General features: G+C 66.9%; 47 protein-coding genes and 1 pseudogene (1 of these 48 running past the window's edge). 25 read left to right on the forward strand and 23 right to left on the reverse strand.

Translation table 11 applies throughout. The features are described from left to right. Positions 1-262: DUF2252 family protein (locus tag AC1DN0_RS15945; RefSeq protein WP_477111814.1), on the reverse strand; the 262-nt coding region annotated here is incomplete at its 3' end. A 381-nt stretch (positions 263-643) separates the two neighbouring features. Here AC1DN0_RS15945 and AC1DN0_RS15950 point away from each other — a divergent pair. From AC1DN0_RS15950 to AC1DN0_RS16000, 11 genes are all read left to right on the forward strand, one after another. Next, positions 644-3,124, forward strand: coding sequence for a heavy metal translocating P-type ATPase (locus tag AC1DN0_RS15950; RefSeq protein WP_477145837.1), 2,481 nt, complete (start codon positions 644-646; stop codon positions 3,122-3,124). Between the two features lie 652 nt (positions 3,125-3,776). Continuing rightward, complete coding sequence (locus tag AC1DN0_RS15955; RefSeq protein WP_441628545.1) at positions 3,777-4,073, forward strand: DUF3649 domain-containing protein; 297 nt, start codon at positions 3,777-3,779, stop codon at positions 4,071-4,073. After that, entirely contained in the window at positions 4,070-5,698 is a 1,629-nt protein-coding gene (locus AC1DN0_RS15960) for a PepSY-associated TM helix domain-containing protein (RefSeq protein ID WP_441628547.1), read from the forward strand. Before AC1DN0_RS15955 ends, AC1DN0_RS15960 begins: the two co-directional genes overlap by 4 nt. Further along, a complete protein-coding gene (locus AC1DN0_RS15965; protein ID WP_441628549.1) occupies positions 5,695-6,057 on the forward strand; it encodes a DUF3325 domain-containing protein in 363 nt (120 codons plus the stop codon). The genes AC1DN0_RS15960 and AC1DN0_RS15965 overlap by 4 nt, the downstream gene beginning before the upstream one ends. Before the next feature lie 94 nt (positions 6,058-6,151). Continuing rightward, positions 6,152-7,333: an efflux RND transporter periplasmic adaptor subunit gene (locus AC1DN0_RS15970; RefSeq protein WP_477145838.1), complete on the forward strand. Its 1,182-nt coding sequence runs from the start codon at positions 6,152-6,154 to the stop codon at positions 7,331-7,333. After that, the gene (locus tag AC1DN0_RS15975; protein WP_477145839.1) at positions 7,330-9,339 is read left to right on the forward strand and encodes a MacB family efflux pump subunit; all 2,010 of its coding nucleotides are present in this window, start codon (positions 7,330-7,332) and stop codon (positions 9,337-9,339) included. Before AC1DN0_RS15970 ends, AC1DN0_RS15975 begins: the two co-directional genes overlap by 4 nt. Next, positions 9,336-10,745 (forward strand): efflux transporter outer membrane subunit, encoded by a 1,410-nt coding sequence (locus tag AC1DN0_RS15980; RefSeq protein ID WP_441628555.1) that lies wholly within the window; start codon positions 9,336-9,338, stop codon positions 10,743-10,745. Before AC1DN0_RS15975 ends, AC1DN0_RS15980 begins: the two co-directional genes overlap by 4 nt. Before the next feature lie 119 nt (positions 10,746-10,864). Next, on the forward strand, positions 10,865-11,374 hold the full coding sequence (locus AC1DN0_RS15985) for a sigma-70 family RNA polymerase sigma factor (protein WP_477145840.1): 510 nt from the start codon (positions 10,865-10,867) through the stop codon (positions 11,372-11,374). Positions 11,375-11,417: 43 nt separating this feature from the next. Further along, positions 11,418-12,482, forward strand: a complete 1,065-nt coding sequence (locus tag AC1DN0_RS15990) for a FecR domain-containing protein (RefSeq protein ID WP_477102553.1) — start codon at positions 11,418-11,420, stop codon at positions 12,480-12,482. A gap of 196 nt (positions 12,483-12,678) precedes the next feature. Continuing rightward, the gene (locus AC1DN0_RS15995) at positions 12,679-15,207 is read left to right on the forward strand and encodes a TonB-dependent siderophore receptor (protein WP_477111816.1); all 2,529 of its coding nucleotides are present in this window, start codon (positions 12,679-12,681) and stop codon (positions 15,205-15,207) included. Positions 15,208-15,348: 141 nt separating this feature from the next. Continuing rightward, positions 15,349-16,104 carry an IclR family transcriptional regulator gene (locus AC1DN0_RS16000; protein ID WP_035862925.1) on the forward strand — a complete coding sequence of 252 codons (756 nt, stop codon included), beginning with the start codon at positions 15,349-15,351 and terminating at the stop codon, positions 16,102-16,104. A gap of 66 nt (positions 16,105-16,170) precedes the next feature. On the opposite strand, the gene AC1DN0_RS16005 is transcribed toward AC1DN0_RS16000, so the two are convergent. The 7 genes from AC1DN0_RS16005 to AC1DN0_RS16035 form a co-directional block, all read right to left on the reverse strand. Beyond that, the gene (locus AC1DN0_RS16005; RefSeq protein ID WP_045236811.1) at positions 16,171-17,259 is read right to left on the reverse strand and encodes an aromatic ring-hydroxylating oxygenase subunit alpha; all 1,089 of its coding nucleotides are present in this window, start codon (positions 17,257-17,259) and stop codon (positions 16,171-16,173) included. Positions 17,260-17,440: 181 nt separating this feature from the next. Further along, on the reverse strand, positions 17,441-18,232 hold the full coding sequence (locus AC1DN0_RS16010) for a glycosyltransferase family 2 protein (RefSeq protein ID WP_441630576.1): 792 nt from the start codon (positions 18,230-18,232) through the stop codon (positions 17,441-17,443). Positions 18,233-18,337: 105 nt separating this feature from the next. Next, positions 18,338-19,141 carry a lysophospholipid acyltransferase family protein gene (locus AC1DN0_RS16015; RefSeq protein ID WP_441630578.1) on the reverse strand — a complete coding sequence of 268 codons (804 nt, stop codon included), beginning with the start codon at positions 19,139-19,141 and terminating at the stop codon, positions 18,338-18,340. Between the two features lie 114 nt (positions 19,142-19,255). Further along, complete coding sequence (locus AC1DN0_RS16020) at positions 19,256-20,371, reverse strand: chorismate transformation FkbO/Hyg5 family protein (protein ID WP_441630580.1); 1,116 nt, start codon at positions 20,369-20,371, stop codon at positions 19,256-19,258. After that, on the reverse strand, positions 20,368-21,744 hold the full coding sequence (locus tag AC1DN0_RS16025) for an NAD(P)/FAD-dependent oxidoreductase (protein WP_477145841.1): 1,377 nt from the start codon (positions 21,742-21,744) through the stop codon (positions 20,368-20,370). Before AC1DN0_RS16025 ends, AC1DN0_RS16020 begins: the two co-directional genes overlap by 4 nt. A gap of 24 nt (positions 21,745-21,768) precedes the next feature. Continuing rightward, positions 21,769-22,506, reverse strand: a complete 738-nt coding sequence (gene fabG, locus AC1DN0_RS16030; protein WP_441630584.1) for a 3-oxoacyl-ACP reductase FabG — start codon at positions 22,504-22,506, stop codon at positions 21,769-21,771. A gap of 158 nt (positions 22,507-22,664) precedes the next feature. Further along, positions 22,665-22,925, reverse strand: a complete 261-nt coding sequence (locus AC1DN0_RS16035) for a phosphopantetheine-binding protein (RefSeq protein WP_441630586.1) — start codon at positions 22,923-22,925, stop codon at positions 22,665-22,667. 443 nt (positions 22,926-23,368) lie between these two features. Between AC1DN0_RS16035 and AC1DN0_RS16040 the strand changes: the two genes are divergently transcribed. From AC1DN0_RS16040 to AC1DN0_RS16080, 9 genes and pseudogenes are all read left to right on the forward strand, one after another. Next, positions 23,369-24,049 (forward strand): COG4648 family protein, encoded by a 681-nt coding sequence (locus tag AC1DN0_RS16040; protein WP_441630588.1) that lies wholly within the window; start codon positions 23,369-23,371, stop codon positions 24,047-24,049. Beyond that, positions 24,049-25,862, forward strand: a pseudogene (locus tag AC1DN0_RS16045) (ApeI family dehydratase). Before AC1DN0_RS16040 ends, AC1DN0_RS16045 begins: the two are co-directional and overlap by 1 nt. Then, positions 25,859-26,824, forward strand: a complete 966-nt coding sequence (locus AC1DN0_RS16050; protein WP_441630590.1) for an LpxL/LpxP family acyltransferase — start codon at positions 25,859-25,861, stop codon at positions 26,822-26,824. Before AC1DN0_RS16045 ends, AC1DN0_RS16050 begins: the two are co-directional and overlap by 4 nt. Positions 26,825-26,827: 3 nt before the next feature. Beyond that, positions 26,828-27,481, forward strand: coding sequence for a LolA-related protein (locus tag AC1DN0_RS16055; RefSeq protein ID WP_441630592.1), 654 nt, complete (start codon positions 26,828-26,830; stop codon positions 27,479-27,481). Beyond that, positions 27,478-29,949, forward strand: coding sequence for an MMPL family transporter (locus tag AC1DN0_RS16060; RefSeq protein ID WP_441630594.1), 2,472 nt, complete (start codon positions 27,478-27,480; stop codon positions 29,947-29,949). Before AC1DN0_RS16055 ends, AC1DN0_RS16060 begins: the two co-directional genes overlap by 4 nt. After that, positions 29,946-30,776 carry a polysaccharide deacetylase family protein gene (locus AC1DN0_RS16065; RefSeq protein WP_441630596.1) on the forward strand — a complete coding sequence of 277 codons (831 nt, stop codon included), beginning with the start codon at positions 29,946-29,948 and terminating at the stop codon, positions 30,774-30,776. Before AC1DN0_RS16060 ends, AC1DN0_RS16065 begins: the two co-directional genes overlap by 4 nt. Positions 30,777-30,852: 76 nt before the next feature. Beyond that, complete coding sequence (locus AC1DN0_RS16070; protein WP_441630598.1) at positions 30,853-32,061, forward strand: beta-ketoacyl-[acyl-carrier-protein] synthase family protein; 1,209 nt, start codon at positions 30,853-30,855, stop codon at positions 32,059-32,061. Positions 32,062-32,069: 8 nt separating this feature from the next. After that, positions 32,070-32,873 (forward strand): beta-ketoacyl synthase chain length factor, encoded by an 804-nt coding sequence (locus AC1DN0_RS16075; RefSeq protein ID WP_441630600.1) that lies wholly within the window; start codon positions 32,070-32,072, stop codon positions 32,871-32,873. A gap of 4 nt (positions 32,874-32,877) precedes the next feature. Continuing rightward, positions 32,878-33,339 (forward strand): ApeP family dehydratase, encoded by a 462-nt coding sequence (locus AC1DN0_RS16080; RefSeq protein WP_441630601.1) that lies wholly within the window; start codon positions 32,878-32,880, stop codon positions 33,337-33,339. On the opposite strand, the gene fahA is transcribed toward AC1DN0_RS16080, so the two are convergent. From fahA to AC1DN0_RS16110, 6 genes are all read right to left on the reverse strand, one after another. Next, positions 33,336-34,598: a fumarylacetoacetase gene (gene fahA, locus AC1DN0_RS16085; protein WP_441630603.1), complete on the reverse strand. Its 1,263-nt coding sequence runs from the start codon at positions 34,596-34,598 to the stop codon at positions 33,336-33,338. The genes AC1DN0_RS16080 and fahA overlap by 4 nt on opposite strands. 82 nt (positions 34,599-34,680) lie before the next feature. Beyond that, the gene (gene hmgA / locus AC1DN0_RS16090; RefSeq protein ID WP_035862755.1) at positions 34,681-36,021 is read right to left on the reverse strand and encodes a homogentisate 1,2-dioxygenase; all 1,341 of its coding nucleotides are present in this window, start codon (positions 36,019-36,021) and stop codon (positions 34,681-34,683) included. A gap of 72 nt (positions 36,022-36,093) precedes the next feature. Then, a complete protein-coding gene (locus AC1DN0_RS16095; RefSeq protein ID WP_441630605.1) occupies positions 36,094-36,333 on the reverse strand; it encodes a DUF2783 domain-containing protein in 240 nt (79 codons plus the stop codon). 20 nt (positions 36,334-36,353) lie between these two features. Beyond that, positions 36,354-38,117, reverse strand: coding sequence for an FAD-dependent oxidoreductase (locus AC1DN0_RS16100; protein WP_441630607.1), 1,764 nt, complete (start codon positions 38,115-38,117; stop codon positions 36,354-36,356). 94 nt (positions 38,118-38,211) lie between these two features. Continuing rightward, the gene (locus AC1DN0_RS16105) at positions 38,212-39,171 is read right to left on the reverse strand and encodes an MBL fold metallo-hydrolase (RefSeq protein ID WP_428178644.1); all 960 of its coding nucleotides are present in this window, start codon (positions 39,169-39,171) and stop codon (positions 38,212-38,214) included. A 535-nt stretch (positions 39,172-39,706) separates the two neighbouring features. Further along, positions 39,707-40,102, reverse strand: a complete 396-nt coding sequence (locus AC1DN0_RS16110) for a helix-turn-helix domain-containing protein (protein WP_081862071.1) — start codon at positions 40,100-40,102, stop codon at positions 39,707-39,709. A gap of 265 nt (positions 40,103-40,367) precedes the next feature. Here AC1DN0_RS16110 and AC1DN0_RS16115 point away from each other — a divergent pair, with 265 nt between their 5' ends. Beyond that, positions 40,368-40,976, forward strand: coding sequence for a TetR/AcrR family transcriptional regulator (locus tag AC1DN0_RS16115; protein WP_477145842.1), 609 nt, complete (start codon positions 40,368-40,370; stop codon positions 40,974-40,976). Positions 40,977-41,234: 258 nt separating this feature from the next. Continuing rightward, entirely contained in the window at positions 41,235-42,143 is a 909-nt protein-coding gene (locus tag AC1DN0_RS16120) for an alpha/beta fold hydrolase (RefSeq protein WP_441630649.1), read from the forward strand. A gap of 205 nt (positions 42,144-42,348) precedes the next feature. On the opposite strand, the gene AC1DN0_RS16125 is transcribed toward AC1DN0_RS16120, so the two are convergent. From AC1DN0_RS16125 to oxlT (AC1DN0_RS16155), 7 genes are all read right to left on the reverse strand, one after another. Next, positions 42,349-43,365, reverse strand: coding sequence for a zinc-binding alcohol dehydrogenase family protein (locus AC1DN0_RS16125; protein WP_477145843.1), 1,017 nt, complete (start codon positions 43,363-43,365; stop codon positions 42,349-42,351). A 143-nt stretch (positions 43,366-43,508) separates the two neighbouring features. Beyond that, positions 43,509-46,346 (reverse strand): formate dehydrogenase subunit alpha, encoded by a 2,838-nt coding sequence (fdhF, locus tag AC1DN0_RS16130; protein ID WP_441630615.1) that lies wholly within the window; start codon positions 46,344-46,346, stop codon positions 43,509-43,511. A gap of 14 nt (positions 46,347-46,360) precedes the next feature. Beyond that, the gene (locus AC1DN0_RS16135) at positions 46,361-48,070 is read right to left on the reverse strand and encodes an NADH-ubiquinone oxidoreductase-F iron-sulfur binding region domain-containing protein (RefSeq protein WP_441630616.1); all 1,710 of its coding nucleotides are present in this window, start codon (positions 48,068-48,070) and stop codon (positions 46,361-46,363) included. A 212-nt stretch (positions 48,071-48,282) separates the two neighbouring features. Next, entirely contained in the window at positions 48,283-49,599 is a 1,317-nt protein-coding gene (gene oxlT / locus AC1DN0_RS16140; protein WP_441630618.1) for an oxalate/formate MFS antiporter, read from the reverse strand. A gap of 707 nt (positions 49,600-50,306) precedes the next feature. Continuing rightward, positions 50,307-50,528, reverse strand: coding sequence for a hypothetical protein (locus tag AC1DN0_RS16145; protein WP_441630620.1), 222 nt, complete (start codon positions 50,526-50,528; stop codon positions 50,307-50,309). A 151-nt stretch (positions 50,529-50,679) separates the two neighbouring features. After that, entirely contained in the window at positions 50,680-51,591 is a 912-nt protein-coding gene (locus tag AC1DN0_RS16150) for a LysR family transcriptional regulator (protein ID WP_477145844.1), read from the reverse strand. Positions 51,592-51,681: 90 nt separating this feature from the next. Then, positions 51,682-53,016, reverse strand: coding sequence for an oxalate/formate MFS antiporter (gene oxlT, locus AC1DN0_RS16155; protein WP_477102566.1), 1,335 nt, complete (start codon positions 53,014-53,016; stop codon positions 51,682-51,684). A 212-nt stretch (positions 53,017-53,228) separates the two neighbouring features. On the opposite strand from oxlT (AC1DN0_RS16155), the gene AC1DN0_RS16160 reads away from it, so the two are divergent. The 3 genes from AC1DN0_RS16160 to AC1DN0_RS16170 all read left to right on the forward strand — a co-directional run bounded on the left by AC1DN0_RS16160 (position 53,229) and on the right by AC1DN0_RS16170 (position 55,308). After that, the gene (locus AC1DN0_RS16160) at positions 53,229-54,170 is read left to right on the forward strand and encodes a LysR substrate-binding domain-containing protein (RefSeq protein ID WP_477143525.1); all 942 of its coding nucleotides are present in this window, start codon (positions 53,229-53,231) and stop codon (positions 54,168-54,170) included. A 98-nt stretch (positions 54,171-54,268) separates the two neighbouring features. Further along, positions 54,269-54,574, forward strand: coding sequence for an HAD family hydrolase (locus AC1DN0_RS16165; RefSeq protein WP_441630628.1), 306 nt, complete (start codon positions 54,269-54,271; stop codon positions 54,572-54,574). A 167-nt stretch (positions 54,575-54,741) separates the two neighbouring features. Further along, a complete protein-coding gene (locus tag AC1DN0_RS16170) occupies positions 54,742-55,308 on the forward strand; it encodes a cupin domain-containing protein (protein WP_441630630.1) in 567 nt (188 codons plus the stop codon). A 41-nt stretch (positions 55,309-55,349) separates the two neighbouring features. Here the strand turns inward: AC1DN0_RS16170 and AC1DN0_RS16175 are convergent, their stop codons facing one another. Beyond that, positions 55,350-56,123, reverse strand: coding sequence for a fumarylacetoacetate hydrolase family protein (locus AC1DN0_RS16175; protein WP_441630632.1), 774 nt, complete (start codon positions 56,121-56,123; stop codon positions 55,350-55,352). Between the two features lie 110 nt (positions 56,124-56,233). Continuing rightward, a protein-coding gene (locus AC1DN0_RS16180; RefSeq protein ID WP_477111818.1) for an acetate--CoA ligase family protein crosses the window boundary here: on the reverse strand, positions 56,234-57,671 show its 3' portion. 692 nt of this gene lie beyond the right edge of the window; 1,438 of the gene's 2,130 nt are visible here — the last part of the coding sequence; the start codon falls outside the window, past its right edge; it ends in the stop codon at positions 56,234-56,236.

Here is a 57,671-nt window from a genome sequence, read left to right on the forward strand (position 1 = left end):
TGGGGATGTCTGAATTCGGCGTACCGGCGAGGTCATGCGCCTGGATGATGGCGCTGCCACGGTAGAAGGTGAAAGGCGATTCGATCATGCGGCCATAGCGCAGCGGCACCAGCCGTTCGACACGGCCGGCGCTGTTGATCTCCAGCAACTCGACGGGATCTCGTTCGACGTTGCCGACCGCGACATGCGCGCTGCGGGGAACGTGTTTGCGCGTGCCCTTGCCGCGTTCGCGGCGGGATTCGATGTCTACAGGGGTGTCCACAAGCGCTCCTTGAATTTCGGCTCTGTCTCTGTGCTTTTCTGTGTTATTGCCGGTAGGGATTGCAACGCTCGCCTATCTCCGTAGCATAGGCCACCCCCGCCCCATAAGGGATCTGGTTGCGGGTGCCGCGCTGCGTCACGACGGGACTGTCGCCGCCATCGCCCGTGAGTGGAAAGAACGGGCACGCCAGAAAGCGAAGCGGTAGATCCAAGAAGAGATCGAGAATCAACCAGGGCAGACCAATTTATGCCGCATCGCGCGGAGACGCTTTTTCGGCAGATTCGGCTAAATACTCCGTCCGGATGCTTGACCTTGACATAATCGGAAGCTCTAAAGTGGCCACCGTTATGAAGGAGCTTCCCAATTTTTCAAGGAGCAGTGATGAGTTCCAGCCCGACAGGCAGTGTTGCGATCAGCATCCCGGTCGAAGGCATGACTTGCGCTTCGTGCGTGGGCCGCGTCGAAAAGGCMCTGAGGGCCGTGCCAGGCGTGAACAAGGCCAGCGTCAACCTCGCGACCGAGCGCGCCGACATCACTTTTGACGGGGTACCGAATGTCGAGGCCGCTGTGCAGGCGGTGCAGAAGTCCGGCTATAACGTGGCTTCGAGCACCATTGAGTTATCGGTAACGGGCATGACCTGCGCCTCGTGCGTGGGCCGCGTCGAAAAGGCCCTGAAAGCCGTACCGGGCGTCAACAATGCAACCGTCAACCTCGCGACTGAGCGCGCGCGGATCAGCGCCGCTGGCGGCACCTCGCCCGAAGCCCTGATCCAGGCCGTTGCCAGGGCAGGCTACGAGGCGCAGGTCATCTCGGGCGACACCAGCAACACCGATGCCGTGGCCGAGCGCCAGGCTGTCGAACTGAAGTCGCTAAGGCGCGCCCTGACGATTGCCACGCTTTTCGCCCTCCCCGTTTTCATCATGGAGATGGGCGCGCACCTGGTTCCGGCGTTTCACCACGTGATTGCAAAAAGCATCGGCACGCAGAACAGCTGGTATATCCAGTTCGTGCTCTCGAGCATCGTGCTGTTCGGGCCGGGGCTGCGTTTCTTCAAGAAGGGCATCCCGGCGCTGCTGCGGGGTGCGCCGGATATGAATTCGCTGGTGGCGGTAGGTACCTCCGCCGCCTATGCCTACTCGGCCGTGGCTACGTTTGCGTCGGGCCTGCTTCCCGCCGGCACGGTCAATGTCTACTACGAAGCCGCCGCTGTCATCGTGGCGCTGATCCTGCTTGGCCGCTATATGGAAGCCCGCGCCAAGGGCAACACCTCGGAAGCGATCAAGCGGCTGCTCGGTTTGCAGGCCAAGACCGCGCGTGTGGTGCGTGATGCCGCGACGCTTGAGGTTCCTATCGAAGAAGTGGTCGCGGGCGAGCTGATCGAAGTTCGTCCCGGCGAGCGCATTCCTGTGGACGGCGAAGTCGTGGCCGGCAATAGCTTCATCGACGAATCCATGATCAGTGGCGAACCGGTACCCGTGGAAAAGRAGCCCGGCTCGGAAGTGGTGGGGGGCACTGTCAACCAGAACGGCGCGCTGACATTCCGCGCCACCAAAGTCGGCAACGACACCGTGCTGGCGCAGATCATCCGCATGGTCGAGCAGGCGCAAGGCTCCAAGCTGCCGATCCAGGCGATGGTCGATCGCATCACCATGTGGTTCGTGCCGGCAGTCATGGCCGCCGCCGCGCTGACGTTCGTTATCTGGCTGAGTTTCGGACCGGACCCCGCCCTGACATTCGCGCTTGTCAACGCGGTTGCCGTGCTGATTATTGCCTGCCCGTGCGCGATGGGCCTGGCGACGCCGACGTCGATCATGGTGGGCACCGGGCGCGCGGCGCAAATGGGCGTGTTGTTCCGCAAGGGCGAGGCACTGCAATCCCTGAAGGACGCCAGGGTGGTGGCCGTTGACAAGACCGGAACGCTGACCAAAGGGCGTCCCGAACTGACGGATCTGATCGTTGCCCCGGGACTCGAACGGTCAGTGGTGCTGGGCAAGGTAGCCACTGTCGAAGCGAAGTCCGAACACCCGATTGCACAGGCCATCGTCGATGCCGCCAAGGCGCAAAAGATCGCCCTGGGCACCATCGGGCAGTTCGATTCGATTACGGGCTTTGGGGTCAGCGCCCGGGTGGATGGCGATCTGGTCGAGATTGGCGCCGATCGCTTCATGCGGAAGCTGGGCTTGGATGTCGAAGCGTTCAGCGCGGATGCGGCGCGCCTGGGCGACGAAGGCAAGACACCGTTGTACGCAGCTATCAATGGCCGGCTTGCAGCCATGATTGCCGTAGCCGACCCGATCAAGGAAACTACGGCGGCCGCCATCCAGGCCTTGCACGGCCTTGGCCTGAAGGTTGCCATGATCACCGGCGACAACCGTCGCACCGGCGAGGCAATCGCCCGCCAGTTGGGCATTGATGAGGTGGTTGCCGAAGTGCTGCCCGACGGCAAGGTCGAGGCGGTACAGCGGCTTAAGAAGCAGTACGGTCCTATCGCGTATGTGGGCGATGGCATCAATGACGCGCCGGCGCTGGCCGAGGCCGATGTGGGACTTGCTATCGGTACAGGCACGGACATTGCCATCGAGGCGGCGGACGTGGTGCTGATGTCCGGCGACCTGGGTGGCGTGCCCAACGCGATTGCATTGTCGAAGGCCACGATCCGCAACATCAAGCAGAACCTGTTCTGGGCGTTTGCCTACAACGCTGCCCTGATTCCGGTCGCGGCTGGCCTGCTGTACCCGGTCAACGGCAACTTGCTTTCGCCGGTGTTTGCTGCAGGCGCCATGGCCTTGTCCAGCGTGTTTGTCCTTACCAACGCGCTGCGGCTGCGCGGCTTCGTTGCCCCCTTCGCGGTCAAGGCTTGAGGCGAGACTGGTCCGGCCGGGAGGTCATAGCCGTGTAGGCGGGCTTTTTGGTTAAGCATCGCCATGGTATGAATCTCGAAGGACAGCCCAACTGGCGTGAGCGGCTACCAAGCGGCCGGCTCCCGGCGTCGCCCGGTTTGCCGCGGCGAACCCTGGCATTCCCCCGGACAACGCCAGCCTGGCAAGCAGCAATTCACCGTAGGAATTCAATGTCAGATCAGGGAGTACCGGCCCGGCAATCATCCAGTAGTCGAGGGCTCCCGTGTGACGTCTCCCATCGCGTCTGYCCATACAAGCCGGCGATGCGAAAATGAGAGGATCGGCGAGCTTCGCCGGCCGCCCCGCCGCTTCCCCTTTCCGCATTCCCCTTGCCCCATAACGGTTCCTGACCACCTGATCCGCCAARCCCGGTCAGGGGCCGGTGGCGCTCGCCACGGCAGGCGGCAAAAATTTCTCCGGCGGCCCGGCAGATTCTCCGATCTCGTGCGTCAGGGATACAGAGACGCTGCGAGCTTATGCCCGGCGTCGCGTGAACCACCCGGCCACCACCCTGTCTCCACCCCCTTTTCGGAAAGGAAAACCGCACCTTGGCTCCCCGCCTGCCCCCGGACACCGGCCGCTCTTGCGCGCCGCCCCTTGCGAGCGCTGCCGCATGAAGCATCCCGCCCCCTCCCAAGCCATGCGGATTGCATCGCGCGCGGCCGCGGCGATCCTGGGCGGCTACCTGCTCGCCTCCGCCAGCATCCTGGCCTGCGCCGCGGTGCTGCCTGGCCTGCGGGCCGAAGCCGTCATGACCACCAGCCTGCTCAGCTACGCCATCTACACCGGCGCGGCGCTCTGGGCCTTCGCGGCCCGCTCGGCCCGCCGCGCCTGGCTGGGGCTGCTGGCGCCATCCGCCGTCCTGCTTGCAACCGCCGCGGCCGGGCACTGGACGCGAGGCCTGCCATGAAAGGGACGTTCCGCCAATCGATGGCATGGCTGCACACCTGGTGTGGCCTGTGGCTGGGCTGGCTGCTGTTCGCCGTGTTCCTGACTGGCAGCCTTAGCGTGTTCGACGGCGCCATCACGCGCTGGATGCAGCCGGAGCGGCTGGAAGTCAGCGCCGGAATGCCCGACCCGGCGCAGGCGCTGGCCCACGCCCAGCGCTACCTGGAGCGCCATGCGCCGCAATCCGGCCACTGGGAAATCGAGTTTCCCTCGCCCGAAGACGCCGCCATGCATGTGCACTGGGACGGGCAGGCCGGTGGCGAGATCCGCCTCGACCCCAACACCGGCGCCGTGCTGCCGGCACCGCGAGACACGCTGGGCGGCCATCACTTCGTGCTCTTCCACTATGAACTGCACGGCGGCATGCTGGGCGTATGGATCGTCGCCTTCGCCACCATGGCCATGCTGGTAGCGCTGGTATCGGGCATCGTCACCCATAAGCGCTTCTTCAAGGATTTCTTCACCTTCCGGCCGGGCAAGGGCCAGCGCTCCTGGCTCGATGCGCACAATGCGCTGGGCGTGCTGACGCTGCCCTTCCTGTTCATGATCTCGTACACGGGACTCATCATCTGGTGGCCCGATACCATGCCGGCGGGGATCCGGACGTACTACGAAGGCAGCGAAGCCAAGCTGTTCGGCGTGCTCGGGCGGGCCGGCTGGCTCGAGCCCAAGGTCCTGCCTCCTCCCGGCGCGCCCGCCACGCTGGTGGCATTGCCCACGCTGCTGGCCGATGCACGCGCACGGCTGGCTGCGGCGGACGACGCCGGCGCAAACGCGATCGCCTCGGTGGCGGTGGCGCGGCCCGGGCGCGGCAACGCCACTGTCAGCATTGCCGGCCTCTATCGCTACGATGGCCTCGCCTTTTCGTCGCAGCGCGAGTTCCGCTACGACGGCGTCACCGGCGCCTACTTGTCGGCCCACGCCGAGGACGAGATGCTGGGCACCGGCGGCGCGGCGCCGCTGGTCGCCGGCTCGGTCATGCGCACGCTGCATATGGCGCGCTTCGGCGGCAATGCGGTGAGGTGGCTCTACCTTGCCTGCGGCCTGGCGGGCTCCGCCATGATCGCCACCGGCCTGCTGCTGTTCTCCACCAAGCGCGGCAACCGCAAGGCGCGCGAGTTCGGCGCCGCCAGCGCGCGCGTCTACGGCACCATCGACCGCCTCAACGTGGCAGCCGTCGCCGGCCTGGCGATTGCCTGCGCTGCCTACCTTTGGGGCAACCGCCTGCTCCCGGTGGCGCTGGAGGCGCGCCACGAGTGGGAAATCGCCGTGTTCTTCTCCATCTGGCTGGCAGCCACGGTGCACGCTTTGGCCAGCCAGCCGGCCAAAGCGTGGCCGCGCCAACTGGCGCTGGCCGGCCTGCTTTGCCTGATCCTGCCGCTGCTCAATGCGCTGACCACGGGCTGGCACCTGCTGCGCTATGCCTCGCTCGGGGACTGGCAAAGCGCCGGCCTGGAACTCGGCGCCCTCACCCTTGGCACCCTGCTGCTGTGGGCCGCCGCCAGGGTGCGCCGGGCCGGCCGCCAGGCCATGCCCCGTTCGCCAGGCAGGCGTGCCGGCGCGGCGGCCACGCCGGGAGAAGCATGATGGCCCTGATATCGATGCCCCCGGCGCTGGCCGCCTCGGCAACCCTGGCCTTGTGTTACGCCGGCATGGCCAGCCTCAGCCTCGCCATGGACCGGCACCACGGACAAATCTGGCGGCGCGATCCCGCCCCTCCGGCACGCTGGCTGCTGCGCGGCTGCGGCTGGCTGCTGCTCGCCCTGGCGGCCTGGCCCTGCCTGCGCGGCTGGGGCGCCAGCATCGGCGCCGTGGTCTGGGCCGGCTCGCTCTGCGCCGGCGCCCTGGCTTACGTGCTGATACTGGCTTATCACCCCCGAACGGCAGCGGCGCTGGCCTTGCCGGCGACGGTCTTTGCCGCCGCCAGGCTGGCGGTGCCGGCGTAGGGCTTGCCAGCGTGCCTCACATGCCAGTTCAACTTCCGCGGCGCGGCCACCCCGGACCGCGCCCTCACCTGGTCAACCGGAAAACCCTTAACGCATGGCGCAGCCTCACCGACTCCTTCCCATCACCGGCATCGCCGTCCTGGCCCTCGCCGCGCTAGGCGCCGTGGCCTGGTGGAGCACGGACGCCGCACCGCGCTACGACACCGTCACCATCGCGCGCGGCGACATCGAAACCAGCGTCACCGCGCTCGGCACCCTGCATCCACGCAGCTATGTCGACGTGGGGGCGCAGGTCTCCGGGCAGATCACCCGCTTGCTCGTGCAGGTGGGCGACACCGTGGAACAAGGCCAGTTGCTGGCCGAGATCGATGCCAGCGTGCCGCGTGCCACGGTGGATGCCGGCCGCGCCGAACTGGCCGGCCTCAAGGCACAACTTGCCGAACAGGAAGCGCTGCACATGCTGGCGCAACAGCAGGATGCGCGCCAGCGCCACCTGGCTGGCCAGGAGGCCACCCGCGACGAAGACGTGCAAACCGCCGCGGCCGCGCTCAAGACCGCCGCTGCGCGCATGGCCCGCCTGCGGGCGCAGATCGAGCAAACGCAGTCCACCCTGAACGGCGACGTCGCCAAGCTGGGCTACACGCGCATCTACGCGCCCATGGCCGGCACGGTGGTCACGCTGGAAGCACGCCAGGGGCAAACCCTGAACGCCACCTACCAGACGCCCGCGCTGCTGCGCATTGCCGACCTCGCCACCATGACGGTGTGGACCGAGGTGTCGGAGGCAGACGTGCGCCGCGTGCGCCCGGGCATGCAGGTCAGCTTCACCACGCTGGGCGGCGAGCAGCGCCGCTGGCGCAGCAAGGTGCGCCAGGTGCTGCCGGCGCCGCCGACCCCGGGCAGCCAGGCCCAGCAGACGCAGGGCAACCAGCAGGCCACGCCGGCGAGCAAGGTCGTGCTGTACACCGTGCTGTTCGACGTCGGGAACAGCGATGGCGAACTGATGCCGCAGATGACCGCCCAGGTCTCCTTTGTCTCCGCCGAAGCGCGCGGCGTGGTGGTCGCCCCGCTGGCCGCGCTGCAGGCCGTGGACGGCAGGCCCGACCGCTTCCGCGCCCGTGTGCTGGACACTGCCGGCAAGGCGCAGGCGCGTGAGATCCGCGTTGGCGTGCAAGACCRCTTGCGCGCGCACATCGTCGATGGGCTGCGCGAAGGCGACCGGCTGATCACCGGCGAGCGCAAGCCTGCAGACGACATGCCGAGGTTCCGCCTGTGAACCTGCCCTTGAACCCACCGGCACTGCTGGAGCTGCGCGGCATCCGCAAGCGCTATGGCGGCGGCAGCGACGGCGCCAGCCCTGCCACCGAAGTGCTGCGCGGTATCTCGCTGCGCATCGAGGCGGGCGAGTTCGTCGCCATCGTCGGCAGTTCCKGCTCGGGCAAATCGACGCTGATGCACCTGCTGGGTTGCCTGGACCGTCCCAGCGAAGGCAGCTACCTGATCTGTGGACAGGACGTGGCGGGATTCGACGCCGACCAGTTGGCATGGCTGCGGCGCGAAGCCTTCGGCTTCGTGTTCCAGGGCTACCACCTGATCGCCACCGAAACGGCGCGCGAGAACGTGGAAGTGCCGGCCATCTATGCCGGCCAGCCCACCGCCGCCCGGCAGGCCCGCGCGGAGGCGCTGCTCACGCAGCTCGGCCTTGCCGGACGCGCCGGCCATCGCCCCGGCCAGCTYTCCGGYGGCCAGCAGCAGCGCGTGTCGATCGCRCGGGCGCTGATGAACGGCGGACGCATCATCCTGGCAGACGAACCCACCGGCGCGCTCGATTCGCGCAGCGGCGCCGAGGTCATGGCGCTGTTGTCGGGGCTGGCGGCTGCCGGGCACACGGTGATCCTGATCACGCACGATCGCGGCATCGCGGCGCAGGCCCGCCGCGTGATCGAGATCCGCGACGGGCTGGTGATATCGGACTCCGCCAGCGCTCGCCATGCGGCGCCCGAGGCCGCCGATGCCAACCCGCCCGCCCAAGGCGCCAACGACGCCGCCCAACTGCTTGCCCGCATGCGCGCGGGCAAGGACCGCCATGCCTCGCTCGCGGCCGACGTGGCCGAGGCCGCGCGCGCCGCGTGGCGCGTGATGTGGAGCAACCGTTTCCGCACCGGGCTGACCCTGCTCGGCATCGTTATCGGCGTCGCCTCGGTGATCGTCATGATGGCGATCGGCAGCGGCTCGCAGTACCAGGTGATGAAGAAGATGGCGGTGTTCGGCGCCAACAAGATGTATGTGGGCGTGCTGCCCCCGACCAGCCGCGACCGGAGCGGGCCGCTCACGCTGGCCGATGTGGAGGCCATCCGCGGCGTGCCGAATGTGGAACTCGCCATGCCGTATATCGAAGGCTTCGTGATGGCGCGGCGCGGCAATGTCGACCACCGCACCGAAGGCGGCGGCGCCACCACGGATTTTGCCGCGGCGCTGGACTGGGGGCTGGCCGAGGGCGTGTACTTCGACGCCCGCGACGAACGCGATCTCGGCAAGGTTGCGGTAATTGGCAAGCGCGTGCGCGATGCCTTGTTCGAGGACGGCAGTGACCCCATCGGCCAGACCATCCTGCTGGACAGCGTGCCGTTCCAGGTCATCGGCGTGCTCGCCGAGAAGGGTGCCCTGGCCGGCAACGCCGACGAGGACGAGCGCGTGGTGGTGCCTTTCTCCACGGCCAGCGCGCGGCTCTACGGCAATCCCTATCCCACCTGGGTCGCGGTTTCAATCCGCGACATGCAGCAAGCCAGACAGACCGAGCAGGCCATCCTGGCCGCCCTCGCCGCCCGGCGCGGCAACCAGGATGCACGCGTGTACAACCGCGCGGAGTCGATCCGCGTAAGCGCGGAGACCGAACGCACCATGACACTGATGCTCGGCCTGATTGCCGCCATCTCGCTGCTGGTCGGCGGCATCGGCGTGATGAACGTCATGCTGATGACGGTGCGCGAGCGCACCCGCGAGATCGGCATCCGCATGGCCACCGGCGCGCGCCAGCGCGACATCCTGCGCCAGTTCCTGACCGAAGCCGTGCTGGTATCGCTGCTCGGCGGCGTAACGGGCGTGGTGCTCGGCATCGCCGTGGGCCTTGCCCTGCAACTGGCCAGGGTGCCGGTGATCTTCTCGCTCACGGCCATCGCCGGCGCCTTTGGCTGCGCCGTAGCCACCGGCCTGCTGTTCGGCTACATGCCAGCCCGCCAGGCGGCTCGCCTCGACCCCGTACAAGCACTGGCAAGCGAATGACAACCATGAGCGCCCTGACTTCCCTCGCCCTGCGCGCGGCCTTGCTGGCGACCGCGCTGGCCACCGGCGGCTGCGCCACGAAGGCCACACCCGAGGCCCCGCTGCCCGCCACGCCCGCGCAATGGCGCTACGCGCCCCCGGACCGGGCCGGYGCCGATCCGGTCAGCATCGACTGGTGGCAATCGCTAGGCAATGCCGAACTGGATGCGCTGGTGCGGCGGGCCCGCGCCGACAATCCCGGCATCGCCGCCGCATACGCCCGGGTGCAGCAGGCACGCGCCAGTGTCACCATTGCCCGCGCACCGCTGTTGCCGGAGCTCACCGGCTCCGCCGACGCCCGGCGCTATGGCGGCTCGGGCATCAGCAGCAGCGACAGCTCGGCCAATTTCCGCCTCGGGCTCGCGGCCAGCTATGAAGTGGACCTGTGGGGCGGCAACCGCGCCGCCGCAGGCAGCGCCGCCGCCTCCTTGCGCGCGGCCGGTTTCGCGCAGGATGCCGTCACGCTGTCGGTGACCGGCGAAGTCGCGCTGGCCTGGCTGCAAACCGTCAGCCTGCGCGAGCGCATCGCCATTGCCACCCGCATGCTGGACAATGCCCGCGGCGTACTGGCCGTGGTCGATGCGCGCCAGCGCGCCGGCAGCGCGACCGCGCTGGAACTGGCGCAGCAGCGCGGCCTGGTGGCCGGCCGGGAGCGCACCTTGCGCCTGCTGGCGCAACGCGCCAACGACAGCCAGGTCGCGCTGGCGATCTTGCTGGGGCAGTCCGCCAGCAGCTTCGAAATCAGCACCGCCAGCCTTGCCGGCCTGCGCGATCCCGCCATCGACAGCGGCCTGCCCGCCGAACTGCTTACGCGCCGCCCCGACCTGGCCGCGGCAGAGGCCAGGCTGGCGGCCGCCGACGGCAATATCGCCGTGGCCCGCGCGCTGATGCTGCCGCGCCTCGCCCTGACCGCCAGCGCCACCGGGCAAAGCGACCGCCTGCACACCCTGTTCGAGAACCCGGTCTACGCCATCGCCGCCGGCGTGCTGGCGCCGATATTCAACGCCGGACGGCTGGCCGCCGGGCATGACATGGCCATCGCGCAGAAGCAGGAATTGCTGGCGGACTACCGCCGCGCCATCGTCGCGGCCTCGGGCGATGTGGAAGTGGCGCTCAACACCATCGCCGGCGTCGGCGCCCAGCGTATCGCACAGGATGAGGAGCTGGCGCAGGCCCGGCGCGCCTTCGCGCTGGCGGAACGCCGCTATCGCGCCGGCGCGGAAACGCTGCTGATCGTGCTGGACGCCCAACGCACCTTTTACGCCGCCGAGGACGATGCCGCCCAGTTGCGCCTGGCTGCCCTGCAAGGCTCGGTGCTCCTGTACAAGGCCCTTGGCGGCGGATGGAGGCCGGATACGCAATGGTAGGGAGATGTGCCCGCCCACTCACGGCAGAAGCACGCCTTGTTTTTGAGTAGCGACCTCGCATACAATGCGAATCATTCTCAATAGCGTTTGGCGCATGGCGCCCGCATTATCCAGGCGCCATGGCCACGGCAGACACGCTTCCCCAGTCGGAACTCCACACGCTCTACCGCAACCACCACAGCTGGCTGGTCAACCTGCTATGGCGCAAGCTGGGCAATGCGGACAACGCCGCCGACCTGGCCCAGGATACGTTCACCCGCCTGCTGGTGGCCTGCGACGCCAGCTCGCTGCGCGAGCCGCGTGCCTACCTGACCACTGTGGCGAGCCGGCTGACGGCGCAATATTTCCGCCGCCTCGCGCTTGAGCGCGCCTATCTCGAAGCGCTGGCCCTCCAGCCGGAAGCCACCGCCCCTTCGCCCGAAACCCGCGCGCTGGTGGTAGAGGCGCTGACCGCCGTGAGCACGGTACTCGACCAGCTCCCCCCACGCGTGTGCGAAGCCTTCCTGCTGTCGCAACTGGATGGCCTGGCCTACCGCGAGATCGCGCAGCGGCTCGACGTCACCGTCAACGTCGTGCAGAAATGGATGAGCAAGGCCTTCCTGCATTGCTACACCGCGGTCTACGRATGACGCCGRCATCCCCGCCCCGATTGCCCATGGCCTCGCGGCAACCATGAAACCCTTCACACCCCAGCTTGCGCCGCAGGCAAGCGATGCCCGTGCAAGCGCACGCATCGAACCGCACGTCATCGCACAGGCGGCGGACTGGATGTCGCGGCTGCAGTCGGGCGCGGCCACCGCTGCCGACCACGCCGCGTGCGAGCAATGGCGGCAAGCCGATCCTGCGCACGAACTGGCCTGGCGGCGCATGGCCCTGCTCGGGCAGGATCTGCGCGCCGGCCTGGACCAGATGCCGGCGGCCGTCGCCCGCAAGGCCCTGCACACGGCCAGCACCGCGGGCACCGCCCGCCGGGCCTCGCGGCGCGCCGCGCTGAAGTCGATTGCCGGCCTGGGTGTCGCGGCGGGCGGGGTCTGCCTGGCGCGCGAGCAACTGTCCTGGCGCAACTGGAACACCTGGACGGCGGACCACCGTACCGGCAGCGGCGAGCGCCGCACCATCGAACTGGCCGACGGCACCCGCGTCGTGCTCAACACAGGCAGCGCCATCGACGTCCGCTTTACGCCGATGCAGCGCGAACTTGTCTTCCTGGCCGGCGAGATCCAGGTGACCACCGGCCATGACCCGGCCGGAAGACCGTTCTCGGTGGCGACCCGCAACGGCAGCATCACACCCATTGGGACGCGCTTTATCGTCCGCGATGGCGTGCTGGCGCCGGACGGCAGCGGCGACAAGCGCGATCCGATCGCTGTCTCCGTGCTCGAAGGCGCGGTGCGGATCCGGGCCCGCCAGCTAAGCGCGCCGCTTCGCCTCGATGCGGGACAGGAGACTGTCTTCACCGCCACCGCCATCGACACGCCGGCCTCCGTTCACCCGCAGGCCGGCGCCTGGCTGGACGGCATGCTGGTGACGGAACAAATGCCGCTGGCCCGGTTCATCGCGGAGCTGGCGCGCTACCGCGCCGGCTCCCTGCGTTGCGATCCGTCGCTGGCCGCATTGCGCGTGTCTGGCGCCTTCCCGCTCGACGATACCGATGCGGTGCTTGCCATCCTCGAAGAAACGCTGCCTGTGCGGGTGCGTTACTTCACGCGCTACTGGGTCTCGGTGGCACCGAAATAAGGCCACGGCACGTTCCAGCGCTTCGCTCCCATGCCTTGATCCGGCAGCGGCCGGCAAGTATCCCGCCTCCTCCCTGGAAATCTTCGTCCGCGCGCGGCAGCTTTTCGCTTCTCGCGCATCAAGTGAATTAGCGGCGCTGCAGAGCCATGCAGCCCACCGCCCTTCCATCACACAAGAATCCAGAGGAACCAGCATCATGGCGCACCGCCCCAGCCCTTGCACGAACCCGCAAGGCACCACGCTACTGTCGCAGCCCCGCGGCCGCTATCGGCACACCCCGCTGGCGCTTGCGCTGCGCGCGGCTGTGCTAGGCACCACATTGGGCGTGGCCACGCTGGCGCCGACCCTCGCCCGCGCCCAGGCGGCACCGGCCAGCGGCAAGCAGTACGACATTGGCGCCGGCTCGCTGGACCAGGTGCTCGGCCGCTTTGGCCGCGAGGCGGGCGTGCTGGTCGCCATCGATCCGGAGCTCACCAAAGGCCTGCACAGCGAAGGCCTGCACGGCACCTATACCGTGACCGAAGCGCTGGCCGCGCTGCTGTCCGGCCAGCAGCTCGAAGCGGTCAGTGGGCCCAGCGGAGGCTATCGCCTGCGCAAGCGCAGCGCGCCGTCCGCGGCGGGCGCCGAAGCCGGCGGCCCCATGCTGGCGGAGGTGAAGGTCACGGCAAACGGGCCGGGCGACGGCGTCACGGAGGGCACCGGCTTGTACACCAGCGATGAGAGCAACACCGCCACCCGGCTGGCCATCACCCTGCGTGAAACACCGCAATCGGTCAGTGTCATAACCCGCCAGCAGATGGACGACCAGGGCCTGACGCAGCTCACCGACGTGATCACCCAGACGCCCGGCCTGATCCTCAACCAGAGCGGCAACCTGGGCTCCGACACCAGTTCGGTCTACTCGCGCGGCTTTCAGGTGGAGAACTACCAGCTCGACGGCGTGCTGCAGCTGAACAGCGGCTATAACTCGCTGTTCCAGACTAACGACATGGCCATCTACGACCGTGTGGAAGTGGTACGCGGTGCCACCGGGCTGATGAACGGCATCGGCTCGCCGGCGGCCACCATCAACCTGGTGCGCAAGCGCCCGGCGCGGGATTTCCAGGCCTCCGTCAGTGTCGAGGGCGGCTCGTGGGACTATCGGCGTTTTGGGGCGGATGTGTCCTCCCCGCTGAACCAGGCCGGCACCGTACGCGGCCGCCTGGTCGCCGCGTACCAGGAAAACAACGGCAACATCGAACGCCTGCATGAGCGCCGTGAAATCTTCTACGGCGTGGTCGAGGCCGACCTGACCCCATCCACGCTGGCCACCGTTGGGTTCTCGTGGCAGAGCTTCGACCTGACGGGCCACGCGCGCTCCGGCCTGCCGCTGTACTTTGCGGACGGCACGCGCACGGCATGGGCCCGCTCGAAGTCGGCGGCCGCCGACTGGGCCTATTCGGCCCGGCGCAACCAGACCGTGTTCGCCTCGCTGGAGCACAAGTTCGACAATAGCTGGCGCGTCAAGGGCACGCTTAGCCACGACACCTACGCCTACGACGAATTGATGGGATATGCCTCCAACGGATATCCCGTGCAGAGCACCGGTGCCGGCCTGGGTCTATGGGCGGGACGATGGGGCGCCAAACCGGAGCAAACCAGCTTCGATCTTTACGCGACGGGGCCCTTCAGCCTGCTCGGCCGCGAGCATGAGCTTGTGCTCGGCACCACCTTCGCACGGACCACCTACAACACACAGACGTATGGGCTCTGGCGCTTCCCTGGCTGGGACAGCAGTATCGCCAACATCTACACGTGGGACGGCCGCACCCCCGCAGCCCCCGAGACCCCGCCCAACGGCACCACCAGGTTCACCGAGCAGAGCACCAGCGCCTACGCCACCGCCCGCTTGCGCCCGACCGACAGCTTGTCCGTGCTGCTCGGTGCGCGCGTCACGAGCTGGCGCAACGACAACAGCACGCTCGACTACGCTTCCGGTACGACGTCGGTGGACAACCGCTCGGAGACCGGCAAGATCACCCCATACGTCGGCCTGGTCTACGACCTGAGCAAGCACTGGTCGGCCTACGCCAGCTATACCAATATCTTCAAGCCGCAAAACAACCGGACAGTCAACGGCAGCTTCCTCGACCCCCTGGTTGGCAACGGTTATGAAATCGGCGGCAAAGGCGCGTTCTTCAACAACCGCCTGAACCTCAGCGGCGCGCTCTACTGGGTCAAGCAGGACAACCTGGCGGTGGCCATCCCCGGCGCCCTCGCGCCCGACGGCTCGCAGGCTTACTACGGCGCATCCGGCGCCAAGACCCGCGGCTACGAGCTGGAAGTCTCGGGCGAACTGACGCGTGACTGGCAGGCAACCGCCAGCTTCGCACGCAACCTCAGCACGGACAAAGACGGCAAGGCGCTCAACACCAATATCCCGCAGGACACCCTCAAGCTGTTCACCACATACCGCATTGCCGCCATTGGCAACGGCCTGACGGTAGGTGGCGGCTTGCGCTGGCAGAACCAGACCTACAGCGACAACCAGGGGCCGCTCGGGGTGCGCTTCACGCAGGGGAGCTACTCGGTGGTGGACCTGATGGCACGTTATGCCATCACCAGGAATGTCTCAGCGACGTTCAACCTCTACAACCTGCTCGACAAGCGCTACTACACCAGCACCAGTTCGTCGTTCTACGGCACGCCGCGCAGCTTTCGCCTGGGGCTGAACGTGAGCTACTGATGCGCGCCGGGCCGGGAGGAAGAAAGTCGCTTGCCGATAGACTATGATGATCGCTTATCTTCCGGCCAACCCGGCCCGTGCCCTCCCCCCAGGCGCGCGGCCTGACCACACATGACCGCCAACGACAACAAAGCGCCGCCCATGAACGTGAAGACGGCGCTGCGCGTGCTTGAGATCATCGAGACCTTTGCCCGCGAGCGGCGCGCGCTCTCGCTATCGGAACTGGCCCGCCTGCTGGCGGTGCCGGCCTCAAGCTGCCTGGCGCTGATCCGCACCCTGACTTCGCTGGGCTATCTCTACGAGACCGGCCGCCGCCAGGGCTATTACCCCACCGGCCGGCTGCTCGCCATGGCGCAACAGATCGCGCGCCACGATCCGGTACTGGACCGCGTGCACGGCACCATGAACGAGCTGCGTGCCGCCACCGGCGAAACCGTGGTGATCGGCAAGCTGCATGAAGGCCGGTGGGTGGTGTACCTCGACGTGCTCGAATCCCCGCACGCGATCCGCTATATCGCCACCGCGGGCGAGCGGCGCGAACTCCACGCGAACTCCATCGGCAAGGCGCTGCTGTCCGTCATGGCGGAGGACGAGCGCCGCGCACTGATGGCGCAACTCAGCTTCGAGCGGTTTACGCCCCGCACGATATCGGGCGTGGCGCAGCTGGAAGCCGAATTGGAGAAGTCCGCCGAGCTGGGCTGCTTTATCAACCTGGGCGAGTCGATGCCCGATGTTGGCGCGCTGGCCTGGCCGGTGCGGCTATCGGGCGAATGCTATGGGATTTCCATTGCGGGCCCGGTCTATCGCATCGAACCCGCGCTGACGCGCTTCTCTGCCATGCTCAGGACGGCCTGCTCGGCGCTGGAACGCGACGAGCGCAGCCGGTTCGCCCAATAGCTGAAAAGCCCGATAGACCGATAGGCCGATAGACCGATAGACCGATAGACCGGCAGGAATCCGCTATCAGGCCGGGCCGGGCGCTTCCGGCTCGCCGCACTCGCGCAGCAGGTCGCGCAGCTCGTTGATGACCGGGAACACCTCGTGGTTCCAGTCCGCGCCCTGCTTGTCGTGCGCTTCCTGTTCCGCCTCCACGATCCAGCGGTCTTCCTTGAAGATCCGCTCGGTGAACCACACTAGCAGCGGCCACGCCAGGTTGAGCACGCCGGGAATGCCGGGCTTCTTGATCGACAGCAATCCGAAGGTGCGGTTGGTGCGCTGCGCCGCGTCGAGCGGCACATAGACGATCCACAAATCCATCACCAGCGTCCCTTCCGAGGTGCGGATCTGCAATGTCTGGTAGGGATAGCAGGTACGGACCGTCATCACATCCTTGCCGCTCTGCCCGCCGTTCTTGCCGCCGCCGAACACCAGCGCTTCGCCCACCGGCTGCTTGCCCTCTTCCCGCGAGAAGGTGTAGTCGACCTCGACCCACCCCTCACCCCGCCGGCGCCCGAGCGAGCGCGCGCGCATCTGGCCCATCTGCCGGCGGTGCAGGAACTGATGGTTCATATCCATCAGGTTCTCGTGCATGAACGAGTAATGGCATTTGACCTCGCGGCCGAAGCGGCGCGTCTTGTACGCCTTGTTGGCCACCGAGCCAAGGTCGGGCAGCGGCGTTTCGTCGGCGAGCACAGCACTGCCCGGGAAGACAAAGATCAGGCCCTCCACCTCGCGGCAAGGATAGGAGCGCACCCCGTTGGGCAGCCGCTCGCGGCCCAGGTAAGGGACATCGATGCAGCGGCCCGTGCAGTCGTAGGTCCAGCCGTGATAGCAGCAGCGAATCGATTCCCCATCGACCACGCCCGCATGCAGCGGCACCTGCCGGTGCGCGCAGCGATCCTCCAGCGCGAACACCGCGCCGGATTCCGTGCGCACCAGCACGATCGGCTCGCCCGCGAAGCGCACGCCATGCGCCTTGCCACGCTTGACTTCGCGCGACCAGGCTAGCGGATACCAATAGTCGGGATGAATGGTGACGCGACGCAGGTCGCGGATCGGTACTTCGGCGGGACTACCGTTGGCACTGCCATCTAGCAACGGGACTGCATGCATGGGGGACTTCTCCTTGCAAGACTGGAATCTCGATTGGCCGACTGCATGGGCTGGAGCTCATTCAGAGATCAGTCTACCTGAAGGCAAGCCGAAGCATGTGCGGCCGGACACAGCCGACGGCAAGCGAACGCCGCCGGATGGGCAGCGTTCGACAGAAACGCCATGCTTGAAGGAGGCGCCGTCAGGGCGCGGTGATGCGGGACGCCGCACCGTCCCGGGCGCACAGGCGGCGGCAGGCCAGCAGCGGCAGGCGAAGCAGGAAGCCGGCGAGCAGGCGCGCATGCATTCCGCTCAGCAAGAGGTTGTCGCGCACGTAGTTGAAGTGCGAGACGCCGCCTTCCTCGGCGCTGAAATAGCGCACCGGCGCGTCCACGTTCAGCGGCCGCACGCCATGCCAGCACATGCGCACCACCGCCTCGGGATCGAAATCGAAACGCCGCATCCAGCGCTGCTTGCGCATGACAGCACGCAGCGGCGCGATCGGGTAGACGCGAAAGCCGTAGAGCGAATCGCCGATGCCGGCCCAGAGCGTTTCCAGGTTGGCCCAGGCGTTGGAGATACGCCGCCCGTAGACCCGGGCCTTCGGCGCGCTGGCATCGAAGACCGGGCGGCCGAGCACCATGACGCCCGGATCGCGTTGCGATGCCGCCATGAAGGGGGCGATCAGGCCGGCCGGGTGCTGGCCGTCGGAATCCATGGTCAGCACGTGGGTGAACCCTTGCGCCGCGGCCTGCTCCAGCCCCTGCAGCACCGCAGCCCCCTTGCCCTGGTTGCGGGGCAGCACGAGCACCCGCAAGCCCGGGTCGGCTGCCGCCTCTTGCTGCAGCCATTGCGTGCTGCCGTCGGTGCTGCCATCCACCACCACCCACACCGGCGACCAATGGCGCCGCGCCTCGCGCACCGTGTCGCGAACCTTGGCCCCAGGGTTGTAGCTGGGAATCAGGACGAGATGGGTGTTGGAAGGCTTGATCATGCGAAGGTGGATCTGGAAACAGTGAAAAAACAAAAACGGCAAGAACAGGAGGCAGGAGGCATGCCGGCAACCCGCCGGCTAGCCCGGCCGCACAAACCTGGCCGCCTAAACGTTGTGCACCGCGGCGCCCGGACGAAGCGGCTCTCTTTCCGGGCGCGACAGTTCCGCCGCATAGTATTGCGCCAGCTCGGCCATGAAAGCGCGCTCGCTCTCGGGCGCGTCGAAGCGCCGGCCCAGCCGGACGCGATAGCAGACCGGCATATCGGGCTTGCGAAAAATCGGCCAGCCCTTCCCGAGGAACGGCGAATCGGTCTCGATAAACAGCGTCTGCACCGGCACGTCCGCACGCTTGGCAATCAGCCCGACGCCGCCCTTGAAGGCATTGACCGGACGGCGGGTGGTGCGCGTGCCTTCAGGGAATACCAGCACCTGGCCGCCACGCCGCAGCTCCTGCACGGCACATCGGATCATGCCGGCCAGCGTGTCGTTACGGATATAGCGCGCCAGCCTGGCAGCGGCACCGAGGAAGGGATTGTCCACCACATCGGCTTTCATGATGCAGGCCGCCCCGGGCAGCCGCGACAACACCAGCAAGGCATCCAGCAAGCCAGGATGATTCGCCGCCAGCACGAGGGGCGGCCCGCCACGCAGGCTATCCAGTTCGCGCAGGTCGAAGCGGCAGGCGCCCATGCCCTCCAGGGCCCACAGATAGAAGCGGAATATGCACATGATCACGAAACGGCCGAAGCGCCGCCCCAGCCCGGCCGGCAGCAGCCAGTAGCAGGCCGCGGCGAAGGGTGCCCACAGCAGGGACACCAGCGCCAGCAACAGCAGGCCTGCATAGAACACGGCATATTCAGCTGCCACCGCAGCCAGGCCAGGCAAGGTTTCGCGTAGTTGACGCCGCATCAGGCCACCTCCACGGACGCGCGCATTCCCCGCTTTCCGCGCGGATGGCGGATTCCGCGAATATCGGGATCGAGGCCGCCCCGGCGGCCTGCGGGATGCAGTGTCATGTCGCGCTCACGCCAGCACTTCCAGCCCATGGCCGGCCGATGCCTCGATTTCCACCAGGAGATCGCCGCGGCAGATGTCGGCCTGCACATAGGCGGCCGCCACGCCGTGCCCGACCGCGCCCTCCAGTGCCGCGCGCACGCTGGCGAGGGTGCCGCGTTCCTGCGGATGGCGCACGTAAACCCGGTAGGCGAGCTGCGGCAGACCGATCCCCGCATGTCCATCGCGCGCGGCCTGCTCCAGGACGGCGGCAATATTGGCGATGCTCTCGCGCGTCTGCGCGGCCACATCGCCGGCATGCACCGTGCGATGCCCGACAATGCTGGCGGTGCCGGACACGAACAGCACGGGGGCGGCGCATTCGTCGTGCGCCCCGGCCCGCCACACGCCAGCGCGTGCAAAGGTAGGGCTGCGCGGGCCGTATTGAGCAGGATAGTGATAGGCGCTGACCTGGCGCGGATTCTCCACCGCAACCGGCGCGCGCGGGCTGGCCAGGAAGCCGATCGAGAGCGTGCGCTGCGCCACGGGCTGGCCCACCGCGCCAAGCGCGCAGGCCGCCGGCACATTGCCCACGATTTCCCGGCGGCACGCCGTGAAGGCAGCCTGCCGCCCGATATTGAACTGGCGATACCGCTCCATGCCAGACTCCTCCGCATTGATGTCGGCCACGTAATTCCACACCCGCACGAGATAGGGATAGCCCTTCGCATCCAGCAAGCCGAAGATGTCGCGATAGGCGCGCTCTGTCGCCGACTGCAGCATGCTTCCCTGCGCGTTGGCAAAATCCGCCTCGCGCAGCGTGACGCTGCCGAAGATCAGGCCCAGCGCGGCATCCGTGCGGAAATCCACCACGCCGTGCCGGCCGGTGGCAGGCTCGCCAATGGTGTCCCAGGCAGCATTGCTGCCGTGCCAGACCTCGCATACGACGGGGTCCTCGCCCAGTGGCGGCGTGGCCACGCGCGCCAGCGGCAAGTCCGTCCCGGCAAGCATCGCCGGCGGCGTACCGCCGCCATACCACACGGCCCCCAGCGCGCCATCCAGCCAGCCCGGCCGTACCGCCGCCAGTCCGCGGGCCGTGTACTGCGCCAGCCGCAGCGGTGTCGCGTTCATGGTGTCGCGCTTCATCGGCTGGTCACCGTGCCGGCGTCGTCGAGCGGGCGGATATTGCGGCGGCGTTGACRCCATGCGCCCAATGAGCGCCGCAGGTTGAACAGCGCCACGCCGTAGTAGAGCACCTTGAAGGCCAGCAGCGAGCGCCAGATCGGCGTCTTGCCGTAGATGTCGCCGGCCAGCACGGAGAGCAGTGCCTCCTTCATGCGCAACACATTGCGCGGCCCCATGAACAGGTCGCGCATGGTCGGCGTGGTAATGCGGTAGATGAACCAGGAGAACTGCCTGGGGCCGTGGCGCACTACCTTGTCGAAGCGTTGCAGCGCAACCTGCGCCCTGGCCGGCTCGCGCAGGCAGGTTTCGATGGCATCGGCGGCGGCAAAGGCGCTGGTCATGGCCAGCATCACGCCCGACGAGAACACCGGGTCGATAAAGGCATAGGCGTCGCCAAGCAGCACGTAGTTCGGGCCAAAGGTCTGCTCGGTCACATAGGAATAATTGCCGGTGGCCTCCACGTCCGCCACCAGTTCCGCCCCCGCCAGCCGCTCCGCCAGGGCCGGGCACAGCGCGATGGTGTCGGCGAAGAAATCCCTGAGCGGYTTGTCGCGGCGTTTCAGGTAATAAGGCCAAGTCACGGCGCCCACGCTGGTGGTCCCGTCTGAAAGCGGGATGAACCAGAACCAGCCGTGTTCGAACCAGAAAATGGTGATGTTGCCCTCGTTCTTGCCAGGATGGCGCCGCGCGCCGCGAAAGTGCCCGTACAGCGCGGAGCTGTTGTGCTTGGGATTGCGCAGCTTGGTCTTGAAGCGGTTGGCAAGAAACGTATCGCGGCCGGACGCGTCGACTACGAAGCGTGCCTGCCAGTCCTCCCGGCTGCCGTCGTCCCGTACCGCGTGCACCACGGCGCCCGATTCCTGCGCAAGGAACTCCACTTCCCGCACCCGGCATTGTTCGATCACCCGCGCGCCCTTGCGCGCCGCATTGCGGAACAGCAGTTCGTCAAAGGCAGAGCGGCGCACGTGGTAGGCGTATGGCATCGACTTGTCCCAGGCATCGGCGAAATCGAATGCCTGGCCGCCTTCGTGCCACGGGGAGACAAACTCGGCAGCCCACTTCTCGATGGAAATGGCCCGCACTTCATCGGCCACGCCCAGGCGCTCGAACAGCGGCAGGTTGGCGGGCAGCAAGGATTCGCCGATATGGAAACGCGGATGGCGCTCCTTTTCCAGCAGAGTGACCTGGAATCCGCGCTCGGCCAGCAAGGCTGCGGCGGTGGACCCGGCAGGGCCCCCGCCGATCACCAGCACATCGCATTGGCGCAGGCCGGACGCCGGCAACGCGGCCGGCGTTGCGCCGGCGGTGCTGCAAGGAGCATTGTTATCCATCATGTTTCCTGGAATCCCGCGGCCGCACTAGGCCATGCCGCCATTGATGGAGAGCGTCTGGCCAGTGACGTAGGCCGCCGCGTCCGACACGAGGTACGCGATCATGCCGGCGACCTCCTGCGGGCTGCCGGCGCGCTGTGCCGGCACCAGTTGCCGGATGCGCTCAACCGGAAACGCCTCGCCGGTCATGGGCGACTCGATGACGCCGGGCGCCACGGCATTGACGGTGACACCGCGCGAGGCCATCTCGATGGCCAGGGACCGCGTGGCGGCGATAATCCCGGCCTTGGCGGCAGCGTAGTTGGCCTGGCCACGATTGCCCACCAGCGCCGCCACCGAAGCCATGCTGACGATGCGGCCCCAGCGGGTGCGCATCATCGGCATCAGCAGGGGCTGGGTGACATTGAAGAATCCGTTCAGCGAGACGTCGATGACACTGCGCCACTGCTGGCGCGTCATGCCGACCATCGGTGCGTCGTCATGGATGCCGGCATTGTTGACGAGTATCTGCACCGGCCCGTGCGCCAGGATGCGCTGCAACGCAGCGTCGGTGGCATCGGCATCGGTGACATCGAAGGCGATGGCATGCGCGTGGCCGCCGGCCGCGCGAATCGTCGCGGCTACCGCCTCGGCCTGGGCAAGGTGGCGGTTGGCATGGACCCACACCTCATGGCCCGCCTGCGCCATCGCCAGGCAGATAGCCTGTCCAAGCGCGCCGCTGCCGCCGGTGACAAGCGCCAGCTTGCGCTTCTCTTGCTGCTCCATTCACGCTCCCACAAGCGGCTGCTTCGTTACGTTGACAGGGCCCCGCAGCGCATCACAGTCACCTTCCCGATGCCTGCCATTGATGCCCCTCTTCGGTATCCCTTGCCTGTCCTACGGCTTCTGACATCCGGACAAGGCCGGGCGGCCAGCCGGAGGCATCAACGCGTCCGGTTCGCTGCCGCATAGGCGGCGAGACTGCCGAGCGAGGCGAAAATCTCGTGGTTGTCGGGATTGTCGGAGCGCAACTCGAACCCGTACTTCTTAGAGATCAGCAGGGCAATCTCCAGGATGTCGATGGAATCCAGGCCAAAGCCCTCGCCATACAGAGGCGTTTCGGCAGAGACATCTTCCGGCTTGATGTCGGAGATATCGAGTTCGCCGATGATCAACTCGGCGAGTTCATGTTCCAGTTCGGTCATCGTCGCAACGTTGCAAATATCGAAGGGTTCCGCATGCACGCTACGGTAGTCGTCTCCTGCACATGATGGGCAGCCCGGGGCATGCGTGAATTCAGACGGCTATCGTATACTCCGGCATCGTCTTTGGGGCAGATGCTACCAAGCTGGGGTAAATCCCACTAGAAATGAGAAGTTTAGTAACAACATTGTTCGCCGCTTCCTGAAACATCGCTCCACTTCGGCAGTCTTCACGCTATATGCTCTCGTCTTGCTTCCCGGCGCCTGGGTCGGTACCGGGCCGTCCTGCCGGACGCATCCGGCAAGACAAGCCAAGCGCCACAGCCGTCCCCCTATAGCACCAAATGTCATCTTGTGATCCATCCACGACCTRCCGCCCCGATTGCCTGCCCGCCAGGCCTGCGGACGACTGTCACACCAGCAGCGCCACCGCCTCGCCCAAGCAAATGCCGGCCACGGCACATGCCGCTGGCCAGCACCCGCTGCGCCGTCACGGCTGGGTGATCGTTGCTGCATTTTTTGCGTTGTATGAGTACGCCTTGCACCATGTGGCCCAGCAGCCTGGCGCTCAGGAAGCCGGCCTGCTGCTGGGTGCAGCGCCTTTTATCCTGCTGGGGCTGGGCGTCAGCTGGCGCTCCCGCTGGCGGTTCCCCTTGCTTGTGCTGCTGGCGCTGGCCTGCGCCGGCCTGTGGCTGATGCGCGTACCGCTCTCGCAGCATTTCGGGTGGACCTACTACATGCAGCACATGGGTGCGAACACCGCGCTCGGATTGATGTTCGGCCGCAGCTTGCGGCGCGGGCAAACGCCGCTGTGCACCCAGTTCGCCGCCATCGTGCGGGGAGTGCTTTCCCCCGCGCTGCAACGCTACACACGCGCCGTCACGCTGGCGTGGACGCTGTTCTTCGCCATCATGGCGACGGTATCCACAGTCCTGTTCGCGCTCGCGCCCATCGCCACCTGGTCCACCTTCGCCAACCTGTGCAGCCCGGTACTGGTGGCACTGATGTTCGTGGTGGAAGCGGGTTGCCGCCGTTTTGCGCTGCCGGGAGTGGCCCATGCCGGCGTTCGCGAAGCGATCCAGGGATACCGCGCGGCCATGGCCGCGCGCGCGGGGTTGTCGCGTTGATGCCGGCCGCCCCCACCCATCGGCAGCCCGGCAACGGACGCACCTATCCGCTGGTTTCACATACCTCGCCGGATAGCATCATTGCCTGGCATCTCGGCCAGCCAGTGACGGTGCGCAGCTTCCTGGCCGACGTCATGCGGCTGGCCGCCGGGTTGCCGCCGGGCGGCCATATCTTCAATGTCTGCGCCGACCGCTATCGCTTCACCGTAGGCCTGTGCGCCGCGCTGGTGGCCGGCAAGATCAGCCTGCTGCCGTCCACCCATACGCCGGAAATGGTGCGCCAGCTCGCATCGTTCGCGCCCGACGCCTTCTGCCTGCACGACACGCCGGATTGCGATATCGCGCTGCCGCGCTTCCGCGTCCCCGGATTCGTCGGGCAAGCCGCCGCGGYCCCCCTGCCAGAGCCGAGCATACCGTCCATCCCCGGCGAGCGCGTCATGGCCTATGTGTTCACCTCCGGTTCGACGGGGCAACCGGTGCCGCACCGCAAGACCTGGGGCTTCCTGGTCAGCAACGTACGCGCCGCGGCGGCACGGCTGGGCTTGCAGGACGGCCGCGCCTATACGCTGGTGGGCACCGTGCCGCCCCAGCACATGTATGGTTTCGAGTCGACGGTACTGCTGGCCTTGCAAGGCGGTATCGCCCTGAGCGCAGCGCATACCTTCTACCCCGCGGACATCTGCGATGCGCTCGAAGCCGTGCCGCGGCCGCGCGTGCTGGTGACCTCGCCGGTGCACCTGCGCGCGCTGCTGCTCTCTCCCGCCAGGCTGCCCCCGGCAGACCTCATCCTGTCTGCCACCGCGCCCCTGTCGGAGAAGCTGGCATGCGAGGCGGAGGCACGCCTGGCGGCGCCGCTGATGGAAATCTACGGCAGCACCGAAACGGGCCAACTGGCTACGCGCCGCACCGCGCAGACCAGCGCCTGGGAACTGTTCCCTGGGGTGAGGCTGGAAGCGCGGCGGCAAGCCGGCGGCGGAAGCGACGGAAGCGGCGCAGAGGACCAGGTCTGGGCAGCGGGCGGCCATGTGGAACAACCCGTCGCCATGGGCGACGCGCTGGAACTGCTGGACGAAACCCGCTTCCTGTTGCACGGCCGCAAGGCGGACCTGATCAATATCGCCGGCAAGCGCACCTCCCTGGCTTACCTCAACCACCAGCTCAACGCCATCGAGGGCGTGGAGGACGGTGTCTTCTTCATGCCGGATGCGCCGCCGGGCGAGCAGGCCGAAGGCCATGTGCGGCGCCTGCTTGCGCTAGTGGTGGCGCCGCGCCTGCAGGCCGCGCAGATCCTGCACGCGCTGCGCGAGCGCATCGATCCGGCCTTCCTGCCACGCCCGCTGCTATTCGTCGACACGCTGCCGCGCAACGCCACGGGCAAGCTTCCGCACGAGATCCTGGCGCCACTGGTGGCAAGGCTGCAGGCGGCCCGGCAGTCCCAACCGCCCGGAGAGGGCGCATGATGCGCAAGGCCCACCTCGAACAAGGCGAAGCGCGCGCCACCGCTGGCTTCGTCATTGCGCCCGATCATCCCGCGCTGGCCGGCCACTTCCCCGGCCATCCGGTGGTGCCGGGGGTGGTGCTGCTGGATCACGCGATCGCGCTGATCGGCGCGGCGCTGGCGCAACCGCTGGAGATCTTCCAGCTCGGCTCGGTCAAGTTCCTGAGCCCGGTGTTGCCCGGCGAACCGGTGACGGTCACGCACGAAGCCGATGCACGCGGCACGATCCGCTTCACGCTCAGCGCCAGCGGCCGGGACGTGGCAAGCGGCACGCTGACCCCGGCGGCGCCGTCGTCAGGGGAAATCCGCGCATGACGTGGCCTGCCAAGCGAGCCGCCAGCGCCGACTGGGCCAGCCGTCAGGAACGCAGCAACACCACGCTGCTGCGCGTCATGAGCTGGCTCTCCTTGCGCCTCGGGCGCCGGTTCGGCCGCGCCGTGCTGCGCCTGGTCACCGCTTACTTCGTGCTGTTTTCCCCGACCGCACGCTATGCCTCGCGCGCCTACCTGGACCGCGTGCTGGGACGCGACGCGGGCTGGAGCGACGGTTTCAGACACGTCTTCACCTTCGCCTCGACCATCCACGACCGCATCTACCTGCTCAACGAACGCTTCGACCTGTTCGATATCCGCGTGCATGGCGGCGAGCTGGTGGACGAGGCGATGGCGCGAGGCGGCGGCGCCTTCCTGCTGGGTGCCCACCTGGGCAGTTTCGAAGTGATCCGCGCCGTGGGCCGCCAGCGGCCCGGCCTGCGGGTCGCGATCACCATGTACGAGGAGAACGCGCGCAAACTGAACAGCGTGCTTGAAGCCATCAACCCGGCCATGCGCCAGGATGTGATCTCGCTCGGCCGCATCGATGCCATGCTGAAGGCACGCGAATACCTGGAGCGCGGCTTCATGATCGGCATGCTGGCCGATCGCACGCTCTCGCAACGCGCCACCGATCCCGTGCAGCAGTGCGATTTCCTGGGCGCGCCGGCGGGCTTTCCCACTGGCCCGCTGCGCATGGCGGCCATGCTGCGCCGTCCTGTGATCTTCATGACCGGGCTATATCGCGGCGGCAACCGCTACGACATTCACTTCGAGGCGCTGGCGGATTTCTCCCAAGTGGCACGCGGCCAGCGTGAGCAGGAAGTCCAGGCTGCACTGACACGCTATGTCGGCATGCTGGAACGCCACTGCCACGACGCGCCATACAACTGGTTCAACTTCTACGACTTCTGGCAGTCCGGCCCGCCGCTTTCCAGCCAGCCGCCTCCCGGCAACGAGCCCTGACGCATGCCTCGATCCCCCGCCGCCCTCGCGCCTTGCCACCTGCGTGGTCTTGCGCGCCTGTCCATGCTTGCCTGCCTGGGCAGCGCGCTTATCCTGGCGGCCCCGCCTGCCGCGCAGGCCGCCGAACCGCCCGCCACCGCTTCCGCGGCCTGGGGCGTGGACCAGTTGATGTCCGCGCTGGCGCAGCGCAAATCCGGGCGCGTGCGCTTCACCGAGACGAAATATCTCGCCATGCTCGAACGTCCGGTGGAGTCATCGGGGGAGCTGGTATTCGTGGCGCCGGATCACCTGGAAAAGCGGACCGTTGCGCCCAAGCCGGAGAACCTCGTGCTCGACGGCGACATGATGACGGTGGAGCGCGGCGGCAAGCGGTTCGTGATGCCGCTGCAAAACTACCCGGAAATCGCGGCCTTTATCGAGAGCATCCGCGGCACCCTGGCGGGCAACCGCAATGCGCTGGAGCGTTACTATCGCCTCGGCATCGAGGGCCGCGCTACCCGCTGGACGCTGACCCTGACGCCGGCCGATTCGCGCATGGCGGGCATCGTCAGGCAGATCCGCATCGACGGCGCACGGGACGCGCTCGAGAGCGTGGAAATCGTGCAGGCAGACGGTGACCGCTCGGTGATGAAGATCAAGACGGCCGGCGCCCCATGACCGGACACGCTCGCCGCGACAGCTGGCGCCAGCGCCTGGCCGAACGGCCGGCGCGCATGGCCGTCGGCCTGTGGATGGTGTTCCTGCTGGCCTGCGCCGCGGTGGTTGCGCGCACCAGCTTCACGGCGGACTTGTCTGCTTTCCTGCCGCGCAGCCCGAGCGCGGAGCAGCAGTTGCTGGTGGACCAGTTGCGCGAGGGGCTGGTGTCCAGGCTGATCCTGCTTGGCATCGAAGGCGGCGACGCCGCCGGGCGGGCCGCTCTCTCCAGGGCCGTGGCGGCGAAGTTGCGGGCCGACCCGCGCTTTTCCTCGGCCAACAATGGCGAGCCGGTCAACCAGGCCAGCGACCAGCGTTTCCTCTATGCGCACCGCTACCTGCTCAGCCCCACGGTCACGCCCGAGCGCTTTTCGCCAGACGGGCTCAAGGCGGCGGTGGGCGAAAGCTTCGACCTGCTCGCCTCTCCGGCGGGACTCTTCACCAAAACGCTCTTGCCGCGCGATCCCACCGGCGAAATCACCTCCGTGCTGGGCCAGCTCGATAGCAGCCAGCGCGTGCCGCTGCGCGACGGCGCATGGATCTCGCGCGACGGCCAGCGCGCCGTGCTGCTGGCGCAGACCGCCAGCGCCGGCTCCGACACCGACGGGCAGGCAGATGCCATCGCCGCCATCCGCCGGGCCTTCGGGCAAGCCCGGCAGGCACAGCCTGCGCAGGCCGGCGCCGCACCTTACCGCCTTGTGATGACCGGCCCGGGCGTGTTCTCCGTCAGCACTCGCGACACCATCAAGCGGGAAGTGGAGCGCCTGTCCACGCTGGGCATCTGCCTTATCGTCACGCTGCTGCTGGTGGTGTACCGCTCGGTGCCCACGCTGCTGCTCGGGCTGGTGCCGGTCGTATCTGGCGCACTGGCCGGCGTGGCCGCGGTCAGCCTCGGCTTTGGCGGCACGGTGCATGGGCTGACGCTTGGCTTCGGCACCACGCTGATCGGCGAGGCGGTCGACTACTCCATCTACCTGTTCGTGCAATCCGCCCAGTACACACATGCCGGCCGGCGCGACGAACGGGCCTGGGTCGGCGCGTTCTGGCCCACGGTGCGGCTGGGCGTGCTGACGTCGGTCTGCGGTTTTGCTTCGCTGCTGCTTTCGGGCTTTCCCGGGCTCGCCCAGCTGGGGCTGTATTCCATCGCTGGGCTGACTACGGCAGCGCTGGTCACGCGCTTCGTGCTGCCGCGGCTGGCGCCGGCCAACCTGCGCATGCGCGATGTCACGCCGCTGGGCACGCGCCTGGCCCGCGCCGCCGCCCATGCCCACCGGCTGCGCTGGCCGATGGCAGCCTTGCTGCTGGCAGCCGGCGCGGTGCTGCTGATGCAGCGCGCCCCGCTGTGGAGCCAGGAACTCTCCTCGCTAAGTCCTGTGCCCGAGCGGGAGCAGGCACTCGACGCCGCGTTGCGCGCCGACCTTGGCGCGCCGGACGTGCGCTACCTGGTGGTCTTGTCCGGCCCCGACCAGGAGAGCGTGCTGCAGGGTGCCGAGCGGGTGGCGCGAGAGCTGGATCCCCTGGTGGCGCAAGGCGTCATCGCGGGCTATGAGAGCCCGGCGCGCTACCTGCCCAGCCTGGCCACCCAGCGCGCCCGGCAGGCCAGCCTGCCGCCGCGGCCGGAACTGGCGCAACGGCTGCAGGCCGCGGTAGCGGATCAACCGGTGAAGCCCGGCCTGTTTACGCCGTTCCTGGACGAAGCCGAGCAAGCGCGCGGCGCGGCGCCGCTGCGCCGGGAAGACCTGCGCGGCACCTCGATGGCCCTCGCGGTCGACGGGCTGCTGACCCGCCACGGCGAGCGCTGGAGCGCCACGCTGCCGCTGCGCGCGCCCACGGCGACGCCACAGGGCAAAACGGGACCGTCAGCGGGGCCGAGCCTCGACGCCGCTCCGATCCGCGCCGCCATTGCGCGCGCGGCCTTGGACGACACGCTCTTTGTCGACCTGAAGAACGAATCCGACCACCTGTATGCCAGCTATATGCACGAAGCGCTGCGCCTGTCGCTCGGCGGGCTCGCCGCCATCGCCGTGCTGCTGACGATCGCGCTGCGCTCGCCGCGCCGCGTGCTGAGCACCTTGCTGCCGCTGGCCGCCGCCACGCTAGTGGTAGTTGCGGGGCTCGCCGCCAGCGGGCGGCAACTCACCATCCTGCACCTGGTCGGCATGCTGCTGCTGATCGCGGTGGGATCGAACTACGCGCTGTTCTTCAACGGCAGCGGCCGGCAGGCTTCCGCTATTTCGCCACATACGCTGGTATCCCTGATGCTGGCCAACATGACCACCGTGGCGGCTTTCGGACTGCTCGCCTTCTCGAGCCTGCCGTTGCTGCAAGCCTTCGGCATGACAGTGGGCCCCGGCGCGGTGCTCGCGCTATTGTTCTCCGCTATCCTGGCGCCGCCGGCGCTGCTGTCAGCGCCGGCCAGGAGCCAACCATGAGCCGCATGACACCGACCCCTCGCCTGCAAGCGGACGCCCGCCGGTGGCGTCCTGGCGCCCTGGTCAGCGGTACGCTGGCAGTGCATGCCGGCGCCGCCGCAGCCATCGTGGCACAGCCCGCGTCCCTGCCGTGGGCTGCCGGCGGTGTGATTGCCTCGCATCTGCTGCTGACGGCGGCCGGGCTGTGGCCGCGCAGTACCTGGCTGGGACCCAACCTGCGGCGCCTCCCGCCATCGGCACAGGGTTGCGTGGCCCTGAGCTTCGACGACGGTCCCAATCCCGAGGTGACGCCACGCGTGCTGGACCTGCTGGATCAGCACCGCGTGCAGGCCACTTTCTTCTGCATCGGCGCACGCGCGGCGCAGCACCCCGCGCTAGTCCGCGAGATCGTGCAGCGCGGACACGCGGTGGAGAACCACAGCCTGGACCATCGCCATCACTTCTCCCTGTTCGGCCCGGCCCGGCAGATGCGCGATATCGCCGCGGCGCAGCAGGTACTGTCGGAACTGACCGGCACCGCGCCGCGCTTCTTCCGGGCGCCCGCCGGGCTGCGCAACCCCTTCCTCGAACCCGTGCTGTGCCGGCTGGGCCTGCACCTGGCCAGCTGGACGCGGCGGGGCTTCGACACCGCCGCCGCCGGCGATGCCGATCATGTCGCGCGCCGCTTGCTGACCGGCCTGGCCGAGCGCGACATCCTGCTGCTGCACGACGGCAACCCAGGCCATGATCGCGCCGGCCGGCCGCTGGTGCTGGCGGTGCTGCCGCGTGTGCTGCGGGCCATCGACAGCGCCGGGCTGCGCTGCATAACGCTGCGTGATGCTACGTGACGCCGTGCACCGTGCGGCTTGCCGACACAGGCCATTTGATACAATCGGCGCACCGCGCAAACGGATCCACAAAGCAGTGTCCCCCCTTCTTTTCTCGCACTACACAGCCACCAGTTGCCTAGGCCATGGCCTCGACGCCACACTGGCGGCCTTGCGCGCACAACGCGGCGGGCTGATTCCCTGCGAGTTCAGCGATATCAGGCTGGATACGTATATTGGTGAAGTCGCGCAGGTGGACGAGACGTCGCTACCCGCAGTGCTGGCTGAGTTCGACTGCCGCAACAACCGGCTGGCGCAACTGGGGCTGGAACAGGACGGCTTCGCGGAGCAGGTTCGCGCAAGCGTGGCCCGCTACGGCGCGCACCGGATCGGTGTGTTCCTTGGCACCAGCACTGCCGGCATCCTGCAGACCGAACTTGCGTACCGCCGACGCGACCCCGACACCGGTGCGCTGCCCGCGGATTTTCATTACCGCGGCAGCCACAGCCCCTACTCGCTGGCGGAATTCGTGCGGTGCTACTTCGGCCTGCGTGGGCCCGCGGCATCCATCTCCTCGGCCTGCTCGTCCGGTGCCAAAGTGTTCGCCTCGGCACGCCGCATGATCGAGGCGGGACTGATCGATGCTGCCGTGGTGGGTGGCGTCGATTCGCTGTGCCACACCACGCTGTACGGTTTCAATTCGCTGGAACTGGTATCCAGCCAGCCATGCCGCCCCTACGACGCGCACCGCAATGGCATCTCGATCGGCGAAGGCGCCGCGTTCGGCCTGCTGGAGCGCCTTCCCGCGGCAAGCGCCGCGCGCGCGAGCGAAGACATCCTGCTGCTGGGCATCGGCGAATCCAGCGATGCCCACCATATGTCAGCGCCGCACCCGCAGGGCCTGGGCGCCCGCATGGCGATGGCGCAGGCGCTGTCCAGCGCCGGCCTGACGCCGGCGCAGATCGACTACGTCAACCTGCACGGCACCGCCACGCGCAGCAATGACGCGGCCGAAGGCAAGGCCATGCTGGACCTGCTGCCCGCCGCGCCGTGCAGTTCGACCAAGGGCGCAACCGGCCACACGCTGGGCGCGGCCGGCGCCATCGAGGCGGTGATCTGCGCGCTGGCGCTGCGTCACGGCCTGCTGCCGGCGGGCATCAACACCACCGAGCCGGATCCCGAGTTGCCGCTCGACTACCTGCTGGAAAACCGCGAGCAGCCCGTGCACCGCGTACTGAGCAACGCCTTTGGCTTTGGCGGCTCCAACTGCAGCCTGTTGTTCGGGCGCGCCGATTCGCCAGGTTGAACCTATCCATGCAAGTGAGCGCATTCATCGAAGGCATCGGCCTGCTCGGACCCGGTTTCAAGGACTGGCCGCAAGGTGCCGCCGTACTTGCCGGCACGCTGCCCTATGTCGGCGAACCGACCGGGCTGCCACCACCGGCCGGCCTGCCACCGGCCGAACGGCGCCGCACCGGCCCCAGCGTCAAGCTGGCGCTGGGGCTTGGCCAGCAAGCCGCAGCGGCGAGCGGCATGGATGCGGCGGCCCTGCCAACCATATTCACCGCATCCAGCGGCGACGGCCACAACTATCACATGATCTGCGAAGCACTGGCCAGCGACGATCCGCTGATCTCGCCGACGCGCTTCCACAACTCAGTGCATAACGCAGCGGCGGGCTACTGGGGCATCGCCTCCGGTGCCATGGCAGCGTCCAATGTGCTGTGCGCCCGCGACGGCAGTTTCGGCGCCGGTCTGCTGGACGCCCTGTGCCAGGTGGCGGTGGACCGCGAAGCGTGCATGCTGATCGCCTACGACACGGACTACCCGGAGCCGCTGCGCAGCCATCGGCCGATCCCGGACGCGTTCGGCCTGGCGCTGGTGCTGCTGCCCGAGCCGACCCCGCGTTCACTCGCGCGCCTCGACGTCACGCTGGCCGAAGCCCCGGCCAGCCGGATGGCGGACCCCGCGCTGGAACGGTTGCGCCAGGGCGTGCCCGCGGCGCGGGCCCTGCCCCTGCTGCAGGCGCTGGCGCAGGGCGGCCCGCGCGAGGTGGTGATCGACTATCTGGATGATCTGCGCCTGCGGGTGGCCGTTACCCCGGCGGCGGCGGCATAACGCCATGCATCCCGACGCGGCACCGCTGGGGCGCGCGTGGATCGCGGCGCATATACCGCATCAGGGCACCATGTGCCTGCTGGACACCGTGCTCGACTGGAGCCCGGAGTTCATCCGCTGCGAAGCCAGCAGCCATACCCACCCGGACAATCCGCTGCGCGCCCACGGACGCCTGGCGGCCGTTTGCGGCATCGAATACGCCGCGCAGGCCATGGCCGCGCACGGCGCCGCCTTGCAACAGCCGGCGCAGCGCCCGCGCGTGGGCTACCTCGCCAGCGTGCGCAAGCTGGACCTGCGCGTGGCGCGCCTTGACGATATCGCCGCGCCGCTGCTGGTGGAGGCCCACCGCATCGGCGGCAGCGAGAACAACATCCTCTATGCCTTTGAAGTCAGCGCGGCCGGCCAGTTGCTGCTGGCCGGCCGCGCCGCGGTCATCCTGGATGTCCCGCTGGGCCCGGCCGCTTAGCGCGCCGGCAGGATCTTGCCGGCCACTTCGCCAAACCCGACCCGATAACCGTCGCCCTGGCACCAGCCGGCCATGACCACTTCGTCGCCGTCTTCCAGGAAGCCACGCTTGCCGCCGTCGGCCAGCGCTACCGGCTCGGCACCGTTGCGGGTCAGCTCCAGCAGGCTGCCATAGGAATCCGGCGTGGTGCCGCTGATGGTGCCGGAGCCCATCAGGTCCCCCACGCGGACATTGCAGCCCGACACCGTGTGGTGGGCCAGTTGCTGCACCATGGTCCAGTACATGGCCTTGAAGTTGGTGCGGCAGACGGTGGTGGCATGCTCGGCGCCTTCCGGGCGCAGGGAGACTTCCAGCGCGATGTCGTAGGCATTGCGCTCCGGCTGCTGCAGGTATTCCAGCGGCTCGGGCGACTGCACCGGATTGTCGCGGCGGAACGGCTCGAGCGCGTCCATCGTCACCACCCACGGCGAGATCGAGGTGCCGAAGCCTTTACTGTTGAACGGGCCCAGCGGCACATATTCCCACTGCTGGATATCGCGCGCGCTCCAGTCGTTGAGGATCACCATGCCGAAGATATGCCCGGCCGCAGCGGCGGTGGTGACCGGCTCGCCAAGCGTCGACGGCTTGCCGACGATAAAAGCCATTTCCAGTTCGTAATCGAGCTTCTGGCAGGCCGTGAAGATCGGGCGCGGCGCGTTGGGCGGCTTGATCTGCCCCTTGGGACGGTGCAGCGCCGTGCCGCTCACCACCACCGAACTGGCGCGGCCGTTGTAGCCGATGGGAATCTCCAGCCAGTTGGGCAGAAGCGCATTGTCCGGATCGCGGAACATGCGGCCAACATTGGTGGCGTGCTCGCGCGAGGAGTAGAAATCCGTATAGCCGGGGATGTCCACGGGCAAGTGCAAGGTGGCCCAGGCCATCGGCACCAGGGCTTGCTCGTGCAAGGCGGATTTTGGACGCAGGATGGTGTCGTCCGCCGACAGCAAAGCCGTCAGGCGCTGTCGGGTTTCGGTCCAGGCCGGCTTGCCGAGCGCGATGAAGGCGTTAAGCGTGGCGCCGCCGAACACGCCCTTCACCGCGGCTGGCAACAGGCCTTCCGCATCCAGCACGGACAGGTCGAGAATCAGGTCGCCGATGGCGACACCCACGCGCGGGCCCTGCCCGTTCGGGGAAAAGATGCCGTAGGGAAGGTTCTGCAGCGGGAAATGCGTAATGCCATCGTTGGCGGAATCGATCCAACTCTGCTGGACGGTAGTCATCGGGGGCTCCGGAAGGGAATGACAAAAGGTGCCGGCGGCTTCGGCCGCGCGCGCACCCGCAAGACGAAATCGTTGGTCGGAATCAGCGCTGGCCGGGGTTGAAATGCTTCTTCAATCCTTGCCAGCACGTGTAGTAGTCGGCCTGCAACTGGGCCGACTTCGCCGCATACGGCGTCGGCCGGATCACGGCCGGCGTCTCGAACATGAAGGCCATGGTATCGCTGATGTGGTGCGGCTGCGAAGTATCCCCGGTGGTGGCCTTGGCGAAGGTCTCGGCATCCGGGCCGTGACCGGTCATGCAGTTGTGCAGGCTGGCGCCGCCGGGCGCGAAGCCATCGGCCTTGGCGTCGTAGACGCCCTCGACCAGGCCCATGAATTCGCTGGCGATATTGCGGTGGAACCAGGGCGGGCGGAAGGTGTTCTGCGCCGCCAGCCAGCGCGGGCCGAAGATGACGAAATCGATGGTATCCACGCCCGGCGTGTCGGAGGGGCTTTGCAGCACCAGGAAGATCGACGGATCCGGGTGGTCGAAGCTGATCGAGCCGATCGTGTTGAAGTGGCGCAGGTCGTACTTGTACGGCGCGTAGTTGCCGTGCCAGGCCACCACGTCCAGCGGCGAGTGCCCGATCGATGCGCGCCACAGGTTGCCCTGGAATTTCGCCACCAGTTCGAAATCGCCTTCGCGATCCTCATACCAGGCGTGCGGCGTCAGGAAGTCGCGCGGATTGGCCAGGCCGTTGGAGCCGATCACGCCCAGGTCCGGCAGGCGGAACAAGGCACCGTAGTTCTCGCAGATATAGCCGCGCGCTTCGCCGTCCGGCAACTCCACGCGGAAACGCACGCCGCGCGGCACCACCACGATCTCCTGCGGCTCCACGTCCAGCACGCCCATCTCGGTGGCCACGCGCAGCCTGCCCTGCTGCGGCACGATCAGCATTTCGCCATCGGCGTTATAGAAGAAGCGATCCGTCATCGACCGGTTGGCCAGGTACAGGTGGATGCCGCAACCCGACATGGCCTCCGGGCTGCCGTTGCCGGCCATGGTGACGATGCCGTCGACAAAGTCGGTCGGCTCGGTGGGCATGGCCGGCGGGCTCCAGCGCATCTGGTTGGGCGAAGGCTGCACGGCATCGAAGCGGCTGACGATGCGCGACTGCTCGACCAGCGTGAACGGCTCGTGCATGGCCGCCGGGCGGATGCGATAGCACCAGCTGCGCCGGTTGTGCGCGCGCGGCGCCGTAAAGGCGGTGCCGGAGATCTGTTCGGCGTAGAGGCCATAGGGCGCGCGCTGGGGTGAGTTCTGCGCCACCGGCAATGCGCCGGGCAGAGCCTCGGTGGCAAACTCGTTGGCAAAACCCGACTGGTAGCCGGGCGTACCGTGGTCCGGCGCTTTGCCCGGAACGTTCAGTTGCGTCTGCGTCATGTCTTGTGTCTTCCTCTTGCGCTTACGATTTACGATGACTCTCGGTTTCTTGAAATGCGGCTGGGCGCGGCATCAGGCTGCGGCCGCCGGGTCGGTGGCGGGCTGGACGACAGCCCGTGCGAGCACGCCCGCACGGGCGAGCTCCATGGCTTCCTGCAGGATGGCAAGGTCGCCGATGTGGTTGGCCAGCAGCAGGATGAGCTGCGCGTTGGCGGACTGGCTCTGGGCGTCGGAAAGGTCGCGATGCATCTCGATCAGCGCCTCGTAGAAGTCGTCCGGGCGGGCCAGGTTGGGTTCAGTGTTCAGCGGCATCAGCATGTCTCCCTAACGTCTCAGGCCACGGTCGTGGCCGCGGCAATACGTTCGTCACCGGCGGCGCCGTCTTCCTGCCAGCCGAGCGCCCGCCGCAACGCGGCTTGCACCTGGCCGGCATCGAATGCCCGCCAGCGCGCGCACACGTGCTGGTCAGGCCGCAGCAGGTAGACCGTGCCCGGCCGCCCGTCGTAGCGGCGCGCCAGCAGGCCTTCGCTATCCTCGAACAAGCGCACGCCGGCAGGTGCGCCGGGCGTCTCGCCGCCACCTGCCGGGACCACGCACAGCACTGCCAGCCGGACCTGTCCGCAGGCCAGCGCCTGCAAGGCGGTCAGCGCCAGTGCCGGCAAAGCGCCCGCGTCCGCGAAGACCATCGCGGCGAACTGGCTGCCCAGCTGGCGCAAAAGCCACGCGGCCTGGCCGTCCACCTTCACCGGCGCATCGGCGCACGACATGCCTGGCGCCATCAGCCCCGTGAACTTCGCCTCGCCCTGCTCGTCGGCCGCATCCGGCGTGTTGAGCGGGGACGCGTGCAACACCGCCGGCACCGACAGCCGCCCGCTGTTGACGAGCTGGCGGGCAAAACCGTGCTGCCGTGCCAGCGTCAGCACGGCGTCGCGGAAGACGCGGCTTATGGGTGTCTTGGGCGTGATGAAATCGGTAGAGCGAGTTGAGTGGCGGATATTCTCGTCGGCGGCGTGCTCGCGCTCGCTGGCGTAGCTATCCAGCAAGGCATCCGGCGCGCTGCCCGCCAGCACCAGCCCAAGCTTCCAGGCGAGGTTCTCCGCGTCCTGCACGCCGCTGTTGGCGCCACGCGCCCCGAAAGGGGAAACGCGGTGCGCGGCATCGCCCGCGAACAGCACGCGGCCATGGCGGAAGCGATCCATGCGCTGGCAGGAGAAGGTATAGACACTGACCCACTCCAGTGCAAATTCGACACCATCGCCCAGCAACGCCTGGATGCGGGGGATTACCCGTTCCGGCTGCTTTTCCAGCTCCGGATCGGCGTCCCAGCCAAGCTGGAAATCGATGCGCCAGACATTGTCCGGCTGTCGATGCACCAGCACCGACTGGTTTCGGTTGAACGGCGGATCGAACCAGAACCAGCGCTCGCTCGGGAAGGGCGCCGCCATCTTCACATCGGCAATCAGGAAGCGGTCATGGAAGACGCGCCCCTTGCTTTCCAGGCCCATCGCATGGCGGACCGGGCTGCGTGCGCCGTCGGCCACCACCACGTAGCGGGCCTGCAGGGCATAGTTGCCATCGGGCGTTTCCACATCCAGCGTCACCACGTCGCCATCTTGCGTGAGCCCCGCCACGCGATGCTTCCAGCGGATCGCCAGGTTGGCCAGTTCGGCCGTGCGCTCCACCAGATAACCTTCCACATAGTATTGCTGCAGGTTGATAAAGGCCGGCCGGCCGTGCCCGCACTCGGGCAGCAGGTCGAAGCTGTAGACCAGCTCCTGGTCGAAGAAGATCTTGCCGACGTTCCAGCTCACGCCCTTGTCCACCATGCGCTGGCCGCAACCGAGGCGGTCGAAGATTTCCAGCGTGCGCTTGGCGAAGCAGATCGCGCGCGAGCCGGTGGAGAGCGTGCAGTCGTCGTCCAGCAGCACGACAGGCACACCCTGCTGGGCCAGGTCGATTGCCGTGGCCAACCCGACCGGGCCGGCCCCGATCACCACGACGGGATGGACCGGATGGCCGCCGGCGCCTGGCCGCGGCGCACTCTGCTCTGCGCAAGGCTGGTACGCGAAGGTACAGGCCTGGTAATTGGTTTCCATCTTGTCTCCATCCTCCAGCCATGACCGCTGGCGCGGTTCTCTCGGCAACGCTGCGGGTGGGCCGCGCTGCCGGCATGCCATCCCCGGCCGCGCGCTACTCCTGCAGCGCCGCCCACATATCCTTGTCACGCTGCGCGGTCCAGATACGCGGATGCTTGATGCCGCTGGCCTCGTCGTAGGCACGCGCCACGTCAAAGGGCAGGCAGTGCTCATAGATAAAGACCTGCCCGAACTTGTCGTCCATGGCAGCGCGGGTATGCGCCATGGCGCCCTTCAGGTCGAGCTTCTGCGCCACGGCTTCCTTGCCTCGCTGCAGCAGCGTGCTGACGAAGTCGCGCGTGTAGTCCAGGCCGCGCCCCACCAGTTCGGGATCGGTGAGCGCCGGGCCTCGGCCGGGGATCAGCGCCACCGGGTCCAGTGCGCGCAGCGCTTCCAGCGTAGCCGGCCATTCCTCGAGCTGCGCGTCGCCGCAATAGCAGGCCGCGTCGTACTCGACGAGGTCGCCGGAAAACAGGATCTTCTGCGACGGAATCCACACCACGGTATCGCCCTTGGTGTGACCGGCTCCGAGGTGCATGACCTTGACTTCGAGCGTGCCCAGGTACAACGTCAATTCGCGCTCGAACACCACGTTGGGCCAGGTCAGTCCAGGCACGGTCTCGACACCCGCGAACAGCCGCGGGAAACGCTCGATCTCGGACTTCATGTCGGCTTCGCCGCGCTCCACGATCATCTCGTAGGTGCCGCGGCTGGCGATCACGTTTTGCGCACCTTCCCTGAAGTAGGCCGAAGCGCCCAGCACCCGCACAGCGTGATAGTGCGACAGCACCACATGCTTGATGGGCTTGTCGGTAACAGCGCGGATGCGGGCAATCAGGTCCTGCGCCATTGCCGGCGTAGCGGTCGTATCCACGATCAGCACACTGTCGTCGCCGATGATCACGCCGGAATTCGGATCGCCTTCCGCGGTATACGCGTAAGCGTTCTCCGACAGCTTGGTGAAGGTGACCTGCTTTTCCTGCAGATCCGCCTGCGATGCAAAGGCCTTGCTCATGGCTGCTCCTGTCTCGTTCTTTCTAGTGGCGCCTGGTGAATTACACCGCCGGTGCGCTTCCAGCATTCTGGCGGGCTGGTAACATCACCTTAAATTACACAATCCGTAATTCATTTACCATATCGTAATCCGAGCCTGCGGACGTGTCAAACCCGCATCCTGCTCGCAGACCGGCTGACGGCCGAGAAATCCGGATGGCTCAGGCTTCTAGGTTAGGCGTGAAATACAGCGACGGGAGCACGGCGCGGCACGAGACAGCACGTGACGAGGCGGTGCGCGGAGATGCTCAGGCGTATACGGAGAACACGGGAGAACACGGGGAGAACGCCGGAAGGCGGCGGGCAATAGCCGACAGGCCAGCCACGGCGCAGGGGCCGAAGCCGTCAAAAGAGGGCAAGCGTCAGCCAGCCAGGCTGGCACCAGGCCATGCCAGGCAGGCGGGCAAAACTCCTTCAGCGGGCACAGGGGGGTGTGCCCGCTGAAGGTATGGCAAGCGTGCGCCGGCCCGTCCCGAAAGCGGGACCAGCACGAACACTCAGGCTGGCTTGTGACCTTCGCCCGGGCCCGACGCGAAGCCCGTGCTGACCGGGGTGGCCGGTGCAGGGCTGGTGGCGGCGGTGGGTGTCGCGGCAGGCGCCTGTCCGGCCATGGAAGCGGCCGTGACACCGCCATTGCGGCTGGCAATAAATGCGTTGACGTCTGCTGCAAGATGCTGGGGAGCCAGCACCACTTCCAGGCCCAGCGCCTCGCAAGCCGCTAGGAAAGTCGACATGCGGGGGTCGGCTTGACCCGATTCGGCCCGCAAGTAGGCTTCCCGGGAGATCCCGGCCTTACGGGCGACGTCTTCCTGCTTGAGCTTTCGCGCTCGGCGCAACGCCCGCAGTTGCCGGAACGGTTCGCTAGCGCCTCTAGGCACGGCTGTACTGTTCATGTCGGTCTCCAGTCACCAGTGAAAAAAAAGTGCGCGGACGTGCATTCGAGTATAGAGCACGCAAAGCGTTCCGTATGTAATCAGCGCAACACTTTGTGCAGATTTCTTGAGAGTACCTGAAGCAGGCATATCCACGCCTGTCAATAGGTCCAATAAAGCACAATTTTCTGCCTCCGTGGTGACATAACGGACGGCCGGGATTTAGGTTGACGAGAGCGCACTAACACAATATTGACAAACCGACCGGTCGTGCTATTCTTGCCGAATGCAAAAAGGTCAACTCACCCGCGCAGCCATCATCGAGCAAGCCCTGGACACTGCCGCGCAGGTGGGGTTCGAGCAGTTATCGCTCGCCACGCTGGCGGCCGACACCAGTATGTCGAAAAGTGGGTTGTATGCCCACTTCAAGTCCAAGGAGGCATTGCAGGAAGCCGTCCTGGCGTTGGCCCTAGAGCGCTTCTCCGATGTCGTCATCCGGCCGGCCATGCGTCAGCCGAGGGGCTCGCGGCGGGTGCAAGCCCTCTTCGAAGGCTACATGCTCTGGCTTGGCGGATCCGTCAACAGGGGCCGCTGCCTGTTCATGGCGCTGGGCCAGGAATACCGCGACCGCCCAGGCACCATCAGGGATCAGGTGGTGCAATCGCTGAAGGACTGGCACAGCCTCATCGCCCGGGCCGTGACCGACGCCATCGAGGAAGGCGACCTTTCCCAAGCGCAAGACGCGCGGCAATTCGCCTTCGAGATGGTTGGCATCGGCAYGTCGTTTCAGCAGTCTTTCAAGCTGCTGGGCCGTGAGGACACCGAGATCATGGCGCGCCGTGCCTTCGAAGCCCTGCTCAGGCGTGCCGAGGTGGCGCAACCGGAGCGCAAGTAGCGCGGCACTTACGGGACCGCCTGCGAGACGCCGCGACGCCGCATGAGATAAATCAGGGCGAAATACGGGACGACCGGACGTCGTCTTTTTTTGAAATAAAAAATAGCACGACTGGTCGGTCTTACCGGATGCCACGGCCCCCGAAACCGCAGACCCCACTCAGGACATTGCAAATATTTGCTGGAGATGCCCGCCGTGACGCAAGCGACTTACCCATCCACCAAAACCCGGCAAGCCGCGCCGGTACCAAGCAGCCCGATGCGCTGGGCGCGCCTTGGCTGGCAACTGGCCGGCCTCCTCTACCCCGCCGGCGCCGCGCGCGCGCTGGAACGCGCCTGGTTCCGCCCCCCCCATGGCAAAGCCCCCGATGGCGCGGGCCGGGAGTTGCTTGCCCGTGCCCGCGTTGACTGGGCATTGGTGACCGGCCAGGGAGCGAGCCGGCGTGTGCGTGTCTATCGCTGGGGCAGCGAGGGCCCCACGGTGTTGCTGGCCCACGGCTGGGGCGGCCATGCGGCGCAATGGCAGCCCCTGGTCGCGCCGCTGCTGGCCGCAGGCATGCGCGTGGTGGCCTTCGACGCGCTATCGCACGGCGGCTCCGACGCGGGCGCGCGTGGCACTGGCCAGAGCTCCGTCGTGGAAATGTCGCGCGCGCTGCTGGCCACGGCATGGCATGCCGGACCGGTCCACGCCGTGATCGCGCATTCGCTCGGCAGCGCCGCACTGGCGCTGGCCATGCGCGAAGGCCTGCACCTGCAGGCTGCCGTGATGATCGGCCCGCCGGCGGACATGCACAACGCCGCCGCGGCATTGGCCTGGCGGCTGGGCATTGGCCCCGGTGTGCTCGCGCGCATGCAGCGCAACAGCGAGCGCTGGCTGGGCATGCCGTGGTCGGCCTTCAACGTCCCCGCGCTCGGCAACGCCGTGCCGGTCCCACCGACCCTGGTGATCCACGACCGCCAGGACAAGGAAGTGGGTTGGGAAAACGGCGCGGCAATTGCCGGCGCCTGGCCCGGTGCGCAACTGATGGCCACGGACGGGCTCGGGCATCGCCGCGTGCTACATGACGCAGCTGTCATCGCGCGCATGGTGGCGTTCATCGGCGGCACTGTCGGCACATCGTCCCTCGGTGTGCCGGCGCGCATGGCCGAGGTCGAAGCCCAAGCCTGAACCTGGACCGGCCAAACTAGCGGGAAACTGCCCCTCCTCGCCAGTTCGCCGCAGCAATCCTGTCGGCTAAGTGGGTATGTGGCATGCCACATACCCACTATTGGTGGCTGGGGAAAATTCCTGGCGGTTAATTGCTTATCGGACAGAAAACGCTGGCCGGCGTGCCGGCCAGCCCCCCGTTGCCAGACCGCCCGCCAGCCTCCCATCAAAACCCTTCGAGTACCAGCTTGCCTATTGTCTGCCCGCTCTCCAGGATGGCGTGGGCCCGGCGCAGGTTGGCCGCATCGATACGCCCGAGGTGCTCCCCCAGCGTGGTCTCCAGCCGGCCGGCATCGACCAGCCGCGCCACCTCGTTAAGCAGCCGGTGCTGCTCGACCATGTCCGGCGTGCCGAACATCGAGCGGGTGAACATGAACTCCCACACAAACGTGGCGCTCTTGCTCTTCAGGTCGCCCACGGCCAGTTCGCCGCTGTTCTCCACGATCGAGCAGATCTTGCCTTGCGGGGYGATCACGCTTGCCATGGTGCCGAAGTGGCGGTCGGTATCGTTGAAGCAAAGGATGTAATCGACTTCGGCAAACCCGAGGCTGCGTAGTTGCGCGGGCATGTCGCCGCGATGGTCGATGGTGTGGTCGGCACCGAGCTTGCGGCACCAGGCGGCCGACTCGGGCCGCGACGCCGTGGCGATGACGGTCAGCCCCGCCAGGGTCCTGGCCAACTGGATGCCGATGGAGCCCACGCCCCCTGCCCCGCCGATCACGAGCACGGAACGCCCCGCGTGCTCGCCCCGGGGCGACACGCCCAGGCGATCGAACAAGGCTTCCCAGGCCGTGATCGCAGTCAGCGGCAAGGCCGCGGCATGAGCAAAGTCGAGCGAGGCGGGCTTATGGCCGACGATGCGCTCGTCGACGAGGTGGAACTCGCTATTGGCGCCGGGCCGGGTAATGCTGCCAGCGTAGAAGACCGGATCGCCCACCTTGAACAGCGTCACATCCGGCCCGACCGCGGCGACCGTGCCGGCGGCATCCCATCCCAGGACGCGCACGGCGGGCTCCACCTTGTCTTTCGGGGCCCGTACCTTGGTATCCACGGGATTGACTGAAATCGCCGCCACCTTGACCAACAGGTCGCGGCCTTCAGGCACGGGGGTTGCAATCTCGACATCGACCAGGGATTGCGGGTCGTCGACCGGAAGGTAACGGGTCAGGCCAACAGCTTTCATTGCAGGGCTCCTTCAAGCAGGTTCTCAGCGGCGCGGGACCGCGCCATGACCATAGCGTAGTCCCGTCTGCCTGCATTGATTAGCCGGAAAATACAACAATCAATTTCCCGAAAATCCGGAAAATGGCCAAGCGTCGCCCTACCCTATTGCGTCGTCCCCGGAATCGTCCCCGCCAGGATCTGCCCGCCTCCGTAGCTGGACTGCCGCGGCATCTCTCCGCCCAGCATCATCCGGATCGCGCAGTACTTGAATTCCGGGATCTTGCCAAAAGGATCCAGCGCCGCATTGGTGAGTTTGTTGATGGCGGCCTCGTAGTAGCAGAACGGCACGAACACGGCACCGCGCGGGGTGCCATCGTCCGCGCGCGCGAACAGCGATACCTGCCCCCGGCGCGAAGCCAGCGTCACCAGGTCGCCGGGCTGGCCGCCGAGCGCGGCGAGGTCGAGGGGATGCACCAGCGCCACCGGTTCCGGCTCGATCGCGTCCAGCACGCCGGCGCGCCGCGTCATGCTGCCGGTGTGCCAGTGCTCCAGTTGCCGCCCGGTGATCAGCACCGTCGGGTATTCCTCGTCGGGCCGCTCGGCGGCGGGAATGATGTCGGCGGGCACGAAGCGGGCCTTGCCCGTCGCGGTGGGAAACGCGTCGGTGAAGATCACGGGCTCGCCGGGATCGCCTTCGGCACGGCAGGGGTAGGTCACCGCGTTCTCGCGCTGCAGGCGCTCCCAGGTAATGCCGCCGATGCTGGGCATGGCGTGGCGCATCTCATCGAACACATCGGCCACGCTCGCGTACGGCCAGTCCAGCCCGAGCCTGGCCGCCATCTGCTGGATGATCCACAGGTCCTGGCGCGCCTGCCCTGGCGGATCGATCGCCTGGCGCCCGAGCTGCACGGTGCGGTCCGTGTTGGTAAAGGTGCCGGTTTTTTCCGGAAACGCCGATGCCGGCAGCACCACGTCGGCCAGGTAGGCCGTCTCCGTCAGGAAGATATCCTGCACCACCAGGTGGTCCAGCGCCGCCAGCGCCTCGCGCGCATGGCGGGCGTCGGGATCGGACATGGCCGGATTCTCGCCCATGATGTACATGCCGCGTACTTCGCCGCGCTCGATGGCCTGCATGACTTCGACAACGGTCAGCCCCGGCTGGTGGTCCAGCGGCACGCCCCACAGCGACTCGAAACGGGTAATGGCCTCGGGATCGTCGACGCGCTGGTAGTCCGGGTACATCATCGGGATCAGGCCGGCGTCGGAAGCGCCCTGCACGTTGTTCTGCCCGCGCAGCGGATGCAGCCCCGTGCCCGGCCGGCCGATCTGCCCCGTCATCAGCGCCAGCGCGATCAGGCAACGGGCATTGTCGGTGCCGTGCACGTGCTGGGAGATGCCCATTCCCCAGAGAATCATCGAGGCTTTGGCAGTGGCATACATGCGCGCCACATAACGGATGGTGTCGGCATCGATGCCGCAGATGGGCGCCATCGCCTCCGGGCTGTAGGCGGCCACATTGCGCAGCAGTTCGTCGTAGCCGATGGTGCGGCTGGCGATGAACGCCTTGTCGACCAGCCCGTCATCCACGATGACATGCATCATCGCGTTGAGCAGCGCCACATCGGTATCGGGCTGGAATTGCAGGAAACGATGGGCGAAGCGGGCCAGGTCGGAGCGGCGCGGATCGGCCACGATCAGCCTGGTGCCGTTCTTCACCGCGTTCTTGATCCAGCTCGCCGCCACCGGATGATTGACGGAGGGATTGGCGCCGATCACGATCACCACTTCGGCGCGAGCCACATCCATCACCGGGTTGGACACCGCGCCCGAGCCGATCCCTTCAAGCAGCGCCGCCACCGACGAGGCATGGCAAAGCCGCGTGCAATGGTCCACGTTATTGCTGCCGAAGCCGGTGCGCACCAGCTTCTGGAACAGGTAAGCCTCTTCGTTGCTGCCCTTGGCGGAACCGAAGCCGGCCAGCGCGCGCTTGCCGTGCGTATCGCGAATGCCTGCCAGCTTGCCGCCCGCGAGCGCGAGCGCCTCTTCCCAGCTGGCTTCGCGGAATACGTCCATCACGCGTTCGGGGTCCATCACGAAATCGCCGCGCTTGGGGACACCCTCGCGCCGCACCAGCGGCACGGTGAGCCGGTGCGGATGCTGCGCGTAGTCGAAACCGTAGCGGCCCTTCACGCACAGGCGCTTCTGGTTGGCCGGGCCGTCGCGTCCCTCGACAAACAGGATGCGGTTGTCCTTGACGTTGTAGGTGAGCTGGCAGCCCACGCCGCAATACGGGCAGACCGAATCCACCTGGCGCTCCGGCACCGGCAGCGCCGCGTCGCGCGCGGGCATCAGCGCGCCGGTCGGACAGGCCTGCACGCACTCCCCGCAGGCCACGCAGGTGGAAGCGCCCATCGGATCGTCCATGTCGAACACAATCGCGGCGTGGTCGCCGCGAAAGGCCAGGCCGATCACATCGTTGACCTGCTCGTCGCGGCAGGCGCGCACGCAGCGGGTGCACTGGATGCAGGCATCGAGATTGACGGCGATGGCCGGATGGGACAAGTCCGCCGGCACCGCGGCGCGCGGCGCAAAGCGCGGCTTGCCGACTGCCAGCCGCGCGGACCACTGGTCCAGTTCGTTGTTGCGCGTGTAGTGCGCCTCGGACATATCGGATTGCAGCAACTCCAGCACCATGCGCTGCGCGCGCACCGCGCGCTCCGAGCCGGTCTCGACGTCCATGCCCTGAGCCGGGTAACGGCAGCAAGACGGCGCCAGCACGCGCTCGCCCTTGATCTCCACCATGCAGGCGCGGCAGTTGCCGGCGGTGTCCAGGCCGTCCTTGTAGCACAGGTGCGGCACGTCAAAGCCCTCGCGCTGCGCCACCTTGAGCAGGCTCTCGCCCGGCCTTGCGGAGACTTCCCGGCCATTCAGGCGAAAAGTCACCGTGGTGCTGGAGGAGGCTTCGACTTGCGCACGTTCGGCGCGGGTCAGTGCATTCATATCGTCCTCGCGGCTCAGGCCAGTTCCTGCGGGAAATACTTGATCACGCAATCCACCGGGTTGGGCGCGGCCTGCCCCAGCCCGCAGATCGAGGCGTCGCGCATTACCGCGGACAGGTCCGCCAGCGCGGGCAGGTCCCACTTCGGCTGCCCGATCACATCCAGCGCCTTGGCGGTGCCCACGCGGCATGGCGTGCACTGTCCGCAGGATTCCTGCTTGAAGAAATGCATCAGGTTGCGCGCCACGGCAACGGCGCTGTCCTGCTCGGAGAACACCACGATAGCGGCCGAGCCGATAAAGCAGCCGTAGGGCTGCAGCGTATCGAAATCCAGCGGGATGTCGCCCAGCGACGCCGGCAGGATGCCGCCGGAGGCGCCGCCCGGCAGGTAACCGTAGAAGCCGTGGCCGTCCTGCATGCCGCCGCAGTACTCCTCGATCAGTTCCCTTACGGTGATGCCCGCCGGCGCCAGATGCACGCCCGGCCGCCTCACCCGCCCCGACACCGAAAAGGAACGCAGGCCATGCCGGCCATTGCGCCCCTGCGCGGAGAACCATTCCGCGCCCTTCTCCAGTAGCTCGCGCACCCAGTAGAGCGTCTCGAAGTTGTGCTCCAGCGTGGGCCGGCCGAACAAGCCGACCTGCGCCACGTAAGGCGGACGCAGCCTGGGCATGCCGCGCTTGCCTTCGATCGATTCGATCATGGCCGACTCTTCGCCGCAGATATACGCACCGGCGCCGCGGCGCAGCTGGATGTCAGGCAAACCCGGCACCGGCGGATCGGCATGCAGGCGGCGCAGTTCCTCGCCAAGCACCGCCCGGCAACCGGCATACTCGTCGCGCAGGTAGAGATAGATCGCCGAGACCTGCGTCACCGCGGCGGCGATCAGCATGCCTTCCAGGAAGCGATGCGGATCCCGTTCCAGGTAGACGCGATCCTTGAAGGTGCCTGGCTCGCCCTCGTCCAGGTTGACCGCCATCAGGCGCGGCGCCGCCTCGGCCATCACGATGCGCCATTTGCGCCCGGTGGGGAAACCCGCTCCGCCCAGCCCGCGCAGGCCGGAATCCTCCATTGTGCGAAGCACGGATTCGAAATCGCGCTCGCCCGCCGCCAAGTCCCGCAGCAACTGGTAGCCGCCCTGCGCGCGATAGTCGTCGTAGCCCAGATAGGCTTCCGGCTTATGCCGCACGGCGCGCGCGGCCACCGTGCCGGCAATGGCTGGCGCGCTGGCGAAATCAACGGGATTCTGTCCGACCAGCGCCGCGGGCGCGCGCTCGCACCGGCCGATGCACGGCGCCGCCACGACCTTGACCTCGCTGCCCAGCAGGGCCGGCAGCCTGGCGAGCAGGTCGCGGGCACCCGCAAGCTCGCAGGCGATGCCTTCGCACACGCGCACCGTCACGGCCGCCGGCGGCCGGATCGCGCCATCCGGATCCTCGCGCACCACGTCGAAGTGGTGATAGAAAGTGGCGACCTCGTAGACCTCGGCCTGCGACAGCCGCATCTCGTGCGCCAGCGCCACCAGGTGCGGGATGGCGAGCTGGCCGTAATGGTCGTTGATGGCGTGCAGGTGTTCGATCAGCAGGTCGCGCCGGCGGGAGGCATCGCCCAGCAAGGCTCTCACCTCGGCCAGCGCGGCCGGATCGGCCTGCCGCCCCTTGGGTTGACGGCGCTTGCGCTGCTTGCCGATATCCTGGACCGCGATGGGAATGACGACCGGGTTCATGGCAATCTCGGTGACTGTCTCTCGTGGGTGCCGAATGGCAACGGGGCAAGCGCTTGACACGCTTGCCCGCCGCTCTGGTCTTATCCTGCCTTGCCCGCCCGGCGGCCGCGCTGCCGGGGGCGGGCGGCGCGGGCGGGGCGTTGCCTTCGATCATATCCCTATTCCCGCCACGCGCAGGCAAGCTACCGCCTGCAGCCGGCCCAACGCGCCTCTCAGGTAAGGTCCTCAGGCACCGCGCGGTATCCCATCGGCGCCGCGGTATTGGCATGCACGTACTTCCTGGCGTGCGCCTGCCGCATCGGCTTGAGCACGAACAGGGCCAGAAAGGCGGACAGCCCTGCCATGCCGGACGCAAGCATGAAGACCGCGTGCCAGTCGCCGGTCGCGGCGGTGATGACACTGGAGAACGGCACCAGCAGCGCCGCAGTGCCCTTGGCCGTGTATAGCAGCCCGGCATTGGTGGCAGCGAACTTGGGACCGAAGGTATCGCCGCAGGTGGCCGGGAACAGGCTGTAGATTTCACCCCAGGCGAAGAACACGACGCCGGTCAGCACCACGAATGCGATGGGATCCTGCCCGTACCTGGCCAGCAGCAGGATGCCGACCGCTTCGATGGCAAAAGCCAGGCACATGGTGTTCTCGCGGCCGATGTTGTCCGAGATCCAGCCGAAGAACGGACGGGTCAGGCCATTGAGCACGCGGTCGATGGTCAGGGCGAAGGTCAGGGCCGGCAGCGTGAGGCCGAGCAGCGAAACCGGCACGCCATCCAGCCCGAAGTCCTTGGCGATCGGGCCGAGCTGCGCGGTAGCCATCAGGCCGCCAGCCGCCATCATCACGAACATGGCGTACATCACCCAGAAGATCGGCGACGACAGGACCTGGCGCGGCGAGGCGTTGTAGGCGGCGGTCTTGACCGCGCTCGTGACCTGGTTCAGCACCTTGGCAGAAGGCGGATAGAGCGCCATGCCCAGGAAGAACACGATCAGGCCCTGGCCCAGTCCGAACCACAGGAAGGTGGCCTCATAGCCGCTGCTCTTGATCATGTTGGCGATCGGCACCACAGTGAGCGCCGAGCCCGCGCCAAAGCCGGCTGCGGTGATCCCCGCAGCCAGCCCGCGCCGGTTGGGGAACCACTTGAGCGCATTGCCCACGCAGGTGCCGTAGACCGCGCCCGCCCCTACCCCGCCAACCGCCGCAGCGAAGTACAGCATCGGCAGCGACGAAGCCACGGAGTTCAACGCCCACGCAATCGCGCACAGCAGGCCGCCACCCACCACCACGGGACGCGGGCCATACTTGTCGACCAGGTAGCCTTCGATCGGCACCAGCCAGGTTTCGGTGACGACGAAGATGGTGAATGCCACCTGGATCGCCGTGCGGCCCCAGTGGTACTTGTCGTCGATCGGATTGACGAACAGCGTCCAGCCGTACTGCATATTGGCGATCATCGCCATGCAGATCACGCCAAAAACGAGCTGTACCCAAGGTGAGGCAAAGCGTGACTCGGGCGCGTTTTGCTGATGTTCCATTGGTGTCTCCTTACGGCGGGCAGGGCCGCCTTATGTGGAAAGGGCGTCTTCGGACACCTCTTCGGGATGGCGCTCCTGTGCGCCATCCCAGATACTGCGGTCGTTTCATTGCTATACAGTATGTGATATATCAATATAGTCAAGACGCTTTTGGGCGACTCGGAATCCACTGAAATCGTGTGGCAAGCGCCGCGGTGGCGCACCAGAAGGCGGCACGCAGGTTACTCGTGCGCCACGCGCATCAAAGCAGGCGGCCACGCCAGAATGGCCTGCTGACGGATCAATGACTTAGAGCGCCGCGCCACATCAATGGGGCGTGGGGAATAGCGGTAAACGCAATTGGAAACGGGGCGTGCGGAGTGCTCGGGCCCAAAGCATCAAGACCCACCCTCGGGAAAGTCCCTAGATAAGGTCAGGCTCGCGAACGGGTGAATGTGCTGAATGTCTGGCCCTTCAGGAAAGAAGAGCGGAGAGGCGCAGGCTTGATGCATACGCGTGCCTGTAGCGCAGGCTGCGTTCAGACCAGTGCGCAATAGCGGCGGTCGCAACCAACCGGCACGCCAGGATATCGGACCGAACAAAGTGAAAAACGGAACCCGGGGTGGCTCTGCAGACAAGCCCAAAGGCATACTTGGCGGGTAGGGCCTCAACCAAAGCGTAGTGGCAGCGATCGGCAGCCGGGCTCTGCCGATCACACCACGCCAACATCAGGCGCGGGCCAACTGAGGTTGCACACTCACGCCGGTTGCGGCGGGACTGGCGCGGCCAACACCGGCAGTTTCCTGCGACGCGCCGAGGCCGGCAAAGCGACCGTGCTCCTGGGCGCGGATCAGCACGAGGGTAGGCACGCGGGTGGCGATCAGGAAGGTGACACCGACGCCAAGCGAAACCAGGCCAAGGGCGAGACCGAGAAGAAGAGCGCTGTCCATCAGAAAACTCCAGTAAGGATGGTGGGTAGGAGTTTTCATTATATGCTGCGTCGCACTATGTGTAAATATCCTGTATGTAATATATCAGAACAAGTTTGACATCTCAGCAACAGCCCCTGTGCCGCTCCCCGCAGGCGGTGGCCGCTCCGCCCTACCCCACCCGCGCCACCAACGCCTGCTCATACTCCATCCCACGCAGCGCATCCCAGATGGCGGCAGCATTAGGCTTGAGCGAACGGCTCTTGCGCCGCACCAGCATCACCGAAGACGTGACCTGCGGCCGCAATGGCCTCATCACCGCAGCTGGGCTCAAGCCAGCCGAATTGGCCCGCGACGGCACGATCCCGATGCCCAGCCCCAACGCCACCATGCCGAAAATCGCCGCAAAATGCCCCAGCGCCTGCAGCGACCCCGCGCGCACGTGATAAACGCCAAACGCCTGCTCCACGGCCGGCTGGATCCCCGAGTGCTGGTCCAGCATCAACACGTTGGCATCGTTGAGATCGYCCCATCCTATCGTCTCCCGCGAGGCCAGCGGATGCTGCGAAGGCAGCACAGCGTGAAACGGATCCGAACACAGCGCTTCGCAAAACAGATCGTCTCCCGCCTCCGGATTGGTGGAGATGCCGAAGTCCACCTCGCCGCTGCGCACGCATTGCAACACGGACTCGTGCGAGCGGTCCTTCAGGCAGATGCCAATCCCTGGCCATGCCGCCCGGCAACCCGCCAGCCAGCCAGGCAGCGACATCGACGACAACACCGGATCGGACGCAATCTGCACCGTGCCCTGGCACGGCTTGCCAGCACCCTGGCTCTCGCGCAGCGTCTGCTCGACTTCTTCGATCAGGTGGCAGATGCGCTGCGACAGGTGCTCGCCGGCATCAGTGAGTTCGACCTGGCGTGTGGTGCGGTCGAACAGGCGCTGGTCGATCTCGTCTTCCAGCTCGCGCACGCTGCGGCTGATGGCGGACTGCGTGAGTCCAAGCTCGGCTGCGGCGCGGGTAAAGCTCTTCTGTCGCGCCACGGCGGCAAAGGCCTTCAACTGCGGAAGCGAAATATTCATGATTACCCCTTCTGTATGCATGAGGCGCGGCGCATCGTGATGGCAATCGGGCCCGGATTCGCTTGACGCGGTCCGGGCCCGGCTGGGGATTCAGTCGCTCTTGCGGGGGGATAGTCCCGCCAGGTAGGCCGGGCTGTCGGCCGCCGGCACCAGGGACTCGACATGACCGGTGATAAACCGCCTTCGCATCGGGGCCAGCACGAACTTGGCGGACAGTCCGGCGGCGATGGTCACGGCCGCCGCTACCGTAAAGACCGCGTCCCACCCGCCTCGCGCCGACAGGACCGAGGCCAGCGGTACCAGCATCGCTGCCGTGCCCTTGGCGGTGTACAGGGTGCCCGCGTTGGCCGCAGCGAACTTGCTGCCGAAGGTGTCGGCGCACAGCGCGGGAAAGATCGAGAAAATCTCGCCCCAGAACAGGAATGTGAGTGCCGCGAACGTCATGAACCAGTACGGGTTGTGGCCGAACTGCATCAGGCCGAGCAGCGACAGCCCCTCGCCGATGAAGATAAAGAACATGGTGTTCTCGCGCCCGATGCGGTCCGAGATGAATCCGCACAGCGGCCGCGTCAGGCCATTGCACAGGTTATCGATCGACAGCGTCATGGTAAGCAGCGGCAGCGTGAATCCCAGCATCGTCACCGGCATCGATGCGAAACCGAAGTCCCGGGCGATCGGTCCCAACTGCGCGGTGGCCATGATGCCGCCCGCCGCTACCGCCACAAAGGACGCGTAGATGACCCAGAACACAGGCGTCTTCACCATCCGCCCCGGCGTGAACTCGATGGGATTGGTCAGCACCGCCTTGGCGGCCACGGCGCCGGCGGGCGGACGCGGCTTGACCAGCAGCAAGGCCATCAGCAGGATGCAAATGCCTTGCAGGATGCCGAAGGTGATAAAGGCGTGCTCGTAGCCGGAGCGCTGGATCATGTTGGCGATGGGGATCACGGTGAGCGCCGAGCCCGCGCCGAAGCCGGCAGCAGTCAGGCCGGCGGCCAGCCCGCGCTTGTCCGGAAACCACTTGAGCGCATTGCCCACGCAGGTACCGTAGACGCCGCCGGCGCCGATGCCGGCAATCACCGCCGCGAGGTAAAGCTGCGGCAGGCTCGTCGCATAGGCGTTGATGACCCAGGCCAGCCCCGCGCACAGCGCGCCGCCCGCCACCACCGGGCGCGGGCCGATCTTGTCGACCAGCCAGCCTTCCAGCGGCACCAGCCAGGTCTCGGTCACGATGAAGATGGAAAAGGCCACCTGGATGGCGGACTCGCCCCAGTGGTGCTTGGCATTCATCGGGCCCACGAATAAAGTCCAGCCGTACTGCAGGTTCGCCACCAGCCCCATGCAAACCACACCGATTGCCAGCTGGAACCAGCGATTGCCAAGCCAGCCCGAACGGCCCGGGGCCGCCATATTGTCATGCGCCATGTCGTGTCTCCTGCATAGTGCGTATCGCGCTCTGCGGCGCGACGGGTAGGCTTCTCTGTGAGGGGGAGCCCTTGGTCACTACTTGATTGAGCGCGCCTGACATTGCGGCACGTGCATCCGTGGACTGATGCTAGTTCAAACTAAGTTCGGCTAAGCATAAAGTTTTTTATTATGATCATTTACGATCCTTTATAGATTGGGCGGATGAGTGCATGAAGAACGCGACGCTGCGCCAGCTCAAGGTTTTCGAGACGGTTGCCCGGCACCTGAGCTTTTCGCGGGCGGCGGAAGAGCTACACCTGACGCAGCCGGCGGTATCGACGCAGGTGCGGCAGCTCGAAGGCCATGTCGGACTCCCGCTGTTCGAACAGCTCGGCAAGAAGATCTATCTCACGCCGGCCGGGATTGAAATGCTGCACTACAGCCGCAGCATCATGCAGCAATTCCGCGAAGCGGAAGACGCCATGTCGCAGCTCAAAGGGATCTCCGGCGGGCGGCTCAATGTGGCCGTGATCAGCGCCGGCGATTACTTTTTTCCGCGGTTGCTGGCGGAATTCATGCAACGGCATGCCGGCGTGACGCTCAATCTCGCAGTGCACAATCGCGAGGAATTGCTGCACCAGCTTGCCGGCAACCTGACCGACCTGGCGGTGATGGTTCGCCCGCCGGAAGGCATGGACACCATCAGCGAATCGTTCGCGCCCCACCCCTATGTCATCGTTGCCGCGCCCAACCACCGCCTGGTGGGCGAGCGCAACGTCCCGCTCGCGGCTCTGGCAGACGAAGCCTTCGTCGCGCGCGAGAAAGGGTCCGACACCTGGAACTCCATGCAGGAAGGCTTCGCCGGGCGACTGTCCAACCTGCGCATCGCCATGGAGATCAAGAGCACCGAAACCATCAAGCAGGCGGTGATCGCCAACATGGGCATCGCCTTCCTGTCGGCGCATACCGTAGGGCTGGCACTGCAGACAGGCAATCTCGCCGTGCTGGATATCGAGGGGTTCCCGGTAATGCTCAACTGGTATGTGGTGCATCGCAAAAACAAGCGGCTGCCGCCGGTGGCGCTCGCCTTCAAGCATTTCCTGATGGAAGAAGGGGCCAGCCTGATCCAGCGCATCACCGGTGTGGACAGGCTGATAAAGCATAAGCGATAACTTATGGTTATTCAGTTAAACTTTAATTATCGTTAATTGATCGGCAAACCTATCCTCAGCTCAGGCCCACCTTTGATAGCCGCCCGAGGAGTCCGATCATGAACCAGGTCCAGTTCGAAGCCCGCCCCGCCGCCCAAGCCGACGCCGCAGCCCCGCGCGCCAACGACGAATCGCAACTCGCAGCCTACAACGCCGCATTCACCGAGCTTGGCCTGCGCTTTCGCTGGGACAGCGAGATGTACGCGTGGCTGTGCGGTATCGAATGCGAACAGAGCCGGATCGCGCGCTATATCGAGGAGTACCACGCGCACCTGCTCAACGCCTACGATGCTGACTTCCTCAGCCGCCTGATTCTCGACAAAAAGTGCGATTACCTTCGCGCGATGGGCCAGAAAGCGAACTAAGGCAGCGGTAGCCCGACACGACGCAGCAGGCAGAAAAGGGCGCGGGAAAGCGCCCTTTTCTGCCTGCTGCGTGCCGTATTGCGCGCGCCGAATGTGCGCCAGCGCACTGCCGCCGGCGAACGTGGCGCGCTATGGTCTGCCCACTACGCACAGGAACGGAGACTGGCATGGGACAGAACATGTTCGAAGCCGGCGCACCAGCCGGTGCCCGCGCTCAGCGCCGCGAGGGGACGTTCGCCAGCTCCCGTGCGCTTGCATTGCAGAACTGTCCGATCGAACCATCCTGGATCCGTACCGGTGCCCCGCGGACGCATGCCGCCCAGCACTCGGGCGCGATCGATGGCCTGGCATCCACCAATATCTGGGAATGCACCACCGGCACCTTCGAGTGGTACTACGGCTGGGAGGAAACCGTGTTTATCCTGGATGGGCAGGTGAAGGTAACCAGCCCGGGCGGCCAGGTCCATGTGCTCAAGGCCGGCGACATCGGCTATTTCCCCGCCGACACCACCTGGCTGTGGGAAGTCGATGGCTATGTGCGCAAGATCGCCTTCTGCCGCAAGCATGTGCCACTGGTGCTGAATGTCCCCCTGCGGGTACTTGCACGGCTGGGGCTCAGTCGCCGCCTGCGCAAGGGATGCGCCGCGGCATGCAACGCATTGCGCTGGCTGGCCGGGCGCGTCCGGCTGCGCGACACCTCCGCCCTGACCCTGCTGCTGACACTGCCGCTCTGACGCCTGCCGGGCGCTGGCCTTGCCCGCGCCCGCGCACCCGCTCAGCCGCGCATGTGGTTGACCAGTGAACCGATGCCCTCGATCGTCACCTCGACCACGGCGCCATCCTTCATCGATCCGACACCGAGTGAAGTGCCGCAGGCGATCACGTCGCCAGGCATCAGCGTGAGATCCTGCGAGATCAGGCTGACCTGCTGCTCAGGCGAGAAGATCAGGTCCGACAGCGGGTAGTTCTGCCGCTCCGCCCCGTCCAGCCGCGTCACCACGCACGCGGCACGCCAGTCGAAATTCGTGACGATGGCCGGCCCCAGGCAGCCGAAGGTATCGAAGCCCTTGGCGCGGCACCATTGCGGGAAAGCGGGATCCTCGGCAATGATCTCTCCGGCGGTCACGTCGTTGACCACGGTATAGCCAAAGATATGCGAGGCGGCCTCTTCCGGCGACACGTTGCGGCAACGGCGCCCGATCACGATGCCCAGTTCGCCCTCGTAGACGATCTTGCCCCCATAGCTGCGCGGCCGCAGGATGGCATCGCCCGGGCCAGCCACCGAGCTCGCCGGCTTGATCAGGAACAGCGGGTGCGCCGGCACCGGTTTTTCGAGCTTGCGCGCCAGCGCATGGAAGTTGTTCCATAGCGCCACGATCTTGCCCGGGTCGCACGGGCTCAGCAGGCGCAGCCCCTCGCGCGGCAAAGCCGCGCCGGTGGGTTCCGGCCGCGCGTAGCCGGGGCCGTCGTACTCGATGACATGATCCCCCTCGATACGGCCAAAACCGATCTCCCCGTCCCCGGTCTGGAAGCGAATCCACGTTTGCACAGTCCACTCCTCCGGCGGGCGCGGCATGCTGCCCGCGTCCACCCTTGTCCCACATTGTCGAAAGCCGGGCCCGCGCGCGGCGGGCCCGGCCTTGCCGCTGGGTCTTGCCCTCAGATCTTGCCGGCGCCGCGAGCCCACTTGTATTTGGCGCCCAGCACCGCGACCGGGATCTCTGTGGAGTAGGCATACGACGGCACGCCGTGTTCGTACAGGTACTCGGCTGCCTCCTCCACCTGCACGTCGCCTGCCAGCGAGGCCACGATCGGCTTCTCGATGCCACGCGCCGCCATTTCCTCCTTCACCTCCACCACCAGCTTCGCGAACACCATCGGTGGCGTGATGATGGTGTGCCAGTAGCCCAGGATGATGGCGTGGATGCGCGGGTCCTCCATGCCCAGGCGCAGGGTGTTCTTGTAGGTGGATGGCGGTTCGCCGCCGGTGATATCGACCGGGTTGCCCGCCGCGCCAAAGGGCGGGATGAACTTGCGGAAGGCCGCGTCGAGATCGTCCGGCATGGTCATCAGCGACAGGTTGTTGTCCACGCACGCATCCGACAACAGCACGCCCGAGCCGCCTGCGCCCGTGATGATCACCACGTTCTCGCCCTTGGGCGTCGGCAGCTTCGGAATCCCCCGCGCATACTCCAGCAGATCGCGCAGCGAGCGCGCACGGATCACGCCGCACTGCCGGAACACGTCCTCGTAGATCTTATCGTTGCCGGCCAGCGCGCCGGTGTGCGAACTGGCGGCGCGCGCGCCCATGCTGGTGCGTCCGGCCTTGAGCACCACCACCGGCTTCTTCTTCGACACCCGCTTTGCGGCTTCGGCGAAGGCGCGGCCGTCCTTCAGGTCCTCGCAGTGCTGGGCGATGATCTCGGTGTTGTCGTCCTGCTCGAAGAAGGTAAGCAGGTCGTCCTCATCGATATCGGACTTGTTGCCCAGCCCGACAATGGCCGAAACGCCCATCTTGGCCGAACGCGAGAAGCCGATGATGGCCATGCCGATGCCGCCGGACTGCGACGACAGCGCCGCCTTGCCCTTGACATCGTAAGGCGTGCAGAAGGTCGCGCACAGGTTCTTTGGCGTGTAGTAGAAGCCGTAGATATTCGGCCCCATCAAGCGGATATCGTGCTTGCGCGCGATGGCGACGATCTCTTCCTGCCCTTCCACGTTGCCGGTCTCGGCAAACCCTGAGGGAATCAGCACCGCGCCTGGAATATGCTTCTCGCCCACCTCTTCCAGCGCCCCGGCCACCAGCTTGGCGGGAATGGCGAACACCGCCACATCCACCTCGCCCGGCACGTCGAGCACGCTCTTGTACGCGGTCATGCCCATGATCTCGCCACCCTTGGGATGGATCGGGTAGATCTTGCCCCAGTAGCCGCCGTTGATCAGGTTCTTCATCACCGAGTTGCCGATCTTGCCGTCCTCGTTTGATGCGCCGATCACGGCCACCGAATCGGGACGCATGATGCGGTTCATCTGCCTGACGATGTCTTCCTGGCTGGGGCGATAGCGCTCCGGCTGCGGCGCGAAGTCCACCACGATG

The sequence above is a fragment of the Cupriavidus sp. 05N39 genome (assembly GCF_056397325.1).

Coding starts and splice junctions, on each gene's coding strand:
- AC1DN0_RS16015 (WP_441630578.1), bottom strand. CDS start 19,141: ATGCGGCGTCAACTACGCGAAACCTTGCCTGGCCTGGCTGCGGTGGCA.
- hmgA (WP_035862755.1), bottom strand. CDS start 36,021: ATGACGCAGACGCAACTGAACGTTCCGGGCAAAGCGCCGGACCACGGT.
- AC1DN0_RS16145 (WP_441630620.1), bottom strand. CDS start 50,528: ATGGACAGCGCTCTTCTTCTCGGTCTCGCCCTTGGCCTGGTTTCGCTT.
- AC1DN0_RS16020 (WP_441630580.1), bottom strand. CDS start 20,371: ATGAAGCGCGACACCATGAACGCGACACCGCTGCGGCTGGCGCAGTAC.
- oxlT (WP_441630618.1), bottom strand. CDS start 49,599: ATGGAACATCAGCAAAACGCGCCCGAGTCACGCTTTGCCTCACCTTGG.
- AC1DN0_RS16160 (WP_477143525.1), top strand. CDS start 53,229: ATGAAGAACGCGACGCTGCGCCAGCTCAAGGTTTTCGAGACGGTTGCC.
- AC1DN0_RS16170 (WP_441630630.1), top strand. CDS start 54,742: ATGGGACAGAACATGTTCGAAGCCGGCGCACCAGCCGGTGCCCGCGCT.
- AC1DN0_RS16100 (WP_441630607.1), bottom strand. CDS start 38,117: ATGGAAACCAATTACCAGGCCTGTACCTTCGCGTACCAGCCTTGCGCA.
- fabG (WP_441630584.1), bottom strand. CDS start 22,506: ATGGAGCAGCAAGAGAAGCGCAAGCTGGCGCTTGTCACCGGCGGCAGC.
- fdhF (WP_441630615.1), bottom strand. CDS start 46,346: ATGAATGCACTGACCCGCGCCGAACGTGCGCAAGTCGAAGCCTCCTCC.
- AC1DN0_RS16010 (WP_441630576.1), bottom strand. CDS start 18,232: ATGATCAAGCCTTCCAACACCCATCTCGTCCTGATTCCCAGCTACAAC.
- fahA (WP_441630603.1), bottom strand. CDS start 34,598: ATGACTACCGTCCAGCAGAGTTGGATCGATTCCGCCAACGATGGCATT.
- AC1DN0_RS16120 (WP_441630649.1), top strand. CDS start 41,235: ATGCGCTGGGCGCGCCTTGGCTGGCAACTGGCCGGCCTCCTCTACCCC.
- AC1DN0_RS16000 (WP_035862925.1), top strand. CDS start 15,349: ATGAACGTGAAGACGGCGCTGCGCGTGCTTGAGATCATCGAGACCTTT.
- AC1DN0_RS16110 (WP_081862071.1), bottom strand. CDS start 40,102: ATGAACAGTACAGCCGTGCCTAGAGGCGCTAGCGAACCGTTCCGGCAA.
- AC1DN0_RS16165 (WP_441630628.1), top strand. CDS start 54,269: ATGAACCAGGTCCAGTTCGAAGCCCGCCCCGCCGCCCAAGCCGACGCC.
- AC1DN0_RS16095 (WP_441630605.1), bottom strand. CDS start 36,333: ATGCCGCTGAACACTGAACCCAACCTGGCCCGCCCGGACGACTTCTAC.
- AC1DN0_RS15960 (WP_441628547.1), top strand. CDS start 4,070: ATGAAAGGGACGTTCCGCCAATCGATGGCATGGCTGCACACCTGGTGT.
- AC1DN0_RS16005 (WP_045236811.1), bottom strand. CDS start 17,259: ATGCATGCAGTCCCGTTGCTAGATGGCAGTGCCAACGGTAGTCCCGCC.
- AC1DN0_RS16105 (WP_428178644.1), bottom strand. CDS start 39,171: ATGAGCAAGGCCTTTGCATCGCAGGCGGATCTGCAGGAAAAGCAGGTC.
- AC1DN0_RS16075 (WP_441630600.1), top strand. CDS start 32,070: ATGCAAGTGAGCGCATTCATCGAAGGCATCGGCCTGCTCGGACCCGGT.
- AC1DN0_RS15955 (WP_441628545.1), top strand. CDS start 3,777: ATGAAGCATCCCGCCCCCTCCCAAGCCATGCGGATTGCATCGCGCGCG.
- AC1DN0_RS15990 (WP_477102553.1), top strand. CDS start 11,418: ATGAAACCCTTCACACCCCAGCTTGCGCCGCAGGCAAGCGATGCCCGT.
- AC1DN0_RS16080 (WP_441630601.1), top strand. CDS start 32,878: ATGCATCCCGACGCGGCACCGCTGGGGCGCGCGTGGATCGCGGCGCAT.
- AC1DN0_RS16060 (WP_441630594.1), top strand. CDS start 27,478: ATGACCGGACACGCTCGCCGCGACAGCTGGCGCCAGCGCCTGGCCGAA.
- AC1DN0_RS15965 (WP_441628549.1), top strand. CDS start 5,695: ATGATGGCCCTGATATCGATGCCCCCGGCGCTGGCCGCCTCGGCAACC.
- AC1DN0_RS16040 (WP_441630588.1), top strand. CDS start 23,369: ATGCCGGCCACGGCACATGCCGCTGGCCAGCACCCGCTGCGCCGTCAC.
- oxlT (WP_477102566.1), bottom strand. CDS start 53,016: ATGGCGCATGACAATATGGCGGCCCCGGGCCGTTCGGGCTGGCTTGGC.
- AC1DN0_RS16055 (WP_441630592.1), top strand. CDS start 26,828: ATGCCTCGATCCCCCGCCGCCCTCGCGCCTTGCCACCTGCGTGGTCTT.
- AC1DN0_RS16035 (WP_441630586.1), bottom strand. CDS start 22,925: ATGACCGAACTGGAACATGAACTCGCCGAGTTGATCATCGGCGAACTC.
- AC1DN0_RS16050 (WP_441630590.1), top strand. CDS start 25,859: ATGACGTGGCCTGCCAAGCGAGCCGCCAGCGCCGACTGGGCCAGCCGT.
- AC1DN0_RS16135 (WP_441630616.1), bottom strand. CDS start 48,070: ATGAACCCGGTCGTCATTCCCATCGCGGTCCAGGATATCGGCAAGCAG.
- AC1DN0_RS15995 (WP_477111816.1), top strand. CDS start 12,679: ATGGCGCACCGCCCCAGCCCTTGCACGAACCCGCAAGGCACCACGCTA.
- AC1DN0_RS16065 (WP_441630596.1), top strand. CDS start 29,946: ATGAGCCGCATGACACCGACCCCTCGCCTGCAAGCGGACGCCCGCCGG.